At 59.6% G+C, this 54746-nt stretch carries 60 protein-coding genes and 3 tRNA genes (2 of these 63 running past the window's edge); 21 read left to right on the top strand and 42 right to left on the bottom strand.

The window, feature by feature from the left end:
* On the bottom strand, positions 1 to 84 hold the 5' portion of the coding sequence (locus tag DQ397_RS20955) for a hypothetical protein (protein ID WP_148921610.1). 273 nt of this gene lie to the left of the window's left edge; only the first 84 of its 357 coding nucleotides appear in the window; the start codon lies at positions 82 to 84; its stop codon lies beyond the left edge, outside the window.
* A gap of 115 nt (positions 85 to 199) precedes the next feature.
* Here DQ397_RS20955 and DQ397_RS20950 point away from each other — a divergent pair, with 115 nt between their 5' ends.
* The gene (locus tag DQ397_RS20950) at positions 200 to 478 is read left to right on the top strand and encodes a type II toxin-antitoxin system ParD family antitoxin (protein ID WP_043209558.1); all 279 of its coding nucleotides are present in this window, start codon (positions 200 to 202) and stop codon (positions 476 to 478) included.
* Positions 479 to 483: 5 nt separating this feature from the next.
* Positions 484 to 840, top strand: coding sequence for a type II toxin-antitoxin system RelE/ParE family toxin (locus DQ397_RS20945; protein ID WP_043209494.1), 357 nt, complete (start codon positions 484 to 486; stop codon positions 838 to 840).
* A 249-nt stretch (positions 841 to 1089) separates the two neighbouring features.
* Here the strand turns inward: DQ397_RS20945 and DQ397_RS20940 are convergent, their stop codons facing one another.
* Both DQ397_RS20940 and DQ397_RS20935 read right to left on the bottom strand, forming a co-directional pair.
* Complete coding sequence (locus DQ397_RS20940; protein WP_043209496.1) at positions 1090 to 1488, bottom strand: DUF5329 domain-containing protein; 399 nt, start codon at positions 1486 to 1488, stop codon at positions 1090 to 1092.
* Between the two features lie 17 nt (positions 1489 to 1505).
* Positions 1506 to 3074 (bottom strand): phospholipase D family protein, encoded by a 1569-nt coding sequence (locus DQ397_RS20935; RefSeq protein ID WP_043209497.1) that lies wholly within the window; start codon positions 3072 to 3074, stop codon positions 1506 to 1508.
* A 481-nt stretch (positions 3075 to 3555) separates the two neighbouring features.
* On the opposite strand from DQ397_RS20935, the gene DQ397_RS20930 reads away from it, so the two are divergent.
* The 3 genes from DQ397_RS20930 to xerC all read left to right on the top strand — a co-directional run bounded on the left by DQ397_RS20930 (position 3556) and on the right by xerC (position 7662).
* Positions 3556 to 4104, top strand: coding sequence for a hypothetical protein (locus tag DQ397_RS20930; RefSeq protein ID WP_052352436.1), 549 nt, complete (start codon positions 3556 to 3558; stop codon positions 4102 to 4104).
* 329 nt (positions 4105 to 4433) lie between these two features.
* On the top strand, positions 4434 to 6329 hold the full coding sequence (gene mobH, locus DQ397_RS20925) for a MobH family relaxase (RefSeq protein WP_043209499.1): 1896 nt from the start codon (positions 4434 to 4436) through the stop codon (positions 6327 to 6329).
* Positions 6319 to 7662 (top strand): tyrosine recombinase XerC, encoded by a 1344-nt coding sequence (xerC, locus tag DQ397_RS20920; protein ID WP_043209500.1) that lies wholly within the window; start codon positions 6319 to 6321, stop codon positions 7660 to 7662. Before mobH ends, xerC begins: the two co-directional genes overlap by 11 nt.
* A 318-nt stretch (positions 7663 to 7980) precedes the next feature.
* Here xerC and DQ397_RS20915 read toward each other — a convergent pair.
* The 18 genes from DQ397_RS20915 to DQ397_RS20830 form a co-directional block, all read right to left on the bottom strand.
* Positions 7981 to 8056, bottom strand: a tRNA-Lys gene (locus tag DQ397_RS20915).
* Between the two features lie 61 nt (positions 8057 to 8117).
* Positions 8118 to 8792 carry a 7-cyano-7-deazaguanine synthase QueC gene (gene queC, locus DQ397_RS20910; protein WP_043209502.1) on the bottom strand — a complete coding sequence of 225 codons (675 nt, stop codon included), beginning with the start codon at positions 8790 to 8792 and terminating at the stop codon, positions 8118 to 8120.
* Positions 8793 to 8808: 16 nt separating this feature from the next.
* Complete coding sequence (gene queE, locus DQ397_RS20905) at positions 8809 to 9456, bottom strand: 7-carboxy-7-deazaguanine synthase QueE (protein ID WP_043209562.1); 648 nt, start codon at positions 9454 to 9456, stop codon at positions 8809 to 8811.
* A 160-nt stretch (positions 9457 to 9616) separates the two neighbouring features.
* Positions 9617 to 10423: a tol-pal system protein YbgF gene (ybgF, locus tag DQ397_RS20900; protein ID WP_043209503.1), complete on the bottom strand. Its 807-nt coding sequence runs from the start codon at positions 10421 to 10423 to the stop codon at positions 9617 to 9619.
* A 6-nt stretch (positions 10424 to 10429) separates the two neighbouring features.
* Positions 10430 to 10930 carry a peptidoglycan-associated lipoprotein Pal gene (gene pal / locus DQ397_RS20895; protein ID WP_043209505.1) on the bottom strand — a complete coding sequence of 167 codons (501 nt, stop codon included), beginning with the start codon at positions 10928 to 10930 and terminating at the stop codon, positions 10430 to 10432.
* 52 nt (positions 10931 to 10982) lie between these two features.
* Positions 10983 to 12254, bottom strand: coding sequence for a Tol-Pal system beta propeller repeat protein TolB (gene tolB / locus DQ397_RS20890; RefSeq protein ID WP_043209564.1), 1272 nt, complete (start codon positions 12252 to 12254; stop codon positions 10983 to 10985).
* 26 nt (positions 12255 to 12280) lie between these two features.
* Positions 12281 to 13357, bottom strand: coding sequence for a cell envelope integrity protein TolA (tolA, locus tag DQ397_RS20885; RefSeq protein ID WP_043209507.1), 1077 nt, complete (start codon positions 13355 to 13357; stop codon positions 12281 to 12283).
* On the bottom strand, positions 13357 to 13809 hold the full coding sequence (gene tolR, locus DQ397_RS20880; protein ID WP_012315816.1) for a protein TolR: 453 nt from the start codon (positions 13807 to 13809) through the stop codon (positions 13357 to 13359). The genes tolA and tolR overlap by 1 nt, the downstream gene beginning before the upstream one ends.
* Positions 13810 to 13823: 14 nt before the next feature.
* Entirely contained in the window at positions 13824 to 14519 is a 696-nt protein-coding gene (gene tolQ / locus DQ397_RS20875; protein WP_043209509.1) for a protein TolQ, read from the bottom strand.
* 2 nt (positions 14520 to 14521) lie between these two features.
* Positions 14522 to 14974: a tol-pal system-associated acyl-CoA thioesterase gene (gene ybgC, locus DQ397_RS20870; RefSeq protein WP_043209510.1), complete on the bottom strand. Its 453-nt coding sequence runs from the start codon at positions 14972 to 14974 to the stop codon at positions 14522 to 14524.
* Positions 14975 to 15099: 125 nt separating this feature from the next.
* The gene (gene ruvB / locus DQ397_RS20865; protein ID WP_043209512.1) at positions 15100 to 16143 is read right to left on the bottom strand and encodes a Holliday junction branch migration DNA helicase RuvB; all 1044 of its coding nucleotides are present in this window, start codon (positions 16141 to 16143) and stop codon (positions 15100 to 15102) included.
* Positions 16140 to 16757 carry a Holliday junction branch migration protein RuvA gene (ruvA, locus tag DQ397_RS20860; protein ID WP_043209514.1) on the bottom strand — a complete coding sequence of 206 codons (618 nt, stop codon included), beginning with the start codon at positions 16755 to 16757 and terminating at the stop codon, positions 16140 to 16142. The genes ruvB and ruvA overlap by 4 nt, the downstream gene beginning before the upstream one ends.
* A gap of 108 nt (positions 16758 to 16865) precedes the next feature.
* Complete coding sequence (ruvC, locus tag DQ397_RS20855; RefSeq protein ID WP_043209516.1) at positions 16866 to 17390, bottom strand: crossover junction endodeoxyribonuclease RuvC; 525 nt, start codon at positions 17388 to 17390, stop codon at positions 16866 to 16868.
* A gap of 181 nt (positions 17391 to 17571) precedes the next feature.
* Entirely contained in the window at positions 17572 to 18318 is a 747-nt protein-coding gene (locus DQ397_RS20850; protein WP_043209518.1) for a YebC/PmpR family DNA-binding transcriptional regulator, read from the bottom strand.
* 110 nt (positions 18319 to 18428) lie between these two features.
* The gene (gene aspS / locus DQ397_RS20845) at positions 18429 to 20204 is read right to left on the bottom strand and encodes an aspartate--tRNA ligase (protein ID WP_043209519.1); all 1776 of its coding nucleotides are present in this window, start codon (positions 20202 to 20204) and stop codon (positions 18429 to 18431) included.
* 93 nt (positions 20205 to 20297) lie between these two features.
* Complete coding sequence (locus tag DQ397_RS20840; RefSeq protein ID WP_043209521.1) at positions 20298 to 20519, bottom strand: FmdB family zinc ribbon protein; 222 nt, start codon at positions 20517 to 20519, stop codon at positions 20298 to 20300.
* Between the two features lie 99 nt (positions 20520 to 20618).
* Complete coding sequence (locus DQ397_RS20835; RefSeq protein ID WP_232111746.1) at positions 20619 to 20936, bottom strand: ribbon-helix-helix domain-containing protein; 318 nt, start codon at positions 20934 to 20936, stop codon at positions 20619 to 20621.
* Positions 20937 to 21107: 171 nt separating this feature from the next.
* Positions 21108 to 21581: a Dps family protein gene (locus DQ397_RS20830; RefSeq protein ID WP_043209523.1), complete on the bottom strand. Its 474-nt coding sequence runs from the start codon at positions 21579 to 21581 to the stop codon at positions 21108 to 21110.
* 266 nt (positions 21582 to 21847) lie between these two features.
* Here DQ397_RS20830 and DQ397_RS24835 point away from each other — a divergent pair, with 266 nt between their 5' ends.
* Positions 21848 to 22441, top strand: coding sequence for a cold shock domain-containing protein (locus DQ397_RS24835; RefSeq protein ID WP_043209525.1), 594 nt, complete (start codon positions 21848 to 21850; stop codon positions 22439 to 22441).
* A gap of 48 nt (positions 22442 to 22489) precedes the next feature.
* Here DQ397_RS24835 and DQ397_RS20820 read toward each other — a convergent pair whose 3' ends face one another.
* Both DQ397_RS20820 and DQ397_RS20815 read right to left on the bottom strand, forming a co-directional pair.
* Positions 22490 to 22696: a SlyX family protein gene (locus tag DQ397_RS20820; protein ID WP_043209527.1), complete on the bottom strand. Its 207-nt coding sequence runs from the start codon at positions 22694 to 22696 to the stop codon at positions 22490 to 22492.
* 4 nt (positions 22697 to 22700) lie between these two features.
* A complete protein-coding gene (locus DQ397_RS20815) occupies positions 22701 to 23120 on the bottom strand; it encodes an HIT domain-containing protein (protein ID WP_043209529.1) in 420 nt (139 codons plus the stop codon).
* Positions 23121 to 23836: 716 nt separating this feature from the next.
* On the opposite strand from DQ397_RS20815, the gene DQ397_RS20810 reads away from it, so the two are divergent.
* From DQ397_RS20810 to DQ397_RS20800, 3 genes are all read left to right on the top strand, one after another.
* Positions 23837 to 25138, top strand: a complete 1302-nt coding sequence (locus DQ397_RS20810; protein ID WP_043209531.1) for an OprD family porin — start codon at positions 23837 to 23839, stop codon at positions 25136 to 25138.
* Positions 25139 to 25300: 162 nt separating this feature from the next.
* Positions 25301 to 27016, top strand: coding sequence for a proline--tRNA ligase (locus tag DQ397_RS20805; RefSeq protein ID WP_043209534.1), 1716 nt, complete (start codon positions 25301 to 25303; stop codon positions 27014 to 27016).
* Between the two features lie 18 nt (positions 27017 to 27034).
* Positions 27035 to 27988 carry a hypothetical protein gene (locus DQ397_RS20800; RefSeq protein ID WP_090346163.1) on the top strand — a complete coding sequence of 318 codons (954 nt, stop codon included), beginning with the start codon at positions 27035 to 27037 and terminating at the stop codon, positions 27986 to 27988.
* Positions 27989 to 28024: 36 nt separating this feature from the next.
* Here the strand turns inward: DQ397_RS20800 and dinB are convergent, their stop codons facing one another.
* Positions 28025 to 29083, bottom strand: coding sequence for a DNA polymerase IV (gene dinB, locus DQ397_RS20795; RefSeq protein ID WP_167358118.1), 1059 nt, complete (start codon positions 29081 to 29083; stop codon positions 28025 to 28027).
* A 221-nt stretch (positions 29084 to 29304) separates the two neighbouring features.
* Between dinB and DQ397_RS20790 the strand changes: the two genes are divergently transcribed.
* From DQ397_RS20790 to DQ397_RS20775, 4 genes are all read left to right on the top strand, one after another.
* A tRNA-Met gene (locus DQ397_RS20790) sits at positions 29305 to 29381 on the top strand.
* Positions 29382 to 29503: 122 nt separating this feature from the next.
* A tRNA-Met gene (locus DQ397_RS20785) sits at positions 29504 to 29580 on the top strand.
* 231 nt (positions 29581 to 29811) lie between these two features.
* The gene (mprF, locus tag DQ397_RS20780) at positions 29812 to 32454 is read left to right on the top strand and encodes a bifunctional lysylphosphatidylglycerol flippase/synthetase MprF (RefSeq protein WP_043208727.1); all 2643 of its coding nucleotides are present in this window, start codon (positions 29812 to 29814) and stop codon (positions 32452 to 32454) included.
* Positions 32454 to 33746: a virulence factor family protein gene (locus DQ397_RS20775; RefSeq protein WP_043208729.1), complete on the top strand. Its 1293-nt coding sequence runs from the start codon at positions 32454 to 32456 to the stop codon at positions 33744 to 33746. Before mprF ends, DQ397_RS20775 begins: the two co-directional genes overlap by 1 nt.
* A 75-nt stretch (positions 33747 to 33821) precedes the next feature.
* On the opposite strand, the gene DQ397_RS20770 is transcribed toward DQ397_RS20775, so the two are convergent.
* Complete coding sequence (locus DQ397_RS20770) at positions 33822 to 35720, bottom strand: potassium transporter Kup (protein WP_043208731.1); 1899 nt, start codon at positions 35718 to 35720, stop codon at positions 33822 to 33824.
* A 235-nt stretch (positions 35721 to 35955) separates the two neighbouring features.
* Between DQ397_RS20770 and rimO the strand changes: the two genes are divergently transcribed.
* From rimO to tsaA, 5 genes are all read left to right on the top strand, one after another.
* A complete protein-coding gene (gene rimO / locus DQ397_RS20765; protein ID WP_043208732.1) occupies positions 35956 to 37287 on the top strand; it encodes a 30S ribosomal protein S12 methylthiotransferase RimO in 1332 nt (443 codons plus the stop codon).
* A 91-nt stretch (positions 37288 to 37378) separates the two neighbouring features.
* Positions 37379 to 37837, top strand: coding sequence for a GNAT family N-acetyltransferase (locus DQ397_RS20760; protein WP_043208735.1), 459 nt, complete (start codon positions 37379 to 37381; stop codon positions 37835 to 37837).
* Between the two features lie 124 nt (positions 37838 to 37961).
* The gene (locus DQ397_RS20755; protein ID WP_043208737.1) at positions 37962 to 38672 is read left to right on the top strand and encodes an rRNA pseudouridine synthase; all 711 of its coding nucleotides are present in this window, start codon (positions 37962 to 37964) and stop codon (positions 38670 to 38672) included.
* A gap of 93 nt (positions 38673 to 38765) precedes the next feature.
* Positions 38766 to 39227, top strand: coding sequence for a DUF1456 family protein (locus DQ397_RS20750; protein ID WP_043208739.1), 462 nt, complete (start codon positions 38766 to 38768; stop codon positions 39225 to 39227).
* Between the two features lie 5 nt (positions 39228 to 39232).
* Positions 39233 to 39928 carry a tRNA (N6-threonylcarbamoyladenosine(37)-N6)-methyltransferase TrmO gene (gene tsaA, locus DQ397_RS20745; RefSeq protein WP_043208741.1) on the top strand — a complete coding sequence of 232 codons (696 nt, stop codon included), beginning with the start codon at positions 39233 to 39235 and terminating at the stop codon, positions 39926 to 39928.
* A gap of 102 nt (positions 39929 to 40030) precedes the next feature.
* On the opposite strand, the gene fpr is transcribed toward tsaA, so the two are convergent.
* Positions 40031 to 40810, bottom strand: a complete 780-nt coding sequence (fpr, locus tag DQ397_RS20740; RefSeq protein WP_043208743.1) for a ferredoxin-NADP reductase — start codon at positions 40808 to 40810, stop codon at positions 40031 to 40033.
* 120 nt (positions 40811 to 40930) lie between these two features.
* On the opposite strand from fpr, the gene finR reads away from it, so the two are divergent.
* The gene (gene finR, locus DQ397_RS20735) at positions 40931 to 41857 is read left to right on the top strand and encodes a LysR family transcriptional regulator FinR (RefSeq protein ID WP_043208745.1); all 927 of its coding nucleotides are present in this window, start codon (positions 40931 to 40933) and stop codon (positions 41855 to 41857) included.
* On the opposite strand, the gene DQ397_RS20730 is transcribed toward finR, so the two are convergent.
* The 3 genes from DQ397_RS20730 to DQ397_RS20720 form a co-directional block, all read right to left on the bottom strand.
* The gene (locus tag DQ397_RS20730) at positions 41858 to 42220 is read right to left on the bottom strand and encodes a diacylglycerol kinase (protein WP_043208747.1); all 363 of its coding nucleotides are present in this window, start codon (positions 42218 to 42220) and stop codon (positions 41858 to 41860) included.
* Between the two features lie 75 nt (positions 42221 to 42295).
* Complete coding sequence (erdR, locus tag DQ397_RS20725; protein WP_043208748.1) at positions 42296 to 42946, bottom strand: response regulator transcription factor ErdR; 651 nt, start codon at positions 42944 to 42946, stop codon at positions 42296 to 42298.
* Between the two features lie 255 nt (positions 42947 to 43201).
* The gene (locus tag DQ397_RS20720; RefSeq protein WP_070572311.1) at positions 43202 to 43912 is read right to left on the bottom strand and encodes a tRNA-uridine aminocarboxypropyltransferase; all 711 of its coding nucleotides are present in this window, start codon (positions 43910 to 43912) and stop codon (positions 43202 to 43204) included.
* A 222-nt stretch (positions 43913 to 44134) separates the two neighbouring features.
* Between DQ397_RS20720 and DQ397_RS20715 the strand changes: the two genes are divergently transcribed.
* On the top strand, positions 44135 to 44557 hold the full coding sequence (locus tag DQ397_RS20715; protein ID WP_043208752.1) for a quorum-sensing-regulated virulence factor family protein: 423 nt from the start codon (positions 44135 to 44137) through the stop codon (positions 44555 to 44557).
* A gap of 1 nt (position 44558) precedes the next feature.
* On the opposite strand, the gene DQ397_RS20710 is transcribed toward DQ397_RS20715, so the two are convergent.
* On the bottom strand, positions 44559 to 44765 hold the full coding sequence (locus tag DQ397_RS20710) for a hypothetical protein (RefSeq protein WP_043208754.1): 207 nt from the start codon (positions 44763 to 44765) through the stop codon (positions 44559 to 44561).
* Positions 44766 to 45144: 379 nt separating this feature from the next.
* Between DQ397_RS20710 and DQ397_RS20705 the strand changes: the two genes are divergently transcribed.
* A complete protein-coding gene (locus tag DQ397_RS20705) occupies positions 45145 to 46263 on the top strand; it encodes an LOG family protein (protein ID WP_043208756.1) in 1119 nt (372 codons plus the stop codon).
* 27 nt (positions 46264 to 46290) lie between these two features.
* On the opposite strand, the gene recX is transcribed toward DQ397_RS20705, so the two are convergent.
* The 12 genes from recX to DQ397_RS24790 form a co-directional block, all read right to left on the bottom strand.
* The gene (gene recX, locus DQ397_RS20700; RefSeq protein WP_043208758.1) at positions 46291 to 46758 is read right to left on the bottom strand and encodes a recombination regulator RecX; all 468 of its coding nucleotides are present in this window, start codon (positions 46756 to 46758) and stop codon (positions 46291 to 46293) included.
* A gap of 7 nt (positions 46759 to 46765) precedes the next feature.
* The gene (recA, locus tag DQ397_RS20695; protein ID WP_043208760.1) at positions 46766 to 47833 is read right to left on the bottom strand and encodes a recombinase RecA; all 1068 of its coding nucleotides are present in this window, start codon (positions 47831 to 47833) and stop codon (positions 46766 to 46768) included.
* Between the two features lie 106 nt (positions 47834 to 47939).
* Entirely contained in the window at positions 47940 to 48422 is a 483-nt protein-coding gene (locus DQ397_RS20690; protein ID WP_043208761.1) for a CinA family protein, read from the bottom strand.
* A 59-nt stretch (positions 48423 to 48481) separates the two neighbouring features.
* Positions 48482 to 48979: a lysis system i-spanin subunit Rz gene (locus DQ397_RS20685; protein WP_043208905.1), complete on the bottom strand. Its 498-nt coding sequence runs from the start codon at positions 48977 to 48979 to the stop codon at positions 48482 to 48484.
* Positions 48976 to 49524, bottom strand: coding sequence for a glycoside hydrolase family 19 protein (locus DQ397_RS20680; protein WP_043208763.1), 549 nt, complete (start codon positions 49522 to 49524; stop codon positions 48976 to 48978). Before DQ397_RS20680 ends, DQ397_RS20685 begins: the two co-directional genes overlap by 4 nt.
* 77 nt (positions 49525 to 49601) lie before the next feature.
* Positions 49602 to 50018, bottom strand: a complete 417-nt coding sequence (locus DQ397_RS20675; protein ID WP_148921609.1) for a hypothetical protein — start codon at positions 50016 to 50018, stop codon at positions 49602 to 49604.
* Between the two features lie 319 nt (positions 50019 to 50337).
* A complete protein-coding gene (locus DQ397_RS20670; protein ID WP_148921608.1) occupies positions 50338 to 50880 on the bottom strand; it encodes a hypothetical protein in 543 nt (180 codons plus the stop codon).
* 437 nt (positions 50881 to 51317) lie between these two features.
* Positions 51318 to 51671 carry a hypothetical protein gene (locus DQ397_RS24575; protein WP_052352416.1) on the bottom strand — a complete coding sequence of 118 codons (354 nt, stop codon included), beginning with the start codon at positions 51669 to 51671 and terminating at the stop codon, positions 51318 to 51320.
* A 184-nt stretch (positions 51672 to 51855) separates the two neighbouring features.
* A complete protein-coding gene (locus DQ397_RS20660) occupies positions 51856 to 52890 on the bottom strand; it encodes a phage late control D family protein (protein WP_043208765.1) in 1035 nt (344 codons plus the stop codon).
* Positions 52891 to 52943: 53 nt separating this feature from the next.
* Positions 52944 to 53150 (bottom strand): tail protein X, encoded by a 207-nt coding sequence (locus tag DQ397_RS20655; RefSeq protein WP_043208769.1) that lies wholly within the window; start codon positions 53148 to 53150, stop codon positions 52944 to 52946.
* On the bottom strand, positions 53125 to 53970 hold the full coding sequence (locus DQ397_RS20650) for a phage tail protein (RefSeq protein WP_043208771.1): 846 nt from the start codon (positions 53968 to 53970) through the stop codon (positions 53125 to 53127). The genes DQ397_RS20655 and DQ397_RS20650 overlap by 26 nt, the downstream gene beginning before the upstream one ends.
* Positions 53971 to 53979: 9 nt before the next feature.
* Positions 53980 to 54746, bottom strand: the end of a protein-coding gene (locus DQ397_RS24790) for a hypothetical protein (RefSeq protein ID WP_043208773.1). 1423 nt of this gene lie beyond the right edge of the window; the window shows 767 of its 2190 coding nt (coding positions 1424-2190); its start codon lies off the right edge, out of view; the stop codon is at positions 53980 to 53982.

The following is a 54746-nucleotide window of genomic DNA, read 5'->3' as shown; positions in this document are numbered from 1 at the left end:
GCGGTCATGGAGACAGAAACGCACAGCAAGCCCCACGGTCCGACCAAGGCGGTGAGCGAATGTCGTCGAAGCAGCTGTAGTCATGATCCTTCTCCTTGCTCTGCGAGAGCACCTTGCCATCATATATACGATACCTTTGGCAATTTATCAAGGCATATGGCATAAAACGCCATACCTAATTTTCCGTTGGAGCAGCCCAATGGCCACCCACAATATCGTCGTCCCAAACCCGATGGAGCAGTCCATTGAAGCGCTCGTGAAATCGGGCCGGTATCAGAATTTCAGTGAGGTCGTGCGCGCAGGCCTACGAATGGTGCTCGAGCATGAGGCTGAAGAGTCAGCGCGCCTAGAAGCTCTGCGGAACGCCACCTCGGTTGGTCTGATGCAGCTCGAAGCGGCTGAGTTTGATGAGGTTGATGCAGACCAGCTTGGCGCCTATCTCGATGAGCTGGGCCAGGTGGCGAGTAAGAAAGAATGAGGAAGATGGCGTTCAGGATCTCACATCAAGCACGCACTGACATCGTGGACATTCTTCGCTTCACCGAGGTGAAGTTTGGCGAAGGCGCTCGTCGACGCTACCAAGGGCTGCTGCAGACCACATTCCTGTCGATTGCAGAAGAGCCTAGCCGAGTGGGCAGCTCAGCACGAGATGAGCTCGTACCTGGTCTCAGGAGCCTGCATCTGTTTTTCTGCCGGCTCGAAGTGGCAACTGACCGCGTGATCCGCCCCCGACACATTGTGTTCTACCGCCAGGTTGACGACCAGGTGATCGAAATTGTGCGGATTCTCCATGATGCCATGGAGGTGTCATTGCACCTGCAGCACCTACACCAGACCTAAAGGGGAATGGCCCAAAAGGAAATGGGCTGAAAGGGATAATGGAATGGGTCAGAATGGTAAAAGCCCTACCCCAAAAGGAGAAGGACAAAAAGGCCTTCCAGATAAAGCAAACCGCCGGTCGCGACTGACTGCTTCCGACCCATAATGGACATTCTCCAGCCAAAATTAATCATACTATTCATGGCATTGCTCGATATCTGTCAGCGATGGATTCGGCGGATCGGGCAGCGCCCATGGTCTACTAGAAGATTATTGAAATTTTCGTTGCCTCTGCAGTTCTCTGTGCAACCAGATACCTGCCGGCTCCACACCTTCTGCGCATCGCACCTTGTAGGCGCGTCCACTCATACTGCTTTTAGTGGCAGCGAGGTCAATGAATTCTTCCGCGCTTTTCACCATGTTTTTGCTTTCGAGATAATGCAGCTTCTGCTCTAGATGCGCTCGCGCACGGGGACCTGAATATTCAGATCCGTTGCGGACAAATTTGCAGTCACTGTGCTCTACGAAGTCCAGCAACCCTATTATTTCTCTAGCCGTTTGAGGTGTAGCTAGTAGCCGAGAGTCAACGATCATTGCGAGCAGGTATATGCCAGTCGCCATCGTCATCTGACTGATAAACCGCAAAGAGCCTTTCGTCCACGTCCGCATGACTTGTTCGTCCCTCGCTATAGCATCTTCTCTAGTCCAATCGTGCTGCTCAGCCACGCATTGAAGCGCCGCCACCAACTCCCCGGTTCCTTGGTCAACGTATGCTGGTTGCCATTGTCTTCGGTGATCCATACCAGCTGCGAATCTTCCAGCCGGACGTGATAGCTGAGGGCAGGCGCCATACCCTCCAAAGCCAGTTCACGCGCCCGCCCAGCGAGAACCGGATCGTCGACCAGCACCCCAACTTCGGTGTTCCACAGCAATGAACGCGAGTCGAAATTGAACGAGCCGATGAAGGCTTTCTGCTGGTCGAAAATCATCGCCTTGGTATGCAGACTGGAGTCGGAACTGTTGGAAGACCCCTTGTGAAAGAGACGCGGCTTGCTTTCGCTATGAGCACCGGATTGGCGGCGTAGCTCGAACAATTGCACACCATGCTGGAGCAAGGTCTTCCGATAAGGCGCGTAGGCACCATGCGTAGCGGGAACATCGGTTGCGTCCAGTGAATTGGTCAGCAAGCTGATCGACACCCCGGCATCGGCACGACGTGTCAAATACACTACCCCTGGTTGACCGGGTACCATGTAGGCCGAAACTAGAATGAGCTCTTTGGTGACGCCGTTAAGTTCGGGTGCCAACTGGGTGGTCAATAGTAAATACGGAGCGGGTTCGCCCTCCGCCAAGACCTTACTCGGCGCATCCCACAACGCTTTATTCCAAGCCCAGATCAATTCTTGTCGCCAGTGGTTCAGGCGAGGCTGAGTGGTATAGCGCATCAGTTGCTGGTAGAGCGCATGATTCTGAGTGCGGGTTTCCTCCAAGGAGGCATCCAGCCGTATGCGAAGCTCTTTCAGATCTCTACTTGTCGGCTTGAACGATACAAACTGCTCGATGGGCTTGCTCAGGACGCTGTTCCAGTACTCGTCAAAACTATGTCCCAACTGCTGTGCAACCGGGCCGACACTGAGCATGTCGATGTCGGTAAAATTTCTGTTAGGCTCGGCATCGAAATACTCGTCGCCCAAGTTGCGTCCTCCGACGATAGCGGCACTGTTGTCTACCACCCACAATTTGTTATGCATACGCCGGTGCTGCTGGGACAGGTTGAAGAGGCGGCCCAAAGTACGCGTCACGACAGTACTGCGACCCAAGTGCAGCGGATTGAAAACACGGATTTGTATACGCGGATGCATGGCGAGCGTCGCGATGGTTTCCTCCAAATCATCGCTGGTGGTGTCATCGAGCAAAACTCTCACGCGCACGCCTCGATCTGCAGCGACAAGCAGCTCGCTCAGCAGTATTCGAGTGCTGATACCGTCGTGGACGATGTAGTACTGAAGATCGATGCTGCTTTGAGCATTGCGAATCAGCTCGGCGCGGGCGGCGAAAGCCTCAGTACTATCGGAGAGCAAGCGAAAGCCCGACTGACCTTGATGGGGAGCAACCTGGGCCTGAATTGAACGACCGAACGCCGAAGTGTACGCAGGCAAGGCCTGCCTGGGTTCGTGTAACACATTAGGCGTGGTGCAGCCATTAATCAGAACCGTGAGTAATAGAACGGCAAGCACAGGCTGTTTGTTTCTCACGGAGCGTACCCCGGCTGATGGCGATGAGGGTGTCGGATTCCGAAGAATGAACATTCCCTTGCCACCGGCATTTGGCCGTAACAACCGTGTGTGATGTTTCTTCGATCTGAAGTATTGCTCTCAAAGCGTAGATCATCCTCTGATGATCGCGGTGATTGCCATGCGATCTAGGCTACGCCGATAGCGTTAGGTAGGAAGCCGAGACCAATGTCAAAGCTTCAGCAAATCTCTCTGCGAATTATTTCGCGGACTATTTTCATTTAGGCGGATTGGAAGCAAAACATTTCGGCCGTTGCCGAGAGGCAGCTATGGGTCGTTACCGGTCAGCCGGCAATGGCTGCTAACGACCCATAGCTGACATTCACAAACACAGTTTCACGGATTTTACTCGGCTCCGTCCCGATGGCACATTAGCATAGGTCGCAGCCTTACACCTGCAACGCAGCCCTGCGCCTCCATCTTCATAGAAAAGGGAAGATATATGAGCCATCTACGATTTGAAGAATGGTCCGATCAGATTACTAGGTCGGTTCAGACTCTGAATGAGGATGTACATGTCCTCAAAGTCAACAGCGCGACGGATAAGCAAGTTGACGCATTGATTCAATTGCAAGAAAAACAGATGAATCACCAGGCGAGCTATACGAACCTCATCATGGTTGCTGGTTATGCTGGATATTTCGCATTCTGGTCAACGCTGGTAACCAAACTGCCGCAATGGATTTTCGCGCTATGCGGTCTGTTGATGACTCTCTCACTGACTTTGTTCATTGCTTGGGAAATCATCAAGGCGTTTTGGACTGGCAGGTACTTGCATCAGGTGCAAGAAATTTTGGGTAAACCACGAGGTCGCCAAACACTATCGGAGCTGGAAACCTTAGGCAGCACATTCAGCGCGAAAGGGCGTAGATGGTGGATCTGGTTTTTCGCTACCTCCGTAATTACCGGAATTTCTGCTGCCTCGGTACTGGTCATTTATTTCGCAGTGGAGCTGGTGAAAACTCTGATCACCGCTTTCTGTGCAGCCTAACGAGTATCTGTAGCTCCCGACGCGCCAATGCAGCGCGCCGGCCTGCTCCAGCGACCACGGAGGGCCGAAAGGTCCGCTATTGGCCGATAGCTGCCCCTCGCGACCGTCCGCTATGGGTCGGCACCTGCCAGTCAAGGACATGCAATGCGTTAGTCGTTTCTTGTGCAATTTCTGGTCAATGGCAGTCCAGCGGATGGCGAATTGAGTTCAATTTCCCTGCAACTAACAAATGATGGCTATTTGCCTCAAAATCATGAGCTCGCCTGAAAATGCTTTAGGGTAGATAGCAAGAGGCCATTTCAAGGAAAAGCCCGCTCCATGCACACCCCATGGAGCACTCTATGCACCTCCTCTCCTGGTTGGGCCGCAAGTCGGCCAAACCAACGTCAGAAGCATCTCCGCAAGGCTTCCACTTGCCGACGAAGGCAGCAGCTCTACTTCAGAGCCCTCTCCGTCAGGAGTTGCTGGAGAACATCTGGCGCCGCGCTTCGTTGTCACGTCCCCAGTTCAATACCCTCTACCTCAAGCCGCTCGAGCGCTATGCCGAACTGGTGCAGTTGCTCCCAGCTTCTGAGAACCACCACCACGCCCACTTGGGCGGCCTGCTGGATCATGGCCTGGAGATCGTGGCTTACGCGCTGAAGATACGCCAGACCCACCTGCTCCCGATCGGAGCTCCGCCTGAGTCGCAATCGGCACAAGCTGAAGCTTGGACTGCGGCAGCAGCTTATGGAGCCCTCCTCCATGACCTCGGAAAGATAGCAGTCGACATCCGAGTGGAGCTCCAGGGTGGCCAGCTCTGGCATCCCTGGCACGGCCCGATCGCTAGACCATATCGCTTCAAGTATGTGAAAGGTCGGGAGTACCAATTGCATGGTGCTGCATCAGCGCTGATCTACATGCAGATCCTGGACGCCGGCATCCTCGACTGGCTCAGTGGCTTCCCTGAGTTGTGGAAGCAGTTGATCTACCTGCTGGCCGGCCGCTATGAGAATGCCGGGATCCTGGGCGAGATCGTGATCCAGGCCGACAAGGCATCGGTAGCCCAGCAACTGGGCGGCAACCCAGAACGCGCTCTTTCGGCACCCAAGCAGTCTCTGCAACGCCAGCTGGCCGATGGCCTTCGCCTGCTGGTCCTGGACAAGTTCAAACTGAACCAGCCTGATGGTCCTGCAGATGGATGGCTGACACAGGACGCTCTGTGGCTAGTCAGCAAACCTACAGCGGATCAACTTCGAGCATACCTGCTTAGCCAGGGCATCGAGACAATCCCCAGCTCGAACGCGCCATTCTTTAACATGCTCCAAGACCAAGCAGTTATCCAGACAAACAACCAGGACAAGGCAATCTGGAAAGCCACAGTTGATAACGGCCGAGGATGGAAGAACACGTTCACATTCTTAAAGATTGCGCCGGCACTCATTTGGCCAAACGCAGCTGATCGGCCCGACGCCTACGTCGGGAGTATCTCGATAGAGGCTGATCCAGAACCTGCATCCACCGCTCAAAGCCCTGAAACTGTCTGCACAATCCCCGATGAGCCTGTAGAGGCGCCTGAGAACCCCTCAACTCAACCACCGACACCAAGGAAACTGGTCCAGCCAGGTCCGAGTGATGGGATCCAGTCGTCGGAGCGCGACGAATTATTGTCACTTTTTGGTAATATCACTTCGCCATCAGAAGAGCTAAACACTAGCCCTGGCCCGGCAGCCGCTCCGACCCCACTTACGGAGGAGCTGGAGCAGGCTGAAGACTCTTCAGAGACCCTGGATGGGTCTGCTGCACAGAAAGACAAGCTTACTATGCCTATCACTACCACCTTGGGGAGTAGCTTCGTTGCCTGGCTACAGGACGGCATCACCTCCCGCAAAATTATTATCAACGACTCCAAGGCTCTGGTTCACACAGTTGACGACACAGCGATGCTGGTCACGCCCGGAATTTTCAAGCGCTATGTACTGGAACATCCTGAGCTCGAACGGCGGATACAGGACCAACCTAGCAAGGCCTGGCAGTTAGTCCAGCGTGCATTTGAAAAAGAGAAGCTCCACCAGAAGACACCCAAAAAACTCAACATTTGGACCTTCAACGTAGTGGGTCCACGCAAAACCAAGCAATTGAAGGGATACCTTCTCCTCGATCCAAAGACTCTGTTCAACGAGCTCCCTCTTAATAACCCAAGCCTGTCGCGGATTGCAGAAGGGAGGCCTCAAAATGAGGCCTGACGAACTGTTACAGAACTACATCCTCGATCATGATCTTCGTGTAGCAAGCACCAAGATTTACAGTTCTGCCATGAAGCGCTTGGTGAAGAGTTTTGGTAAGGATACCGACGTCACCCTTATTGATCGACGGCAAATCCTGGCTTGGCGAACCAGGCTACTAGACGAAGGCTTATCGAAACGAAGCTGGAACACCTACTCGAATCATCTCCGGACTATCTGGAGTTACGGCATCGAGTACGGAGTCCTGCCAAAATCCCTGGTGAACCCGTTCAAGAAAAGCACAGTGATCGCCCCTAAGCGGTCGAGTAAGATCATTGCAGGCGATGCGATTGACAACGCGCGGCGATGGCTCACAAGTCTTGTAGAACAGGAGGAGTCCACTGTCGAACGAGCTAGGATTACGCCAGCCTGGTTTTGGCTAGCAACGTTTGAGCTTTTCTATTACACAGGTATTCGATTGAATGCCCTTTTGTGTATCAGAGTCAAAGATGTTGACTGGCCCAAGAAGTTAATACACGTAAATGCTGATTCAGAGAAAACCCACAGAGAATTCTGCATCCCCATTATGAAGGGGTTAGAGCCTCATATACAGAGGGTACTGAATGCGGCTTCAGAATTAGGTTTCTCGGGTGAGGACCAACTTTTCAATGTGAATCGATTTTCGATTCACTACAGATCCACAGTGATGAATATTCATCAAGTCGAGGGGATGTTTAAAAAGCTCACCAATGCCTTTGGCGTTCGGATGACGCCTCACAGGTTTCGACATACTCTGGCCACCGACTTAATGCGGCAGCCAGAACGTAACATTCACCTGACCAAGGCATTGCTAAACCATTCGAATATCGCGACGACCATGAGTTATATTGAGGTCGACTACGAACATATGCGAGCTGTACTCGATGAGCGCAGCCTGCAACAGAGGGGAATCAGAGTCGAACGTAGGGAAGACCCTTCTCGCCCGACGCCCTCCACTCCCAAAGCTCTCCCAGCAGAAGCCGAGAAAAGCCAACAAGGCTCAACGGACCTTGGGCCAGGCACTGACGAAGACGCTGTAGCAGACGTTGTTAGTCGTACCTCTCTCGAAGCTCCAACAGCGTGTAAGCTACTCACTACACGGCCAAAACGAAAACGCCCGCATAAGTATTCGCTTGAGCAAATCTCAGCACCCACGACAGGCCTATCGCATGAACTAGGATGGGATGGTCCTGGCACATTATGGGCTGACCTTGGGATTCCCCCTTGCCGCCTCGCAGAGGACTCGTTAGAGCCGGCCGCGCTGATGGAGACTATGGCTATCCATAACGTCTCTAGCTCGGATAGGTGGACCTAACACCTACCCACTAGCAGCTTACGCTTGAAGAATGCTGATGTCGGTAGGATCCACTGCGGTCGAAGATCGACCATCTGCAGAAGCAACCTAGCTGTTTCGCTTGAGATTTCTCAGATAGCTCGTCATGCAGCAAAACAGGAGAACAGTCAGGATCTTCGTTGACTGACAAGAACGAAAAAGCCCGCAAACCTAGGTGGTCGCGGGCTATTCCATATTGACATCACATCGAAGCGAGCCTAAGGTTCGCTCCAGACGGCTGCAAGACTAGACATGGCTGTGGAGGCCTTCCTTCTCTAGAATCACGTACCGCTGTGAATATGGTGGGTCGTGTAGGATTCGAACCTACGACCAATTGGTTAAAAGCCAACTGCTCTACCAACTGAGCTAACGACCCGTTGGATGGCGCGTATAATACTGATTTCTAACGGGAAATCAACACCTCATCGGCAATTTTTTCAAAAATAGCGGGTAGGATCCGCCACACCGGCTGCCGCGAAGCCATCGGCCCGCAAACGGCAACTGTCGCACTTGCCGCAGGCACGCCCCTCGTCGTCCGCTTGGTAGCACGAGACGGTCAAGCTGTAATCCACGCCACGGGCAATACCAGCCTGGACGATCTGGGCCTTGCTCAGATTCTGCAAAGGCGCCTGGATACGGAAGCCCTGCCCTTCCACACCGGCCTTGGTGGCAAGGTTGGCCATGCGTTCGAAGGCCTCCACGAACTCTGGACGGCAGTCCGGATACCCCGAGTAATCCACGGCGTTGACACCAATGAAGATGTCACGGGCGCCCAGCACCTCGGCCCATCCCAGTGCCAGGGACAGGAATACGGTATTACGCGCAGGCACATACGTGACCGGGATACCTTCGCCAGGTGTCTCTGGCACATCGATACTGGTGTCGGTCAAGGCTGAGCCACCAATGCCGTTGAGGTTCAGACCGATTACCTTGTGCTCGACCACGCCCAGGTCTCGGGCAACACGCGCTGCAGCGTTGAGCTCGGCACGGTGACGCTGACCGTAGTCGAAACTCATGGTGTAGCAGCTATAGCCTTCAGCCTTGGCCATGGCGACCACGGTGGCCGAGTCCAGACCACCGGAAAGCAGAATTACCGCGCGTTTATCAGTCATATTGATACTCCTCGTGTCAGCGTCCCGGTTCGTCGTTCCACAGCAGTTTGTGCAACTGCAACTGGAAGCGTACGGGCAGGTTGTCGGCGACGATCCAGTCCGCCAGGTCGGTGGCACTCACCTGGTGGTGGCTGGGTGAAAACAGTACTTCACCCGCACGCTGCGCCAGGTTGTACTGAATCAGCTTGGAGACCGCCCAGTCATAGTCCTCGCGCGAGCAAATGACGAACTTGACCTGATCGTTACGGGTCAGGTGCTCGATATTCTCGTAGAGGTTGCGGTGCGACTCCTCCGAGCCCGGGGTCTTCAAATCGACCACGCGGCTGACCCGTCGATCGACCTGGGCGATGTCCAGGGCACCACTGGTTTCCAAAGAGACTTCGTAGCCGGCGTCGCAGAGGCGCTGGAGCAAGGGCAACGCATTGGGCTGGGCCAAGGGCTCGCCACCGGTCACGCAGACATAGCGCGGCCGGAATCCCGCCACTTGCTCGAGAATGTCGTCGAGGGTACGTACGGTGCCGCCGCTGAACGCGTAGGCACTGTCGCAATACTGACAGCGCAGGGGGCAGCCTGTAAGGCGCACGAATACGGTGGGCAGCCCAGCCGTCCGTGTTTCACCCTGCAAGGAGTAAAAGACTTCGGTGATGCGTAATGTGTCTTGCATGATCGCCACGGGCGTGACAACTAAACAGGCTGTCCGCCTCCGTCAGGCACTGTCGCGGACTCGACATAGCGTTATCCGCACCAGCGTGTTTACGAAAAAAGGGCCAAGATTCTAACGAAAAAACCCGCGACAAGCGCGGGTTTCTTTCGAATGGCGATATTCAGAGCTTTTGCAGGTCACGCTGAGCCAGTTGTGCGGCAGATGTGCCGGGATACTGGGTGATGACCTGCTGAAGGATGCCCTTGACCTTGTCGGTGTGCCCCATACGGCGCTCGACATCTGCCAGCTTGTACAGCGAGTCAGGCACTTTGCTGTGTTTGGGGTACAGCTGGCCGACTTTGGCGAAAGCCTGGCTGGCACCTTGCAGGTCGCCCTTGGCCAGGTTCACCTCACCCAGCCAATATTGGGCATTGCCGGCGTACTGGCTATTTGGGTACTTGCGCAAGAAGGCGCCGAAGGCCTGGCTGGCCTTGTCGAAATCCTTCTGCTTGATCAGGTCGAAAGCTGCATCGTAATAGAGCTTCTCTTTAGCCGGATCACCTGGTTCGCTGCTGGCGGCCGGTTGTTGGGCCGCGGCGCCAGCAGCGGCACCGGTGGCGACATTGGAGGCGCCACCGGTGGAAGAATTCTCGGGGGTCGCGGCAGGTGCGACACCGCTGTTGATGCGACGGTCCAGATCCTGGTAACGCTCCAGGTTCTCCTGCTTCATGCGGGCGACATCGTTCTGCAGCTCTTCGATGATGCCTTGCTGGCGGGAAATCTGATCCTGCATCTGTTGCAGCTGCATGAACAGCTGGCCCTGTGCAGAAGCAGGGGCCGAAGCCCCTGCCCCGGCATAGGCGCCGCTCGTGCCATAACCCGCAGGCGGATAGCCACTTGCGTTGTCATCTACTACAGGAACCTCAGCCCAAGCCGCGAGCGGCAGGCTGAGCGCGAGGACGGTTACAGCACGACGGCACATACGCATAAGAACTTACTTACGCAGTTCTACGCGACGGTTCTGAGCCCAGGACTGCTCGTCGTTGCCGGTGGCAACTGGACGCTCTTCGCCGTAGGAAACCAGTTCCAGCTGAGCAGGGGAAACGCCCTGCAGAACCAGGTAGCGTTGAACGGCCTTGGCACGACGCTCGCCCAGAGCCATGTTGTACTCGCGAGTACCGCGCTCGTCGGTGTGGCCTTCCAGAACAACACGGTTGCCGTTGGCTTTCAGGTCCTTGGCGTGAACGTCCAGAGCGCGCATGGCTTCTGGCTTCAGGTCCGAGCTGTCGTATTCGAAGTAGAAGGTGGTGATTGCGCGCAGGGCGGCTTCTTCGCTCAGGCTGCCGTCAACAGCGCCAGTGTTGGCACCGTAGCCAGCGTTAGGATCAACAGCGGCGCCTTCGCCAGCGTTGTCACCGCCCTTGGAGGAGCAACCTACAGCCACGGCCATGGCCAGAGCCAGCGCAGCGAATTTACCAAACTTCAGCATTTCCATCGTGAAACTCCTAATGAAACCCCAGTGTGTTAAGCAAAAGTATTACGCCGCATCAGTTCAGGTAAGGGGACCAGGACGGTTCTCTGACTTCGCCTTGAGCGGTAGGAAGCGGGAGCCTCACGCGTCCATTGAGAGAGACGAGCATCAAGACTCCCCGGCCCTGCTGGCGGGTGGCGTAGATTAGCATGGTGCCGTTTGGCGCAACAGTGGGAGACTCATCAAGACTGGTGTCCGACAGAATCTTTACACTTCCGCGCTGCAAGTCCTGGGCAGCCACTTTGAAGTTGGTGAAGCCCTGTTGGCGATGGATCATCACCAGGGTCTTTTCGTCCGCCGACAGTTTCGGGTTGGCATTGTAGTTACCCACGAACGTGACACGCTCGGCGCCACCGCCACTGACCGATGTCTTGTAGACCTGCGGCTTGCCGCCACGGTCGGAGGTGAAGTACAGGGTATTGCCATCCTTGCCCCAGAACGGCTCGGTGTTGATGCCTGGGCCTGCAGTTACACGGCTGATCTGGCGCGAGCCCATGTTCATCACGTAGATGTCCGGGTTGCCGTCCTTGGACAACACGAAGGCAAGGCGCGAACCATCTGGCGACCAGGCCGGAGCGCCGTTGAGGCCTTCGAAGTTGGTGATCTGCTCACGACGCCCGGTATCGATGTGCTGAACGAAGATGCGCGGACGCTTCTGTTCGAACGAGACATAGGCAATACGCTTGCCGTCCGGTGCGAAACGCGGCGACAGGATCGGCTCACGCGATTGCAGCAAAGTAACGGCGCGGGCACCGTCATAGTCCGAACGCTGCAAGGTGTAACGGGTGTTGTTGGCGGAGAAGCGCTCGGCAGTCACGTACAACATGCGGGTGGAGAATGCACCCTTGATGCCGGTGAGCTTCTCGAACGACTGGTCGGCGATGTAGTGCGACATGTCGCGCAGCTGGTCGACGCCACCAGCAACGCTGCCGGTCAGCACCTGCTGTTCGGTGGCGACGTTGAACAGGGCGTACTGCACCTGCAGGCGACCGCCGGACGGCACGATGCTGCCAACCATCACGTATTGGGCCCCCAGGGCTTTCCAGTCACGGAAGATGACTTCGCTGGCCTGGGTCGGCTGGCTGATCATGTTCTGCCGTGGAATGGGCGAGTAGTAGCCGGAGTTGCGCAGGTCATTGCCAATGATCTCGGCCATGTCCTCGGGCAACACGCTGCCACCCTGCAAACCGAACGGCACTACCGCGATCGGAGTCGCCCGATCGCTGCCGCTGGTGACCAGGATGTTCTTTTCCTCTGCCACGGCCATACCTGCCACGCAGCAGAGCATGACCAGCAGTCCTTTCAGACGTTTAATCACAACGCTAGATCCTCAGGTGTAAATGTCATCTTGAATGAACGGTACGGATTGAACTCGTTCGGCTTCAAGCCCTGCATCTCGGTCAGACGACCAATGTTCTTCACCGCTGCCACCGCCGAGCTGTCGAACGGACCGTCGCCACTGGAGCGCGCCACGCTGACGTTGGTGATGGTGCCATCGGGCAGCATGTTGATCTGCAGGACTACCGTCATGCCCCTGCGTGCGGACGGCGGACGCGCCCACCCTTCGGCTGCTCGCAAGCGAATCAGGTCGTCGAAATCGCCGGCCACTTCATCGCCACGCTCATCGGCCAGGGCCTGCTGCCGCTCGGTGGTATCAGACAGCAGCTCGGCCAGGGCCTGGGCTTTCTTGTCTTCTGCCGCCTTGCGGGCCGCTTCCTGCGCCTTTTTCTTCTGGGCATCCGCAGCCGCCTTCTTCTTGGCGTCTTCGGCTGCCTTCTTCTTCGCTTCCTCGGCCGCCGCTTTCTTCTTGGCGTCCTCGGCTGCTTTCTTCTTGGCCTCTTCGGCGGCTTTCTTTTTAGCCTCCTCGGCAGCCTGTTTCTTGGCTTCTTCCTCGGCTTTCTTCTTGGCCTCTTCCTCGGCCTTCTTCTTGGCGATATCAGCCTGCTGCTTCTCAGCGGCCTTCTTCGCCTCCTCGGCTTTCTTGGCCTCGGCAGCCTTCTTGGCTTCAGCGGCTTTGGCAGCCTCCTCGGCCTTCTTCGCCTCGGCGGCTTCACGGGCCTCTTCGGCCTTTTGAGCGGCGTCAGCTTTCTTTTGTTCCGCGGCCTTCACAGCTTCCTGCTCGACCTTCTTCTGCTCCAGTTGCTCGACCTCAGTCTGGCGCGAAGCGGTTTTCTTCGCTTCCCCGGCAATCTTCTGATTGGTCTGGGTGGTCGCCTGACTCTTGGATTTGAGCTGATAGAGCGTAGCCTGGACGATCGGCTTGGACGGCGGCAGCTCAGGCGTCATGGCGAAGCTGACGAACAGCATCGCGAACACCAGAACGTGCAGACCAATGGCCCAGACAGTGGGCCAGAAGTAGCTTTCCGAGGCGGATGGCTCTCGCTGTTGCATCAGGGCGCCTCGGTAATCAGGCCAACGTTACCGACACCGGCCTTCTGCAACCCGCCCATGGCACCCATGACCGCGCCGTAGTCGACGGCCTTGTCGCCACGAATGAAGACCTGGGTCTGCTTGCCCTGGTCGCGACCGGCGGCGATGATCTTGGTCACCGCGCTGGTCATTTCGGGCAAGGTCATGGCCTTGTCCATCTGCTTGTCGGTATCGACTTCGCTGCCGAGGTTCCAGTAGTAGGTTTTGTCGGCCTTGATCGAGATGGTCAGGATCTGAACGTTGTTGTCCTGGGGCAAGGCTTCGCTGGAAACCTTGGGCAGGTCGACCTTCACGCCCTGGTTGAGCATGGGGGCAGTCACCATGAAGATGACCAGCAGCACCAGCATCACGTCGATGTAGGGCACCACGTTCATCTCGGCGACCGGCTTGCGTTTGTGGCGAACTCGGGCCATGGGCTTCTACCTGATTACTCTTCGCTGGTGTGCACTTTGCGGTGCAGGATTGCCTGGAACTCGTCGGCGAACGTGTAGTAACGACCGATCAGCACTTCGCTGCGGGCGGAGAAACGGTTGTAGGCAATGACCGCCGGGATCGCGGCGAACAGACCGATCGCAGTGGCGATCAGTGCCTCGGCGATGCCCGGAGCCACTGTGGCCAGGGTCGCCTGCTGAGCCGAAGCCAAACCGCGGAAGGAGTTCATGATGCCCCAGACGGTTCCGAACAGGCCGATGTACGGGCTGGTGGAGCCGACAGTGGCAAGGAATGGCAAGCTCTGCTCGAGCTTTTCTTCCTCACGGGAGATGGCCACGCGCATGGCACGCCCGACGCCCTCCATGACCGCATCCGGGTCGACACCCGGCTGCTGGCGCAGGCGCGAGAACTCTTTGAATCCGGCACGGAACACCTGCTCCACGCCCGAGTCCGGGTCCGGATTGCTGCCTGCCTGACGATACAGCTTGGACAGGTCGATACCCGACCAGAAGCGCTCCTCGAAGGCATCGAGCGCACGACGACCGGCGCGCAGCATGGTGCTGCGCTGGAAGATCATGATCCATGAAGTGACCGAAGCGGCCACCAGGGTCAGCATGACCAGCTGTACCACTACACTGGCATTGCTGACCAGACTCCACATGGAGGTATGGTCGACGACGTTAGCTTCCACGCTTATTCTCCTGCATTCGATTGAGTACCCGTGCCGTCCGCCAGGAAGGCGTCGCGCAGTTCTGGGGGAATGGCCCGGGGTTTGAAAGTGTCGGCGCGCACGGCGGCCACCAGGAACTGCCCTTCGCAGAGCAGTGTTTCATCCTTTTCCCGCCAGACCTGCTGCACGAAGCGCAGGCTGGCGCGGTTCAATTCAAGCACTTGCGCGGTCACCCGCAATTCGTCGTCCAACCGCGCCGGCGCGTGGTAACGCGCTTCGCTGGAGTGAACTACGAACAACAGGTTCTGGCCGGCAAGCTCGGACTGGGAAAACCCCAGGTGCCGCAGCCGCTCGGTACGCGCCCGCTCCATGAATTTCAAATAGTTGACGTAATACACCACGCCACCGGCGTCGGTGTCCTCGTAATAGACGCGACAGCGGTGAGCGAACGGTTCCAGGCCATTTTGCGCGCGCATACTCTAGTGCTTACTCCTCAGCTTGCCAATCCGCCCCGGCAACTGTTTTTGCATGGATAATGTCTTATTGCCAGTGCGCCAAGCGCGTGCCAGCGGTAGGACCACGAAAACCATGATTCGATCTGTCATTCATCGGGATCGGAGAACTCTCCGCCTTCGGCGAAGCGCCCTGGAATGTTCAGGCCAAAATGCAAGTAGGCATGCCGAGTGACCACCCGCCCGCGCGGCGTGCGCATGATGTAACCCTGCTGGATCAGGTACGGCTCGAGCACGTCCTCGATGGTGTGACGCTCCTCGCTGATCGCCGCGGCCAGGTTGTCGACCCCCACTGGACCACCGTCGAACTTCTCGATCATGGTCAGCAGCAAACGGCGATCGGAATGGTCGAAGCCACGCTCGTCGACATCCAGCAGGTTCAGTGCCATGTCCGCCACGGCCTTGGTGATCTGCCCTTTGCCACGAACCTCGGCATAATCGCGCACGCGTCGCAGCAAGCGGTTGGCGATACGCGGCGTGCCGCGGGCACGACGGGCGATCTCGTAGGCCCCCTGGTCCTCGATGGACAACCCGAGGATGTTGGCCGAGCGGCTGACGATGGTCGCCAGATCCTTGTTGCTGTAGAACTCAAGGCGCTGGACGATGCCGAAGCGGTCGCGCAGCGGGTTGGTCAGCATGCCAGCACGGGTTGTAGCGCCGACCAGAGTGAACGGTGGCAGATCGAGCTTGATCGAACGCGCCGCCGGGCCCTCGCCGATCATGATGTCCAGCTGAAAGTCCTCCATCGCTGGATAGAGCACCTCCTCGACGACCGGCGACAGCCGATGGATCTCGTCGATGAACAGCACGTCATGGGGCTCCAGGTTGGTCAACATCGCGGCCAGGTCACCTGGACGCTCGAGGATGGGCCCCGATGTACTCTTGACCGACACGCCCATTTCCTGGGCGATGATGTTGGCAAGGGTGGTCTTGCCCAGGCCCGGCGGGCCGAAAATCAAAGTGTGGTCGAGGGATTCGTTGCGACCGCGCGCCGCCTGGATGAACAACGCCATCTGCTCGCGCACCACCGGCTGGCCGATGTACTCATCCAGGCTCAGAGGGCGGATAGCGCGATCCTGGATTTCTTCTCGATCGCGGCCATTGGCGGCGATCAGTCGGTCGGTTTCGATCACTTGGCGATCATTCCTTTAAGGCTACGGCGAATCAGCTCCTCGCTGCTCAGACCGCTCTTGCCCTCGATGGCCGCGACTGCCTTGCTGGCTTCCTGGGGCTTGTAGCCCAGGGAAATCAGGGCGCTGACCGCATCGGCCTCCGCATTGGAGGCAGTGCTGACGGGCATTGGGCCATCAGAGACAAGGGTGAACATTGCAGGAGAGGTTTCCCACGCTTTGAAGCGATCCTTGAGCTCCACCAGCAGGCGTTCGGCGGTCTTCTTGCCCACCCCGGGCACACGCACCAGCGCCGAGGCGTCCTGAGCCTGCACACAGCGCACCAACTCATCGACTTCAAGGCCCGACATCAGCGCCAGGGCGAGCTTCGGCCCGACGCCATTGAGGCGGATGAGCTCGCGAAACAGTTCACGCTCGCGCTTTTCGGCAAAGCCATAGAGCAGATGGGCATCCTCACGCACCACCAGATGGGTGTGCAACGTGACCGGCTCACCGATTTTCGGCAACCGGTACAAGGTAGTCATTGGCACCTCCAGCTCATAGCCCAGGCCATTGACATCGACTATCAGGTGCGGCGGCTGTTTTTCCGCCAGAGTGCCGCGCAAACGTCCAATCACGTTCCGATCCTTTCCTTCGGGTGCCGGCCAGAAACCGGTCCACCCTATCAGCAAATGCAGTGGGAGACTGTTCCCCCCACACAAAATATGTATCAGCGCATGAAGCGGCTACAGACGCAAGCGTCCACCGCGTCGCCGGGCTGTGGCCAATCCATGCGGGATGAGGCTGGACCGAGTGTGAGCATGGCACAGCGCGATGGCCAGGGCGTCGGAGGCATCCACCTGGGGCTTTTGCGTCAACTTCAACAGGTGCATGACCATCAACATCACCTGTTCCTTGTTGGCGCCACCGGTGCCGGCCACGGCCTGCTTGACCTGGCTGGCACTGTATTCGGCAATCTCAAGACCCGCCTCGGCGGCCGCGACGATCGCCGCGCCCCGAGCCTGCCCAAGCTTGAGAGCCGAATCGGCGTTGCGCGCCATGAATACCCGCTCGATGCCCATGGTCACCGGCCCGTGCTGGCGAATGATCTCACTCACCCCACGGAACACGACCTGCAGCCGCTCGTGCAATTCGCCACTGCCTGTGCGAATACAACCAGACGCCACGTACTCGCAGCCGCGAGCCGTCTGACGCACCACACCGAAACCTGTGATGCGCGAACCGGGGTCGATACCAAGAATCAGAGTCATAGGGCCTGTCATTGAAAGGAGGCATGTTTGCGAACTGCATCGGCCCTTTCGCGGGCAAACCCGCCCCACAGACATGGCACCGGTTTCGATTGCGGCGCCATGCCTGTGAGAGCGGGTTTACCTACAAAGCCCGTACAGGCGCTGACAAGCTTACAGAGCTGGTAGGGGGCGCCCGAACACCTTAGCCGAGCTTCTCCATGATCTCGTCGGAAATTTCGGCGTTGGAGTAGACGTTTTGCACATCGTCCAGATCTTCGAGCATGTCGATCAGCTTGAGCACTTTCTCCGCTCCCTCCTGATCCAGCTCGGCGCTGGTGGTCGGCTGCATCACGATCTCGGCGTCGGCGGCCTTGAAGCCGGCCTCTTCCAAGGCGTTACGTACGGCATAGAAGCTGTTGAACGAAGTGAATACATCGAAGGAGCCGTCGTCATTGGCGACCACATCGTCGGCATCCGCTTCCATGGCGGCTTCCATGAGGGTGTCTTCGTCCAGGCCCGGAGCAAAGCTGATCTGCCCCTTGCGCTCGAACAGATAGGCGACGGAGCCGTCGGTACCGAGGTTGCCGCCACACTTGGTGAATGCATGACGCACAGCCGCTGCGGTGCGGTTGCGGTTATCGGTCATGGCCTCGACCATGATCGCCACGCCACCAGGACCGTAGCCTTCGTAGCTCAGCTCTTCGACGTTGTCGCTTTCGTTGGTGCCCGCACCACGCGCCACGGCCCGGTCGATAATGTCGCGGCTCATGTTGGCACCCAGGGCCTTGTCCAGGGCCAGGCGCAAACGCGGGTTGGAAGCCGGGTCAGGCCCACCCTGCTTGGCAGCGACAGTCAGTTCGCGGATCCACTTGGTGAAGATCTTGCCTCTCTTGGCATCCTGGCGCTCTTTGCGGTGCTTGATGTTTGCCCACTTGGAATGACCAGCCATAACGACTCCGAATCCTTGAAACAGAAACAGGTTCCGCCCCGAAGGGCGGAACGCGAGAAAACTGCGCCAAAGCGCGTGGGCGCTTCCGCCAGGGAAGCGCCCTGGGTCGATTACTCGACCTTGGTCTGCTCACGCAGACGGATGTGCAGCTCGCGCAGGGCCTTGGCATCCACCAGACCTGGAGCCTGGGTCATGACGCACGCGGCGCTCTGGGTTTTCGGGAACGCGATCACTTCACGGATCGACTGGGCGCCGGTCATCAGCATGACCAGGCGGTCCAGGCCGAAGGCCAGGCCACCATGAGGTGGCGCACCGAACTTCAGGGCGTCGAGCAGGAAGCCGAACTTCTCCTGCTGCTCTTCGGCACCGATGCCCAGCAGACGGAAGACCGCCTGTTGCATTTCCTTACGGTGGATACGGATCGAGCCGCCACCGAGCTCAGTGCCGTTGAGCACCATGTCATAAGCACGCGACAGCGCAGCGCCCGGGTTGGCCTCGAGTTCTTCAGGCGAGCACTTGGGCGCGGTGAACGGGTGGTGCAACGCGCTGAAGCTACCATCGTCGTTTTCTTCGAACATCGGGAAGTCGACGACCCACATCGGTGCCCACTCGCAGGTCAGCAGCTCGAAGTCGTGGCCCAGGCGGATACGCAGCGCGCCCAAGGCTTCGCTGACGATCTTGGCCTTGTCGGCGCCGAAGAACACGATGTCACCGTCGACGGCGCCCACGCGATCAAGGATCACGTTCAGGTTGGCCTCTGGGATGTTCTTGACGATCGGCGACTGCAGGCCCTCGACGCCCTTGGCGCGCTCGTTGACCTTGATGTAGGCCAGGCCCTTGGCGCCGTAGATGCCGACGAACTTGGTGTATTCGTCGATGCGGCTGCGCGGCATGCTGGCCCCGCCCGGCAGACGCAGAGCGGTGACGCGGCACTTCGGATCGTTGGCCGGGCCTGCAAAGACCTTGAAGTCCACGTCCTTGAGCTGGTCGGCGACATCGACCAGTTCCAGCGGAATACGCAGGTCAGGCTTGTCGGAACCGTAGCGACGCATGGCCTCTTCGTAGGTCATGTGCGGGAATTCGCCGAACTCAAGATCCAGGACTTCCTTGAACAGCTTGCGGATCATGCCTTCGGTCAGGCCCATGATCTCGGCTTCGTCGAGGAAGCTGGTCTCGATGTCGATCTGGGTGAATTCCGGCTGACGGTCGGCACGCAGGTCCTCGTCACGGAAGCACTTGGCGATCTGGTAGTAGCGATCGAAGCCGGCGACCATCAGCAACTGCTTGAACAGCTGCGGCGACTGCGGCAGGGCGAAGAAGCTGCCAGCGTGGGTACGGCTCGGGACCAAGTAGTCGCGCGCGCCTTCCGGTGTGGCGCGGGTCAGGATCGGCGTCTCGACGTCGAGGAAACCGTTCTCATCCAGGTAGCGACGGATGCTGCTGGTGATGCGCGAGCGCAGACGCAGCTTGTCGGCCATTTCCGGGCGACGCAGGTCGATGAAGCGGTAGCGCAGGCGGGTTTCCTCGCCTACATCGGAATATTCGTTCAGCGGGAAGGGTGGGGTTTCCGCCTCGTTGAGCACCTTGAGCTCATAGCCCAGCACTTCGATACCGCCGGACGCCATGTTCGGGTTGACCGCGCCAGCCGGGCGCAGACGCACCTTGCCGGTGATCTGTACGACATACTCGCTACGCACGCGGTCGGCAGCGGCGAAAGTCTCGGCGCGATCCGGGTCGAAGACGACCTGGGCCATGCCTTCGCGGTCACGGATATCGAGGAAGATCACCCCGCCGTGGTCGCGGCGACGATGGACCCAGCCGCAAAGGGTGACTTCCTGGCCGTCCAGGCTCTCGTTCAGTTGGCCGCAATAATGGCTGCGCATCATGATGGTGGTTTCGCTTCTCGTGATTCGTGTATTCGGTGGAGGTCTTGGCCGCCCAAGGGGCTAATACTGCAAGACCAGTCACTGCAATTCAACTCAGTCGGCCTTGTCGCCGCCTGCCAGGTTCTTCTTCGCCCCGGTCTTGAAATCGGTCTCGTACCAGCCGTTGCCGCTCAGGCGGAAGCCGGGTACCGACAGCAGCTTTTTCAGGGCTGGAGCCTGGCACGCCGGGCAGTCGGTCAGTGGTGCGGCGCTGATCTTCTGCAACACCTCCATCCGGTGATCGCAGGACGCACATTGATAGTCATAAAGGGGCATGGGGGTGTCTCTCGTCAACCACAACGCTGCCGGGGCAGTAAAAAGCGGGATTATATATGGTTAAGGAGAGCTGCGCAGCCCGCCCGGCGATCAGCGTACTCAGGGCGGATCGAGCAGCCAGGCCACGCAGATCACCCGAATCAGCCCACTGAAGTTGCGAACCCCACCGTGACGCAAGTGGACCTCCCGATCCACGTAGGACAGCACGGCGCTTACCGTGCATTGGTTGGCCTGGGCGATGCGTTCGAGAATACGCCAGTAGACCACCTCAAGCCGCAGGCAGGTGGCAAAGCCATTGAGCCGGACCGACCGGGAGACCGGCCGAACCTGCATCATGTCGAAATCTGCCCGAAAAGGGTCAATGCACTGCTTGCCCGGCCATTTTCCCTGGCAAGCGCCTCGCCTGCCTTGTTGCATCACTTCCACCACACCACTCCATTGTCTGGAAAAATCCCCTCGCGCCCATGCACGACCGGGCAGATCAATAAAGCGCTGTCAGGGCCTTCAAAGCAGTGGCAAAACCTTCCGGGCGAAACGAAAGACCCGACCCTGGGCAGGGTCGGGTCGATGGAGCCTACAAACGAACGATCACTTTTCCTCGAGCAATACCCGCAGCATCCAGGCGGTTTTTTCATGGATCTGCATGCGCTGGGTCAGCAGGTCGGCGGTCGGCTCATCGCTGACCTTGTCGACGACCGGGAAGATGCTACGCGCCGTGCGCACCACCGCCTCCTGCCCCTGAACAAGCTGGCGGATCATCTCTTCGGCAGGCGGTACGCCCTCTTCTTCCTTGATTGACGAGTGACGCGCATAGAAGGCATAGGAACCTGGCGCCGGGAAGCCCAACGCCCGAATGCGCTCGGCGATCGAGTCGACCGCCAGGGCCAGCTCGTTGTACTGCTCTTCGAACATCAGGTGCAGGGTGCGGAACGCAGGGCCGGTGACGTTCCAGTGAAAGTTATGGGTTTTCAGATACAGCACGTAAGTATCCGACAACAGGCGGGAAAGCCCATCGACGATGGACTTGCGATCTTCTTCATTGATACCGATATCGATTGCCATGAAGCTCCCCTTTCCATAAGGCTTGGTCATCAAGCGGGCACCCCAAACTGTATCAGACCCTCCCGCTCCTGCCCGTGACACAGGACAAGCCGTCGCCTCACGGTTTGAGAACCCCCTGCCTTTGCTGTTAAATAGGCACCGTGCCACCCGTGCGGACAGTCATTGCCGGGTGCATAGGCTGGCCAGTTGCGTGATCGCGCCTTGTATCTGCGCACCGCACGTCCAGCTCTTCCTGTGATCGGCCTTATCAATGTGAGCCCACTCAAATGTTCAAGATCGTCCATCTGGTGACGGGCGTAGCAGCTTTGCTGCTGTCGCTCATACCCAGCCTGAAAACCGATGCAACCCCGTTCCTAGAGCAACCTGAAGCCGTCTACCTGGCATTGCTCGGCCTGCTCAACCTGCTGTTGGCGCCTGCACTGCCGCTCTACTACAAAGGCGCCCGCCAGCAACTGCAATCGCTGGCGTGCGCCTTGTTGGTGCTGGCGGTGATCCTGCAGACCATCACCCTGCTGGCACGCCCGGAACTGGGCGACCTGCCAGCCCTGCTCTGCGCTACCCTGGCCGTAGCCTTGCACCTTGGCACAGGCTTCGCCCGCAGCTTCAAGAAGCCACGCGCTAACCAAGGCACCTCACAAGATGCGGGCAAACGTGATACCGGCACGGTGAAGTGGTTCAACACCTCCAAGGGCTTCGGCTTTATCTCCCGCGATTCGGGCGACGACATTTTCGTGCATTTCCGCGCGATCCGTGGCGAGGGCCACCGCGTTCTGGTCGAAGGCCAGCGCGTTGAGTTTTCGGTGATGCACCGCGACAAAGGCCTGCAGGCTGAAGACGTGGTCGCGGTTTCCCGCCGCTGACCGACAGACCCTGGCGCAGCGGATCCCTCCGCGCCAGGGTCACCCTCCTTAATAATGAGGCGGCGGCGCCTGCTCCCCCTCGCCACCGTACTGCCCCACCACTTCCTCGTAACGCTTGATCAATTCGGCCATCTGCAGCTGCAGGCGCTCGATCACCCGCCCCTGCTCGACCAGCACATCATTCAGCGCCTGAATGGTGTCGTCCTGAAACGCCTGACGGCTTTCCAGCTCGATGACTCGGGATTCCAACGACATAGCCTTAAACCTCCCGGAAGTCATCGTTCAACACCATCCGCAAACGCTGACGGATCGAGTCGATCTGGTCGGCGGTGTACTCGGTAGCAGGCACCCGCCCCCACACTGGCGCGGGCCAGGCCGCGTCGTCGCGTCGGCGCACGATCACGTGCATGTGCAGTTGGCTCACCACATTGCCCAAAGTCGCGACGTTGAGCTTGTCGGCAGCGAAGCTGTCCTTGAGTGTTTCGGCCAGGTAAGTGGTTTCCTTCCAGAGCTGCTGCTGGTCGGCTTCGTTCAACTGAAACAGTTCGCTGATATCGGCGCGCCGCGGCACCAGGATAAACCAGGGGTAATTGGCATCCTTGCTCAGCAACAAGCGACTCAATGGAAAATCTCCCAACACCAGGGAATCCTGCTGCAAACGCGAATCCAGAACGAACACGGCAATATCTCCTCAAGACGAAACGGCCCGGCCAGAGCGCGGGCGAGATGAGCGAAGGATACCTTGCTTCAACAGCGCCAGCATGAAATGCCACCGCAAGGGCTGTCTTTTTCGGCGAGCAGCACACTTGTACGCACAACCCGGTAACACTGCGCTACTTTTCGCACCAAAAAGGAGCCGACAGCGCAACACACCCCACTGCTTTGTGCGCGGCTTAACAGTTTTCGGTAACACGTTGACTTTTAAGGTAGCTTTTCGCCCACGAGCGTGGCCGCGATTTGGCACACCATCAGACGCTTTTCGCCCCGTATTTATGGACCTTTGCCATCCCTGCCAGAGGGACTGTGAAAAATTCATGAACAAATCGTGATTTTGAGCACGCTTGTTGCATTCCCATCCGACCAAGTCACGAGGCACCTCGGTGCACGAGACAATAAAAAAAGCGGCAGGGATACCCAGGTTGTTCCACCAGCCAGGTGTGTTTACAGAATTGTTACAGCGCTGGCGTTATACGCCCCGAAACTGGGCGTAATTTGCGACATGGAAATAGCCAAACGCGACATGTTGAAAAAGTTCCCTAAAGGTTGTTTTTTCAGTGTCGCCAAGAATAGTCAGCGTGATATACATTTTCGCCGACATAACAAGAAAGAGCTCGCCCTATAACTAAAAGAGCAGGGTGAAGCGGTACTTCCTAAAAACCAAAGGAGCAAATCACGATGCGCGTGATGAAGTGGAGCATGATCGCCCTGGCCGTTGCGGCAGGGACCTCGCAGTTGGCAGTGGCCTCTTCGCAGGACGAATCCAAGGGTTTCATTGAAGACAGCCAGCTGAACGTCAAGACCCGTATGCTGTATTTCAGCCGTGACTTCCGCAACGTGCCCAACGGCGCACAGAGCCGAGTTGAAGAAACCGGCCTGGGCTTCCTCGGCACATTCGAATCCGGTTTCACCCAAGGCACCGTCGGTGTCGGCGTCGACGCCATCGGCATGCTGGGTCTCAAGCTTGACAGCGGCCGTGGCCGAGCTGGTACTGGAGTCCTTCCTGTCGGCGATGATGGCCGCGCAGACGACGACTACTCCGAGGCTCATGGCGCGGTCAAAGTACGTATCTCCGACACCGTTCTGAAATATGGCGGCCAATTCACCGCAATGCCCGTATTCGCAACCGACGACAGCCGCCTGCTGCCAGAAGTTGCCGAAGGCTTCCTGCTGACCAGCAAGGAGATTGAAGGTCTCGAGCTGAATGCCGGCCACTTCACCCGCCTCAATGCCCAGGCACAGACTTACAAGGACAGCATCAACGGTCGCAACAGCGAGACCGGCCTTAAGAATCCAGGCCTGACCGAAGCTAACGTCATCGGTGGCACCTACGCCCTCACCGACAACGTTAGCACTAGCCTGTACTACTCGAAAGTCGAAGACTACTGGCGCAAATACTACGCCAACGTCAACTGGGCACTGCCAATCTCCGACAAGCAAGGCCTGGTCTTCGACTTCAACATCTATGACACCAAGAGCGATGGCGACCGCGCCCGCGCCTTCGATGATGACAAGCTCGACAACCGCGCATTCAGCCTGTCGGGCGCCTACAACATTGGCGCTCACACCTTCACCCTGGCCTACCAGAAGGTGTCCGGCGACGGTGACTACGCCTACGGCGTGGATGGCGGTGGCTCCATCTTCCTGGCCAACTCCGTGGCCCGCTCCGACTTCAACGCCGAAGACGAGAAGTCCTGGCAGGCTCGCTACGACCTGAACTTCGCCGAGTACGGCATTCCAGGCCTGACCTTCATGACCCGCTACGTGAAAGGTACCGGCGCCAACGTTGAGGGCACCAACAGCGGCAAGGAATGGGAACGCGACATCGATATCAAGTACGTGCTGCAAGAAGGCCCTGCCAAGGACCTGAGCTTCCGCGTACGCCAGGCCACCTACCGTTCCGCCGACGGCGTCTACTACGGTTCCCCGTCGATCGACGAACTGCGCCTGATCGTCGAGTACCCGCTGAGCATCCTGTAAGCCCCTGGCTTGCAATTGCCCCGCACCGAAAAAGCCCGGCGATCACGCCGGGCTTTTTCTTGGCTGACAAGCGCCCCGCCCTGGGGCATCCTGTACGCCTTCGCTCCGCCCCCGTACAATGCGGGGTCATTTCAACGTCTTAGGCAATCGACACGGCCCACCATGCGTACCAGTCAATATTTGCTCGCCACCCAGAAAGAAACCCCTGCCGATGCAGTGGTCATCAGCCACCAGCTCATGCTGCGCGCCGGCATGATCCGCAAGCTGGCCTCCGGCCTGTACACCTGGCTGCCGATGGGCCTGCGGGTGATGCGCAAGGTCGAAGCCGTGGTCCGCGAGGAAATGAACGCCGCTGGCGCCCTGGAAGTGCTGATGCCAAGCATCCAGCCCGCGGAGCTGTGGCAGGAATCCGGCCGCTGGGAGCAATACGGCCCTGAGCTGCTGCGCCTGAAGGACCGCCATGACCGCGACTTCTGCGTTGGCCCGACTCACGAAGAAGTCATCACCGACCTGGCACGCAACGAGCTGTCCAGCTATAAACAGCTGCCGCTGAACATGTACCAGATCCAGACCAAGTTCCGTGACGAGATCCGTCCGCGCTTCGGCCTGATGCGCGGTCGCGAGTTCATCATGAAGGACGCCTACTCCTTCCATGCCGACCAGGCTTCCCTGCAGGAAACCTACGACCGCATGCACCAGGCGTACACCAACATCTTTACCCGCCTGGGCCTGGACTTCCGTCCGGTGCAGGCAGATACCGGTTCCATCGGTGGCAGCTACTCCCATGAATTCCACGTTTTGGCCGAATCCGGCGAAGACGACGTGATTTTCAGCGACAGCTCCGACTACGCCGCCAACATCGAGAAGGCCGAGGCCATTCCACGCGAAACCGTGCGTCCAGCCCCCACTGAGGAGCTGCGCCTGGTAGACACCCCGAATGCCAAGACCATCGCTCAACTGGTCGAGAACTACGGCCTGCCGATCGAAAAGACCGTCAAGACCCTGATCGTGCGCGGCGCCGAAGAAGGCAAGCTGATCGCCCTGGTGGTCCGTGGCGACCATGAGCTGAACGAAATCAAGGCCGCCAAGCTCGAGCAGGTCGCCGACCCACTGGTCATGGCAACCGACGCTGAGCTGCGCGCCGCCATCGGTGCTGGCGCAGGCTCCCTGGGCCCGCTGAACCTGCCGCTCGAATGCATCATCGACCGCTCGGTCGCCCTGATGAGCGACTTCGGCATCGGCGCCAACATCGACGACAAACATTACTTCGGCGTCAACTGGGAACGTGACTTGCCGGTTCCTCAGGTCGCCGACCTGCGCAACGTGGTCGAGGGCGACCCAAGCCCGGACGGCCAGGGCACCCTGGTCATCAAGCGCGGGATCGAAGTCGGCCACATCTTCCAGCTCGGCACCAAGTACAGCGAGGCGCTCAAGTGCCAGGTACTGGGCGAGAGCGGCAAACCGGTAACCTTGTCCATGGGCTGCTACGGCATCGGCGTCTCCCGCGTGGTCGCCGCCGCTATCGAGCAGAGCTATGACGACAAGGGCATCATCTGGAACGATGCCCTGGCGCCCTTCCAGATCGCCCTGGTACCGCTGCGTTATGAAACCGACGCCGTTCGCGAAGCGACCGACAAGCTGTACGCTGAACTGACTGCCGCCGGTTTCGAAGTGCTGCTGGACGATCGCGACAAGAAGACCAGCCCCGGCATCAAGTTCGCTGACATGGAACTGATCGGCATCCCTCACCGCATCGTGGTCAGCGACCGCGGCCTGGCCGAGGGCAACCTGGAGTACAAGCACCGTACCGAGCAAGAAGCCCAGCCTCTGCCGCTCAACGAAGTGCTGACCTTCCTGCAAGCCCGCATCCGTCGCTGATAGCCCACCGCACGAGTGATCATGTCCAGAAGCACCTTTACCCTGGGGGGCGCCGCACTGTGCGGCGCCCTGCTCGTCAGCGGCTGCGCCAACCAGATGTCCCAACGCAGCGAGCATGAGGAGCGCGCCGAGCGCAAGCTGCTCGAACATACCCTGCAAATCGACGTGGGCGAGCCCAAGGTGATGGAGCTTCCCCAGCGGCGCGTACGTATTCATGAACAGAAGCGCTTCGAAGTTACCGAGTTCGAAGTCACTCGCCGTTACGACCGCTACACGCCTTACCAACCCTGGCGAGAGATCTATGAGATCCCCCTGGGCGCGGTTGCCGTGGTGGCCGGTGTCGGCGCCAACGTGGTCAACGTGTTCGCCCTGGGCAATCTACCGGAAAGCATCACTCACGATTGGCTCAGTTACGGCCTGGCTGGGCTCAACCCGTTCATGAACGTGCCGTCCAATGGTCGCGCGCAGCAGAACCTGGCTGGGATCAGCGAAGTGCAGAAGGACAAGCGCGAGGAGTACACCAGCCTGCCCTGGAGCGAACGCCTGGTCGAAGTCAAGGCTGGCAAACTGACCCACGAGCTGACCACCGACCATAACGGCGTACTTCGCCTGAACCTGCTCGACAGCCCGTTCTCCGAGCAGAACCTCAATCACATCGGCACCCTGCACCTGCATGTAGCCGACGAGGACAATGGTGTGCGCGGCGATGCCAGCCTGCTGGTCAGCAGCAATTTGCGTGGCAAGCTGCTCGAAGCCCACGAGCTGATCTTCGATGACCTCGAGGGCGACGATGTCGGCCAATGGGTGCATCGGGTCAAGCGCCTGTCGGAGCTGGGCTTGGAAGAAGAAGCCAGCGAGCTGGAGCAAAGCCTGATCGAGTTGACCCGCAATGATCCGGAGCTGCAACGGGACTTCCTGCAAGCACTGACCAAGGACACCGGGCGACTGGTTGCCGACCCTGGAATACAGTAAACCCGCCGGGGCTGCCTAGCGGCCCCTCCCCTTCACTCACTGCGGCGGGAAGAGCTCCAACTGCTCATGCGCCCCACGCAGATCTCGCAATCGAACTCCCACGCCTAATAACCGTACTGGCTTGCCACCCCGGGCAAACGCCTGGCTGAGCAACTGTCGGTAGCTCTCCAGATCACGACCGGCTCCAGCCTGTTCTAGGGTCGTCTGGCTGAAGTCGTGAAATTTTACCTTCACGAACGGTTTGTCCGGCCGGTAACTGTTATCCATGCGCGCAATGCGCGCGTTCAGGCTCTCGAGCAGCTCGGGCAGTTTCTGCAGGCAACTCGCCAGGTCCGGCAAGTCGGTATCGTAGGTATTTTCGACACTTACAGATTGACGCCGGCTGTCATTTTGTACGATTCGTTCATCTATACCCCGCGCCAGCCCCCATAACCGCTCACCAAAACTGCCGAACTCCCGCACCAAAGCCAAGCGCGACCACTCGCGCAGCTCCAGACACGTTTCGATACCCAGGCGTGCCAGTTTGTCCGCCGTGACCTTGCCCACGCCGTGCAGCCTTGCGACCGGCAAGGCTGCTACGAATGCTTCCACCTGGTCGGGGGTTATCACGAACAAACCATTGGGCTTGCGCCAGTCGCTGGCGATCTTGGCCAAGAACTTGTTCGGCGCCACGCCAGCCGAAACCGTGATGTGCAGCGTCCGAGCGACCCGCTTGCGAATGTCTTCAGCAATACGCGTGGCGCTGCCGGCGAACCATTGGCTGTCGCTGACATCCAGATAGGCCTCGTCCAGCGACAGCGGCTCGATCAAGTCGGTGTAGTCACGAAAAATGGCGTGGATTTCCCGAGAGGCCTCGCGATAAGCCTCAAAGCGCGGCTTGACGATCAACAGGTCTGGACAGAGCTTGAGCGCATGACGCGAAGACATGGCCGAGCGCACACCATAGGCACGCGCCTCATAATTGCAGGTCGCGATCACCCCGCGCTGCTCAGGCGCCCCGCCCACGGCCATCGGGCGCCCTGCCAAACGCGGGTCGTCGCGCATTTCGATTGCGGCATAGAAACAATCGCAGTCGATGTGGATGATCTTGCGCAAGGACATGGATGACCGTCAGCACTGTAAATTCATACAGATACTACCGGTGCGTCGCCATGTGTTCCAGAGCCGGCCTGTCGGAAAGCCTTCCAATCCGATGCAAGCCCCGTCATTGCTGAGCTGCAGCCCTTATTCAAACGCTAAGAGATTGAACAAAAAAGGGTTTTTCCGAAATAGCGCTTGACATGGCAGAGGATTTCCGTAGAATTCGATCTCACAGGCGCGGGATGGAGCAGCCTGGTAGCTCGTCGGGCTCATAACCCGAAGGTCGTCGGTTCAAATCCGGCTCCCGCAACCAGATTCAGAAAAAGGCCACTGTCGATACAGTGGCCTTTTTTCTTGTCTTAAAAAAAATCTACGACAAATCAAAGAGTAATGCTTGACAGCTACTCGGAATTCCGTAGAATGCGCATCCACTGACGCGGGATGGAGCAGCCTGGTAGCTCGTCGGGCTCATAACCCGAAGGTCGTCGGTTCAAATCCGGCTCCCGCAACCATATTCGTCAGAACAAACCCCGCCTGCTAACGCAGCGCGGGGTTTGTTGCTTTTGGCCCCGTGAATACTTCCCCACTTCGCCTCAAGTGGGGCTCGCCGGATGAACTATCTTTAACCCTGCCAAACCGCTTAAAGCGGGCCGGGCAGGAGTAATATCTGGATACGTTTTCCGAAGGGACTTTCACTTGGCCGCACCTCTGCCCAACCTCGCGCTCCTGGCCCGAGGTTATCCATGATTTCACACGACTCCGAACCTCAGGAGCCTCTCGCCACCGCGCTTCCCAACGCCGCCCGCCGCCTGCCCTGGCTGGAGCGGCTGAGCCGTTATCGCCAACCCTTGGGGCTGGCCTTGACGTTGCTGCTGTTCAGCATGGCCTTGATCGCCTGCCGGCACTTGCTGAGCGAACTGGACATTTATGCCCTTCACGACGCCATGCTCAGCGTGCCGACACGATCTTTGGCGGGCGCCTTGCTGGCGACCGTCGTGGGCTTTGTGACTTTGCTGGGCTATGAATGGTCCGCCAGCCGTTACGCTGCAGTGCAGCTACCGGCCCGCACATTGGCGCTGGGCGGGTTCAGCGCCTTTGCCATTGGTAACGCGGTCGGGCTGTCGATCCTGTCCGGTGGCTCGGTACGTTATCGCCTGTATGCGCGGCATGGGCTAGGCGCCGCTGAAATCGCACGGATGACCGTGTTCGCCAGCCTATCCCTAGGCTGCGCCCTGCCCCCTCTGGCAGCGCTGGCGACATTGAGCAACCTGCAAGGTGCCGCCACCGCCCTGCGCCTGCCTGCCCCATTGCTGGCCAGTATCGCCGTGGCAGTGCTGGCGCTGACGGCCGTATTGGTAATCGGCCTCTATCGCCGCCGCCTGGACGAGCAACCGCTGGCCGATAGCCTGGTGGTGCAGTTTGGACGGCGCACCCTGCGACTACCAGGCGCCCGCTTGGCCGCCCTGCAGTTGTTGATCACCGCCCTAGACGTCGTCGCCGCCGCTACCGTGCTTTACCTGCTGCTACCCGAAGCTCCGCCTTTCGGCGCCTTCGTCCTGGTCTACCTGCTCGCCCTGGCCGCCGGTGTACTCAGCCATGTGCCAGGTGGCGTGGGGGTGTTCGAAGCCATTCTCCTGGCCGCCTTCGCCAATCAGCTGGGCGCCGCGCCACTGGCAGCTGCCTTACTGTTGTATCGCCTGATCTATGTGGTCCTGCCTTTGCTAGTGGCCTGTGTGCTGCTGTTGGCGAGCGAAGCCCGCCGTCTACTGTTCGCCCGCCAAGCGATCAATGCAGCCGCCGGGCTTGCAGCGCCGGTGCTGGCAATCCTGGTGTTTCTGTCAGGCGTCGTGCTGTTGTTCTCCGGGGCCACGCCCGAGATCGACACGCGCCTTGAGCACATGGGCTTTCTGGTGCCCCATCGCCTGATCGACGCTTCGCATTTTGGCGCGAGCCTCATCGGGGTGCTGTGCCTGCTGCTGGCTCAAGGGTTACGCCGGCGACTGTCGGCCGCCTGGCTGCTGACCACCGTCCTGCTGCTGGTAGGCGCACTGCTGTCGTTGCTCAAGGGCTTCGATTGGGAAGAGGCCAGCGTGCTGATCTTCACAGTGGCGCTGCTGACCTTGTTCCGTCGCTCGTTCTATCGCCCAAGCCGGTTGCTGGAGCTGCCCTTCTCGCCGGTGTACCTGGTGGCAAGCGTTTGTGTGGTCGGCGCCTCGGTCTGGCTGCTGCTGTTCGCCTACCAGGATGTGCCCTACAGCCACGAACTGTGGTGGCAGTTCACCCTCGATGCCGACGCACCACGTGGCCTGCGCGCCGCCATGGGCAGTGCAGTGCTGTTAGTGGTCGTCGCGCTGACTTGGCTGCTGCGCACTGCACGGCCCGTGATTCACTTGCCCAACGATGAGGAACTGCAACAGGCCAAGGGCATTCTGATGGCCTCCGACCAACCCGACGGTGGCCTGGCACTCACCGGCGACAAAGCCTTGCTGTTCCACCCCAACCACAAGGCCTTCCTTATGTATGCCCGTCGCGGCCGCAGCCTGGTCGCCCTGTACGACCCGATCGGCCCCGCCCAGGAGCGCGCCGAGATGATCTGGCAATTCCGTGACCTCTGCGATCTGCACCACGCCCGCCCAGTGTTCTATCAAGTCCGCGCGGAGAATCTGCCGTTCTACATGGATATCGGCCTGACGGCACTCAAGCTCGGCGAAGAAGCGCGGGTCGATCTGCGCCGTTTTGACCTCGAAGCCAAGGGCAAGGAGATGAAAGACCTGCGCTATACCTGGAACCGCGGCGGCCGTGACGGGCTGACGCTGGAGATCCATGAGCCAGGCGATGCCCCGCTCGAGGCACTCAAGGCAATTTCCGACGCCTGGCTCGGTGGCAAGAACGTACGTGAAAAAGGCTTTTCCCTCGGTCGCTTCAGCCCCGAGTACCTGCAGCATTTCCGTATCGCGTTGATCCGCTTTCAAGGCCTACCGGTGGCCTTTGCCAACCTGCTCGAAACCCAGAGCAAAGAGCTGGCGAGCCTGGACCTGATGCGTGCCCATCCGCAAGCCCCCAAGCTGACCATGGAATTCATGATGATCGGTTTGATCCTGCACTACAAAAACCACGACTACGCTCGCTTCAGCCTCGGGATGGTCCCGCTCTCCGGCCTTCAGCCCCGACGTGGCGCCCCCCTGACCCAACGCCTGGGTTCGATGGTGTTCCAGCGCGGCGAGCAGCTGTACAACTTCCAGGGGCTACGTCGCTTCAAGGACAAGTTCCAACCGGATTGGGAACCCCGCTACATGGCTGTGCCGGCCGGGCTCGACCCGTTGGTGGCATTGGCCGATACCGCCGCCCTGATCGCAGGCGGCTTGACTGGATTGGTGAAACGTTGATGATCCGACGCTATTGGCTTTACCTGACCGGCGCCCTGCTCCTGGCCTTGCTGGCCGGTGCCGCGGCCTTCTGGCTGTGGACCCGCCCAGCGCCCGAGGCCCGCCTGGAACACCTGACCCTGGGCGATGGCAGCAGCCTGGTCCGCGCCATACCAGGCGTACACGCCAAGGCCCACGTGGCCATTGCCGTGCCCCAGGACCAGGCGCTCAGCGACAAACAATTGCTGGACCTGAGCCAGGCCGGCGAGGCCCAGCTGGTCCAGGTGCTTCTGCCGCCTGGCGACTGCGTCAAGCAGCAGCGCGCACTCGACCAGGCCATGGGCGAGCTGGCCGCACCGCCGAACTTGGTGGCTGGAATCGGCCCTGGCGCTGCGCAGGCCTGGCGATGGCTGGCCACCCAGAGCGATGACAAGGCCCGCGCCATCTCCGTGGACTTCACCCTCGAACAGCCCGGTTGCCAGCCCCTGCCCAAATCCGCCGCCCACGGCCATTGGAACGTAGCGTGGAATGACAACCCCGACGATGCCAGTGCCGCATTCGTGCGCGACCAGGCGAACGCCGAGACGAGCATCTCCGACTACGACATTCACCTGCCCCAGGTGCTCAAAGCTCAACTGACCCAGGCCCTGATCGGCAAGGACGGCAATGCACTGAGCATTCCGGTAGTTGAGGTCCCCGCCGGGCAGACCACCGACACCGTCACCCTGTTCCTCTCCGGGGATGGCGGCTGGCGTGACCTGGACCGCGACGTCGCCGGCGAAATGGCCAAGCTCGGTTATCCGGTCGTAGGGATCGATACGCTGCGCTACTACTGGCAGCACAAGACGCCGGAACAGAGCGCCGCCGACCTCTCTGAGCTGATGCAACACTATCGCCAGAAATGGGGCACCAAGCGCTTCGTGCTCACCGGCTACTCCTTCGGCGCCGACGTGCTGCCGGCGATCTACAACCGCCTGCCGGATGAAGACAAACAGCGGATCGATGCCGTGATCTTGCTGGCGTTTGCCCGCAGCGGCAGCTTCGAGATCGAGGTCGAGGGCTGGTTGGGCAAGGAAGGTCAGGAAGCCCCGACCGGCCCGGAAATGGCCAAGCTGCCAGCGCCCAAGGTGGTGTGCGTCTATGGTGTCGAGGAGACCGATGAAAGTGGGTGCACCGACAAGACCGCAGTCGGTGAACGCCTGAAGCTGCCTGGCGGGCATCATTTCGACGAGAACTATCCAGCCCTGGCCAAGCGCCTGATCAGCGAGATCGAGACGCGCCAGGGGAAGTCCAGCGTGGCGGAACAGAACTGAAATAAGCCTGCGGGCCGCCTCGGACGGCTGATCACGGGGTTGCCCTGCGATCAGCTGTCCGAATGCCCCTGGGAATCAGATCTCGACCTGCGTTCCCAATTCGATCACCCGGTTCAGCGGCAGGTTGAAGAACCGAAGATTACCGTTGGCATTCTTGAGCAGGAACGCGAACAGGTTGCCACGCCAGCGCGCCATGCCCTCCAGGCGCGAGGCGATCACTGTCTCGCGGCTGAGGAAGTAGGTGGTACGCATCGGGCTGAAATCGAGTCCGTCCAGGTGGCACAGCTTCAGCGCCGCCGGCACGTCCGGTTCATCCATGAAGCCAAAGTGCAGCAGAACGCGGAAGAACCCATCACCATAGGCCTCCACTTCAAAGCGCTCGTGCTCCGGCACCCGCGGCCGGTCCTCACTGACCACCGTCAACAGCACCACCTGGCTGTGCAGCACCTGGTTATGCAGCATGTTGTGCAACAGCGCATGAGGCACAGCGTCTGCCCGCGCAGTGAGAAACACCGCCGTGCCCTCGACGCGATGTGGCGGCTGTACGCGGATACTGCTGATGAACACGGGCAACGGCAGGGCTCCCTCGTCGATACGGTCCACCAGAATCTGTTTACCGCGCTTCCAGGTACTCATCAGTACGAACAGCACGATCCCCGCCAGCACAGGGAACGCGCCGCCCTGCACGATCTTCGGCACGTTGGCGGCGAAGAACAATCCATCGACAAACAGGAAACCCAACAGAATCGGCACCGCCAGCACCGGTGGCCACTTCCACAGCAGCAGCATCACTGCCGACACCAGGATGGTGGTCATCAACATGGTGCCGGTCACCGCAACGCCATAGGCTGCGGCCAATGCGCCCGACGACTCGAAGCCGATCACCAGCAACACGACGCCGACCATCAAGGTCCAGTTCACCGCACTGATGTAGATCTGCCCTTGCTCGTCGCTCGAAGTGTGCTGGATCTGCATCCGCGGGATGTAGCCAAGCTGGATGGCCTGGCGGGTCAGGGAAAAGGCCCCGGAAATCACCGCCTGGGAAGCGATGACCGTCGCCAGCGTGGCCAGCCCCACCAGCGGCAACAGTGCCCAGCCCGGCGCCAGCAGGTAGAAGGGGTTGCGCGCCGCTTCCGGGTTTTGCAGCAGCATCGCGCCCTGTCCGAAATAGTTGAGTACCAAGGCCGGCAGCACCAGTGCGAACCAGGCCCGAGCAATCGGTTTGCGGCCAAAATGCCCCATGTCGGCATACAGCGCCTCGGCACCGGTCAGCGCCAGTACCACCGCCCCGAGGATCGCCACGCCCATGCCCGGGTGAACAATGAAGAAGTTCAGCGCCCAGCCCGGATTGAACGCCTTGAGCACTTCCGGGCTCTGCGCGATGCCATGCACCCCGAGCGCCCCCAGCACCACGAACCAAGTGACCATGATCGGCCCGAACAGCTTGCCGATTTTCTCGGTGCCATGCTTCTGCACCAGGAACAATGCCACCAGCACCACCAGCGACACCGGCACCACCCAATGATCGATTCCGTCGAAGGCAAGCCCCATGCCCTCAACCGCCGAAAGCACCGACACCGCCGGGGTGATCATGCTGTCACCGTAGAACAACGAGGCACCGACCAGACCGCAACCGACCATTAGCGCCCTGAGCTTCGGGTAATTGGCCGTCGCCCGGCGCGCCAGTGCGGTCAATGCCATCGTGCCGCCTTCCCCCTGGTTATCGGCACGCAGGATGAACATCACATACTTGAACGAAACCACCCACAACAGCGACCACAGAATCAGCGACAGGATGCCCAGCACGCCATCATGGTTGACCTGTACCCCATACCCCCCGGTGAAGACCTCTTTGAGGGTGTACAGCGGGCTGGTACCGATATCGCCATACACCACCCCAACAGCTGCTACGAGCAGGCCCAGCGAGCGTGTCGCCCCCTGCCCACCTTCGGCGTGACTGCTTGCCTGAACCATCGACCACTCCCGCAGAAGGCCTTCTAGACCCATTTGAGTTGCACCCGCGCCGAGCCATCCCGAATGCCCCCGCGCAACGGCGCGAAGCATAGCGCAGCGTTCGTCGTATTTCTGCTGGTAAAGCGACCTTGCGCTCGCTAGAATTGCGCACTTTTTGATCAGAGGCGCCAAAAGCGCCCATCAGTATCGCCCCCGTCAGCGGCTGGGCGATCTGTCTTCAATACCGAGGTTAGCCATGTCCACCACTCCCGCCACCCCGAAGGTCGGTTTCGTCAGCCTGGGTTGCCCCAAGGCTCTCGTTGACTCCGAGCGCATCCTGACCCAGCTGCGCATGGAAGGCTATGAAGTCGTGCCTACCTACGAGGACGCCGACGTGGTGGTGGTCAACACCTGCGGCTTCATCGACAGCGCCAAGGCCGAGTCCCTGGAGGTGATCGGCGAGGCGATCAAGGAAAACGGCAAGGTCATCGTCACCGGTTGCATGGGTGTCGAGGAAGGCAATATCCGCGACGTGCACCCGAGCGTGCTGTCGGTCAGCGGCCCGCAACAGTACGAGCAGGTAGTCAATGCCGTACACGAAGTGGTTCCACCGCGTCAGGACCACAACCCGCTGATCGATCTGGTCCCGCCCCAAGGCGTCAAGCTGACCCCACGTCACTACGCCTACCTGAAGATTTCCGAAGGCTGCAACCACAGCTGCAGCTTCTGCATCATCCCGTCGATGCGCGGCAAATTGGTTAGCCGCCCGGTCGGCGAAGTGCTGAGCGAGGCCGAGCGCCTGGTCAAGGCTGGTGTCAAGGAAATCCTGGTGATCTCTCAGGACACCAGCGCCTACGGTGTGGACGTCAAATACAAGACCGATTTCTGGAACGGTCGCCCGGTCAAGACCCGCATGCTCGAGTTGTGCGAGGCCCTGAGCAGCCTCGGTGCCTGGGTGCGCCTGCATTATGTCTACCCATACCCGAACGTCGACGACGTGATCCCCCTGATGGCCGCCGGCAAGATCCTGCCGTACCTGGACATTCCCTTCCAGCACGCCAGCCCCAAAGTGCTCAAGGCCATGAAGCGTCCGGCCTTCGAAGACCGTACCCTGGCCCGCATCAAGAGCTGGCGCGAGCAGTGCCCTGAGCTGGTGATCCGCTCCACCTTCATCGTCGGCTTCCCCGGTGAAACCGAAGAAGACTTCCAATACCTGCTCGACTGGCTGACCGAAGCCCAGCTCGATCGCGTCGGCTGCTTCCAGTACTCGCCGGTCGAAGGCGCCCCGGCCAACGATCTGGGCCTGGAAGAAGTCCCGGACGAAATCAAGCAGGAGCGCTGGGACCGCTTCATGGCGCACCAGCAGGCCATCAGCGCCGCACGCCTGCAACTGCGCATCGGCAAGGAAATCGACGTGCTGATCGACGAAGTCGAGGAGCAGGGCTCGGTTGGCCGCAGCTTCTTCGATGCCCCGGAAATCGACGGCAGCGTGTTCATCGATGGCGATCATGGCTTCAAGCCAGGCGACAAGGTGCGCTGCCGCATCGTCGATGCCGACGAATACGACATGTGGGCAGAACCGATCTGAGCCTCCTCAGGTCAGCCCCGATCAAGCCCCGCCACTGGCGGGGCTTTTTTTTGCATCTATGTTTTCCTCAGGACCCAGCAGGAGCAATGCGATGCAACCGGCACTGACGCTTCAAACGCCAAATGTGAGCGACTACCCGGAACTGGTGCGGATCTGGGAGGCCTCGGTGCGCGCCACCCACGACTTCATGCCCGATGCCTATATCGTGCTGCTGCGCGAACATGTGCTACGCCGTTATCTGGACGCCGTGATGCTGGTCTGCTGCAGGGACAGCACCAGGCGCATTCTTGGTTTTGCCGGCGTCGCCAATGGCCGGGTGGACATGCTCTTCGTCGCCCCTGAATACCGTGGCCAGGGCATCGGCAAACGGCTGTTGCGCTATGCCGTCGACGAACTCAATGCCGAACGCCTGGATGTCAACGAGCAAAACCCGCAGGCGCTGGGGTTCTACCTGCACGAAGGGTTCGAAGTCACTGGGCGTTCGGATACCGATGGACTAGGTCAGCCCTATCCCTTACTGCACATGACCCTGATTCGCACAGGTTCTTGAGCTTTGGATGCAGGATGCCGTACGCCCCTCCTGAAATGGCGTAAATGACATAGATTCCCAGCCCCAAGATCGTCCAGAGAGGTACAATGGCGGCCTTCCCTGCCTCATTTTGCGAATTGCCTTCATGTCAGAACCCCTGCGCCTCTCCAAACGCCTCATCGAGCAACTTGGTTGCTCCCGCCGCGAGGCCGAGCTGTACATCGAGGGCGGCTGGGTCACGGTGGATGGCGTCGTGGTCGAGCAACCCCACTACAAGGTCGGGGCCGAGCAGGTTGCACTGCTTCCGGGAGCACGCGCCGAGCAACTACCACCGGTCACGCTCCTGCTCAATCAAACGGCTGGTCAGGACGCCGAGAGCGGTCGCAGCAGCATGACCATGGCTACCCTCAGCGAAGCCCATCCGCCTTCGGTGCGCCCGCTGCATGGTCACTTCGCCAGGTTGTCCTGTGTCGCGCCTCTGGAACCCGGCGCAACCGGTATGCAGCTGTACACCCAGGACTGGCGAGTCACCCGCAAGCTCGAGGCCGATCTTCATCGGATGGAGCAGGAGTACATCGTCCAGGTCGAAGGCCAGGCGTCGGCAGAGGCCTTGCAGCGCCTTGCCCGTGGCATCACCCGCAGCGGTCAGGAACTGCCCAAGGCCAAGGCCAGTTGGCAGAACGAAAGCCATCTGCGCCTAGCCCTGAAGAACCCGCGGCCCGGGCAGATCGGCGCCTTGTGCGCCGCCCTTGGACTCAAGGTGCTGGGTATGCGCCGTATCCGCCTGGGCGGGGTGTCCATGGGCAAGCTGCCCGCCGGGCAGTGGCGCTACCTGGCGACCAACGAACGCTTCTAGGCCCTGTACGCAATGTATCCGCACCGGGCCACACTGCCCCTAGCATTATCGCCACGCCACTGCTGGCGTGGCGCCTGAACAGGATTTGTCACCATGAACCACAACGATGTCCTGCGCAGCCTGCGCTACATGCTCAAGGTCAGCGATGCCCAAATGGCCGAGATCATTGGGCTGACCGGCCTCGAAGTTTCTCCCGAAGCGGTCGCCACCTACTTGAAGAAAGAAGATGAAGCCGGCTACGTGCGTTGCCCGGAACGGGTCATGGCGCATTTTCTCGACGGGTTGGTGATTCACCGTCGAGGCCGCGATGACAGCCGCCCGGCGCAACCGATCGAAGTCCCGGTGAGCAATAACACCATCCTCAAGAAGTTGCGCGTGGCCTTCGAACTCAAGGAGGAAGACCTGCACGTGATTCTGAAGTCGGTCAACTTCCCAGTGTCCAAACCCGAACTCAGCGCGCTGTTCCGCAAGGTCGGCCATGACAACTACCGACCTTGTGGCGACCAGCTGCTGCGTAACTTTCTCAAGGGCCTGACCCTGCGTGTGCGTGGCTGAGCACGATGCAACACACGGTCTCACCGGTTGGCATCGTCCGCTCATGCTTCAAGGAGAAGTTCGCCATACCTCGCCAGCCGCAGCTTGCGCCCGCCGCACGTGGCGTGCTGGAACTGCTGCCCCCGTTCGACCAGGGTGATGCCGTCGCCGGGCTCGAACAGGTCAGCCATGTCTGGCTGTTGTTCCTGTTCCACCAGGCCCTGGAAGACAAGCCCCGCCTGAAGGTGCGCCCGCCGCGCCTAGGGGGCAACAAGAGCATGGGCGTGTTCGCCACCCGCGCCACCCACAGACCCAATGGTATCGGCCAGTCAGTGGTGCGCCTGGAGGGTGTCGAGGCAGGTCGTCTGCTGCTGTCGGGGATCGACCTGCTCGACGGGACGCCGGTACTGGACATCAAGCCTTATGTGCCCTACGCCGACTGCATCGATGATGCAACCAACCAGATGGCCAGCGATGCGCCTGAACCTATTGCCGTGACCTGGAGCGAGGCCGCCCTACCCCAGGCCCATACACATGCCTTGCGTCTTCGAGAGCCATTGGTCGAGCTGATCGAGCAGTGCCTGGCGCAGGACCCACGCCCGGCTTACCAGGTACCGCCAGCTGATCGGGTGTATGGGGTGAAGTTCTGGGATGTCCAGGTGCGCTGGCACTACCCGAAGCCAGACCAGATCCGTGTTCTGGAAGTCGTACCGGACGCTTAAGCCTTTCGGAAAATTCCCGGCGGTGCAGCCGCCGGCAGTACCCTTTTCCGGACATAAAAAAACGCAGGCCATGGCCTGCGTTTTTGCGTTGTGCGATTCGTCTTACTTTTCGACGAAAGCACGCTCGATCAGGTAGTCACCTGGCTCACGCATGCGTGGGGAGATCTTCAGACCGAAGCTGTCGAGAACCTCGGCGGTTTCGTCGAGCATGCTCGGGCTACCACAGATCATGGCGCGGTCGTCTTGTGGGTTGATCGGCGGCAGGCCGATGTCGCTGAACAGCTTGCCGCTGCGCATCAGGTCGGTCAGACGGCCCTGATTTTCGAACGGCTCGCGGGTCACGGTCGGGTAGTAGATCAGCTTGTCGCGAACTGCCTCGCCGAAGAACTCGTTCTGTGGCAAGTGCTCGGTGATGAACTCACGGTAGGCGACTTCGTTGACGTAGCGCACGCCGTGAACCAGGATCACTTTTTCGAAGCGCTCGTAGGTTTCCGGATCCTGGATGACGCTCATGAACGGCGCCAGACCGGTGCCGGTGCTCAGCAGGTAAAGGTGCTTGCCCGGGTTCAGGTCGTCGAGCACCAGGGTACCGGTGGGCTTCTTGCTGATGATGATCTCGTCACCTTCCTTCAAGTGCTGCAGCTGGGAGGTCAGCGGGCCATCCGGCACCTTGATGCTGAAGAACTCTAGGTGCTCTTCCCAGTTAGGCGAAGCGATGGAATAGGCGCGCATGAGCGGACGGCCGTTGTCCTGTTGCAGGCCGATCATCACGAACTGACCGTTCTCGAAGCGCAGGCCCGGATCACGGGTGCACTTGAAGCTGAACAGAGTGTCGTTCCAGTGGTGCACACTGAGGACACGTTCGTGGTTCATGTTGCTCATCGATGGGGCTCCTGAAGAAAGACGCGGCGCGGACCTAGCGCACTATTGCGCGATATTTTAGGGGCAGCGACAATATCTGTTAAATGGATTATCAAGATATGTCTTATCGGTTATATAGATATGCGATTCACGCTTCGTCAGCTACAAGTCTTTGTCGCCGTCGCCCAGCACCAAAGCGTGTCCCGGGCCGCGAGCCTGTTGGCGTTGTCGCAATCGGCCGCCAGCACCTCGATCACTGAACTGGAGCGGCAATCGAGCTGCCAGTTATTCGACCGCGCGGGTAAACGGCTGAGCCTCAATGCCTTGGGCCATCAATTGCTGCCCCAGGCCGTTGCCCTGCTCGACCAGGCCAAGGAGATCGAGGACCTGCTCAATGGCAAGTCCGGCTTCGGATCGCTCTCGGTCGGTGCCACCTTGACCATCGGCAACTACTTGGCAACCCTGCTGATCGGCAGCTTCATGCAGGGTCACCCGGAGAGTCAGGTCAAACTCCATGTGCAGAACACCGTACATATCGTGCAGCAGGTCGCGCACTATGAAATTGACCTGGGTCTAATCGAAGGCGACTGCAACCACCCGGATCTGGAAGTGCAGCCCTGGGTGGAAGATGAACTGGTGGTGTTCTGCGCGCCTCAGCATCCCTTGGCCAAGGTGGGCCGGGCAGATGTGGAGACCTTGTCCCACGAGGCGTGGATTCTTCGCGAGCAAGGCTCGGGGACGCGGCTGACGTTCGACCAAGCCATGCGTCATCACCGCGCCAACCTGAACATCCGCCTGGAGCTGGAACACACCGAGGCGATCAAACGCGCCGTTGAGTCCGGCTTGGGCATCGGCTGCATCTCGCGCCTGGCCCTGCGCGACGCGTTCCGGCGTGGCAGCCTGGTGGCGGTGGAAACGCCGGAACTGGACTTGTCGCGGCAGTTCTATTTCATCTGGCACAAGCAGAAATACCAGACCTCGGCCATGCGCGAATTCCTGGAGCTGTGCCGTAACTTCACCGCCGGCGTCAGCCGCAGTGACGAGATCGTCCTGCCGCCGATTGCCTGATCAGAGCAGGATTACACCCCACACCAGCGCCACCATGGTCATCGCGACCAGTTGCGCGGCGCTGCCCATGTCCTTGGCATTCTTGGACAAGGGGTGGCGCTCCAGGGAGATACGGTCGATGGCCGCCTCAACCGCAGAATTGAGCAACTCGACGATCAACCCCAGCAAGCATACGGCGATAAGGATCGCACGCTCCACACGGGTGACGGGCAGCCAGAAGGCCAACGGAATCAGTACGACGTTGGCCAGCACCAGCTGGCGGAACGCCGCCTCGCCCTTGAAAGCGGTACGCAGGCCGTCCAACGAATAGCCGGCGGCGTTGAAGATACGTTTAAGGCCGGTCTGGCCCTTGAATGGCGACATGGACGGTTACTTCACCGATTAAAGGGCCAGCAGATTAGTCCAACCCGGGTCAAAAAAGCGTGAATATACGGGAACTTAGTTAGCCGAAACCGATTCGAGTTGTTGCAGCAGCAACGCTGCCTGAGTACGGGTACGCACCCCCAGCTTGCGGAAGATTGCCGTCACGTGAGCCTTGATGGTCGCCTCCGACACGCTCAATTCGTAGGCGATCTGCTTGTTCAGCAAACCTTCACAGACCATGGTCAGCACCCGGAACTGCTGCGGCGTCAGACTGGCCAGACCTTCGCTCGCAGCCTTGGCCTCGGCCGAGACATCGACCTTCTCGAACGCCTGTGGCGGCCACCACACGTCACCATCGAGCACCTTCTGCACTGCATCCTGGATGACGTCCAGGTTGCTCGACTTGGGGATGAAACCGCTGGCACCGAACTCGCGAGACTTGACCACCACGGCCGCCTCTTCCTGCGCCGAGACCATGACCACTGGAATCTGCGGGTACTGCCCACGCAGCAGGACCAAGCCGGAGAAACCATAGGCGCCGGGCATGTTCAGGTCCAACAGGACCAGATCCCAGTCGGCCTTCTCGGACAGGCGGGTTTCCAGCTCGGCGATGCTCGCCACCTCGACCAGACGTACATCCGGCCCCAGGCCGAGGGTAACGGCCTGGCGCAGGGCGCTACGAAACAGTGGGTGGTCATCGGCAATCAGGATTTCGTATGTGGCCATCGATCTAAGGATCCTGTTCTGTGCCAGGCGCGAGGGGTGGAGGAATGCCTGGCGAGCAACTCAAGGCGCAAACGGCAGGGCCGCCGGCCGCAATGGCACGGCGAAGTCCGGGATAACAGCATCTTCGTCGTGCCCGAATCGGCGCCAAGAATGCCGAGCACGGTCCGGGTGGTCAAGCCAATTGCCCGGTCGTCCCCGCCTCCTTGACTGCCAGCCTCGTCATTATGAACCAATCCACCGCGCCTGCCCCTTGGACTATAGGAAGGTATGCAACCGCCGATGCGCGTCGTCGTCCAGATCCAGCGGCAAGTGCCGCTTGGCACTCAAATAATGCAGGCTGAACACATCCAGGTAGGCGTCCAGTGCCTCGCTGGCGCGTTGGTCACCGGCCAATTCCAAGCACATTGCCGCAACCTCGGCGGTACAGAAATGGTCATCACGTTTGGAACGGCGCAGCTTGTAACGCGACATCTGCTCGGCCTGCAGGCTCAGAACTGGGAAGCGGTCCAGATAAGGGCTCTTGCGAAACATCTTGCGGGCTTCGGTCCAGGTGGCGTCGAGCAGAATGAACAACGGGCGTTTACCCGGCTCGCGCACCACCTCGCTGACAACCCGCTCTGGCGCGACGAACTCACCGGGGAAGACGATGTAGGGCTGCCATTTGGGGTCGTCGAGCAATGCGAGCAGGCGCGGGTCGACGTCGGTACGGAGCCAGCCAAAGGCCGAGGTGTCCTCTACCAGATCAGCGATCAGCCAGCCAGTATTGGTCGGCTTGAGTGGCTCTGTATCATGCATCACCAGACACATGCCGGCGTCGGCGGTGACCTTGGGCTTAAAGGCACACAGGCAGTGGCTGGCGATCACGCGGCAATCCGGACAACGCACCGCGCGCGAACCACGGGCGATGAAGGGCTTGTTGCTGCGGGCCAGGCGTTCGGCGCGCAGGCGTGCTACGGCGTGGCTCATGGCTGCACGCCTCGCAGAAGGAAGGAAACAGGCACGGTTGCAACTCGGCGGGAAACAAGCCGCCAGTCTACCAGAGGCGTTGTCATTTGCCGTGCAGGTGGACGGACGCCTCCTTTATAATCGCGATTTTGGCGACCTGGGATATCCCACAGGCGGGTGGTTTCATGGAACGCCGCTCGCTGGCGCAGGTCAAAGTGCCAGTCATCGAACCAGGAGAGATTCATGCTGCGTCTTACCATCCCGACCTTGAGCCTGCTGCTCGCACTGCCACTGGCGGCCCAGGCGGCCTCCAAGCAGGAATACGAGCTGAACCAGATGCTGCAGAAGGTCGCCAAGGAAAGCAGCGTCGGCACCCCGCGTGCCATCAACGAAGATATCCTCGACCAAGGCTATACCGTCGAGAAAGGCCGGGCGTTGGTCAACCACCTGAGCGTACGCGAGAGCCACGCCGAGCGGATGCGCGCCAACCCGGAACAGGTTCGCAGCCAGCTGGGCGACAGCGTGTGCCGCAACAATGGCTATCGTCAGCTGATGTCCAAGGGCGCGGTCCTGGTCTATCGGTTTTCGGTCTACAAGACCAACCAGCCGATCATGGACCAAGCCTTCGACGCCTCCAGCTGCGTGGCGGGTAACAAGAAGAAGTAACTCAGGCAACCCTGTCGTTGTTACTGGCGCGCCGCTGTTCTTCATCGGCGCGCAACTCCGCCAGCAGAGCCTGTAGATAACGCGAGTGCCGCTCTGCGACTTCCAACCTGCGCAAGCACTCGGCTTCCAGGCTCACGTGATGGGCCTGGGCAGCCCGCTCCAGCAGCAGATATAGCTGCCTATCCACCTCGATGATCAACCGATGCATACCGCGACCTCCTGCATCGAGACGTTGCGTTTCCAGTTAACCAGAGCTGCGTTACAGCTGGCCCCCTCCCGACGAGCGGGAAAACTGCTCTGTTATCGGACATCGCACTGTCTTGAATCGGCACGATCTAACGCTTGGGTCTAGATTGATAGCAAATACCCGCGCATTTCCGGCACCCGAGGAGACTGCCCAGGCGCGGCGCTCTTGCACTGCGATAACAACAATGTGATGGACATTTGTCACTGCATCATGGCCTTGAAGGCCCACTGCAATGCTCGGGTTGCATACTCGAGCAACGGCAGCCAGCGACACACGCAGTGTCGCGGCCGGGATACCCCATCGTCCCGGTCAGAGGTTCTGCTGCAGAAGGAGACGTTGAATGCCTTACCAACCGAACGAACTCTTGTTCAATCATTTCAGGGACAACGGCATCGACCTGAGCAAGATTGATGAACAGCTGCAACTGGTCGCGCCCAACAGCCCCAACCTGCCGCTGTACCGCGACATGATGCTGACCATCCTGCGCATGGCCCACGACGACACCAACCGCTGGAACGCCAAGATCACGCTGCAGGCCCTGCGCGAACTCGACCATTCCTTCCGCACCCTGGAACGCTACAAGGGACGGCGGAAGGTCACCGTTTTCGGCTCGGCGCGTACGCCATTGGAACACCCCATGTATGCGCTTGCCCGTGAACTGGGCGCCACCCTGGCACGCTCCGACCTGATGGTCATTACCGGTGCCGGCGGAGGTATCATGGCCGCAGCCCATGAAGGCGCCGGCACCGGGCACAGCCTGGGATTCAACATCACCTTGCCTTTCGAGCAACATGCCAATGCCACAGTGGATGGCACTGACCAGTTACTGCCCTTCCATTTCTTCTTCATTCGCAAACTGTTCTTCGTCAAGGAAGCCGATGCCCTGGTGCTCTGCCCAGGTGGATTCGGCACTCTGGATGAAGCTCTCGAGGTACTCACCTTGATCCAGACAGGCAAAAGCCCTCTGGTGCCAGTGGTACTGCTGGACTCACCAGGCGGAACCTTCTGGCGCGACGCGCTGGCGTTCATCAGCAAGCAACTGGAGGAAAACCGCTACATTCTGCCCAGCGACATGAAGCTGGTGCGCCTGGTCCACAGCGCCGACGAAGCGGTGGAGGAGATCAACCAGTTCTACAGCAACTACCACTCCAGCCGCTGGTTGAAGAACCAGTTCGTGATTCGCATGCATCATCCCTTGAGCGATGCAGCGCTCTACGACATCCAGGAAGGATTCGCCGATCTACGCCTGAGCGGCAAGTACCATCAACAACCAGACAGCGGCCTCGAGCACGAGATAGGCAACTTCAACCACCTGACCCGATTGACCTTTGCCTTCAATGGCCGTGATCAGGGCCGCCTACGCGAACTGGTGGACTTCATCAATCTGCCGGAAAACTGGGCCAAGCCCCAGCCCATGCACACCACACAGCGAGCAAGGGAAGCCTTGAAGGTCGATTGAGAAAGGGGACAGCGGGAAACTGAAGAATCAGTCGTCAAGATTGCGGCCGCTGAGCAGGCGGCCGATCAGTTCCATGGGGAATCCACGGTAGGCAAGAAATCGGGTCTGCTGGGCACGGCTTCGGGGATCATGGGGACGTTGCCCGGCGAACTTGCGTTGCCAGACTTCCTGCAGCCGGGCCGCCCAGTCCACTCCGCTTTCACGCAGAGCCTGGTCGATGTCACCACGGTTCAGGCCGCGTTGCCCTAACTCTTCGCGAATACGCGCTGGGCCGTAGCCGGCATTGGAACGATAGGAAATGAAGCTTTCGAGGTAGCGTGCCTCACTGAGGAGCCCCTCTTCGGCAAGCCGATCGAGCGCAGGCTCGATCAACTCATCCGGTGCGCCGCGCTGACGCAGCTTACGTGTCAGCTCGACACGACCATGCTCGCGGCGTGCGAGCAGGTCCATGGCTGTCCGCCGAACGGCGACGGGGTTGTCGAGTACGACGGACATGGGCCAATCAATAACCGGCGTCGGCGTCAGCCATGTCGTCGGCATCGGCTTCAGCAGCGGCGGCCTTGCCAGCAGCGGCGACGGCACCTGCGTTGAGCAGTTTTTCGCGGATTTGTTTCTCGATCTCCGCCCCTACAGCTGGGTTGTCTTGCAGGAACTTGGCAGCGTTGGCCTTGCCCTGACCGATCTTGTTGCCTTGGTAGCTGTACCAGGCACCGGATTTTTCCACCAGGCCTTGGGATACACCCAGGTCGATGATCTCACCGTTGCGGTAGATACCCTTGCCATAGAGGATCTGGAACTCGGCCTGGCGGAACGGCGGCGAGACCTTGTTCTTGACGATCTTGACGCGGGTCTCGCTACCCACCACCTCGTCGCCTTCCTTGACAGCGCCGGTACGACGGATGTCCAGACGCACGGAGGCGTAGAACTTCAATGCGTTACCACCGGTGGTGGTTTCCGGGCTACCGAACATCACACCGATCTTCATACGGATCTGGTTGATGAAGATGACCAGGCAGTTGGCGTTCTTGATGTTACCGGTGATCTTGCGCAGCGCTTGGGACATCAGGCGAGCCTGCAGACCCACGTGCATGTCACCCATTTCGCCTTCGATTTCGGCCTTCGGGACCAGCGCGGCCACGGAGTCGACAATGATCACGTCAACGGCGTTGGAACGCACCAGCATGTCGGTGATTTCCAGGGCTTGCTCGCCGGTGTCTGGCTGGGAGACCAACAGGTCATCGACATTGACGCCCAGCTTGCCGGCGTACTCGGGATCAAGGGCGTGCTCGGCATCGACGAAGGCGCAGGTGGCGCCGTTTTTCTGGGCTTCGGCGATAACCGACAGGGTCAGTGTGGTCTTACCCGAGGATTCCGGACCGTAGATTTCAACGATACGGCCTTTAGGCAAGCCGCCGATGCCCAGGGCGATGTCCAGACCCAGGGAGCCAGTGGAAATGGCCGGGATGGCCTGACGCTCGTGGTCGCCCATGCGCATGACCGCGCCCTTGCCGAATTGGCGTTCGATCTGACCCAGGGCAGCAGCCAAGGCGCGCTTCTTGTTGTCGTCCATTGAAATCCTCACGTGTTCGACGGGCGGCCCTGCGGCCGGGAATAACTGTATAAGTAGCCAGTATTATTCCACAGGGATTCGCTTTGGCAAACCCCCGTCGGGTGATTTACTCCGCACCAAGCTGTAACAAGCCGTCTAAGGCGGTGATCACCGTCTGTCGGCGCACCGCTTCGCGGTCGCCGTCGAAGTGCCGGCGCTCGCTGATCACATGGTTGCCATCGGCCCATGCCAGCCACACGGTACCCACCGGTTTGGCAGGTGAACCGCCATCGGGCCCGGCCACACCACTGACCGCCACGGCAAAACGCGCCCCGCTGGCAGCTTGAGCGCCACGGACCATGGCCTCGACCACTTCCTGGCTCACCGCGCCCACCTGGCCGAACAACACTTCAGGGACACCCAGCTGGCGGGTCTTCTGGGTATTGGAATAAGTCACGTAACCGGCCTCGAACCACGCCGAGCTGCCGGGAATGCGGGTGATGGCCTCGGCGATGCCGCCACCGGTGCAGGACTCGGCAGTGCTCACCTGCGCATTGAGGCGCCGCAAGTGCTCACCAAGACGGGTAGAAAGAACGGTGATCGGGTCCATGGCTGGGCTCCTTGAAAACTGCGCTCTACCCTACCACCCTCGCTTGGCCAGGCAAGCGCTCAGCGCGCCAATGCCCGAATGTAATCCTGGCAGGCGCGCAGGGCGATCAGTCCCCGGTCTCCGGTGTCGGTGATGGCGATAATGCGTCGAGCATCCGCTGGGTCAAGTCGGGCGCGTACGGGGCCATGATCCACGCCGCTGGCGCTGGAGGGGGCAGGCACTGCGGGGCAGTTGGCGCCCTGTTCGACCAAGACTGACAACCGCAGGTCAGCAGTAGCCAGGCGGTCACGCAGGCGAGCTTGAGTCTGTTGGGCATGGGCGAGCTCCTGGAAATGTCGTGTTTCACTGCCTTGCAGGCGTTGTTCGAGTTGCTGGCGTCCCTCGCGCTCGGCGAGCAGCGCTCGCGCTGCTTCCTCTGCACGCGCCTGGGCCTCATGGGCTTGAGCCTCGGCCTGCTGCGCGAACAGCCGGCCGTAGCGCCAGGCCTGGACCTGCCAGGTCAATGCCGAAGACAACAGCACGAGCACCAGACACAGCCCCAGCCATAGGCGGCTCAACACAGCACCTCCCGCGCCCGTGCCCACAAGGCCAGACGATCTTCCAGCCCATTGAGCCCACCATTGATGTGACGGGTGATGCGATTGAACTCACCCCGGTCCGCCAGCGCATTGAGCCCGCGTGAATGCCAGAACCACGCCGCCGATTCACAGGCCCAGCGGGGTTGTTCAAGCATCTGCGGCTGCGCCAGCAGGCGTTCGTCACCAAACAGCGCCCGACTGCAGGCCTGATAGTTATTGCGACCGGTCACCTGGATCAGGCCACGGCCGCGATAGAGCTGACCATCACCATCAGCCTCGGGGGTATTGCCTAGTCGCTGGGCCAGGCTGCCCGTGTCATAACGCGAGAGGTAACGATCATTGCCCAGCTCCTTGAGGTAGCGCAGTTGGCCAGATTCATGGCCGACCTGGGCGAGAAACGCTGCGACGCGTTTGGGATTGTCGATTTCCCAGCGCGGCAGGGTGGTGTTCAGGGCTGGCAAAAACACGTCCGCGACAGGGCGGGCATTGGGGAAGATCGCGAGTAGTTGGTCTTCCGTAAGCATGGATATCTCCTTGATCACGCAGGATTCGGACACAAAAAAGCCCGGTGCGAACCCGGGCTTTATCGAGCCGATCGACATTATTTAAAAAGTGCCCGACGATGTTTCCAGGCGACTCTAAGTGCCACGAAAAATGGCGCAAAAGATACAAGCGCCAAAAGCACGACATTTCGCCAGATCGACTCATTGTTCCACTCGATTATTTGTCGATTGAAATCATCATCGAAAACAACCAGCCCTTCTTGAGTCGCCAGTTCACGTAGTACAATATCTGGCTCGCCGACTTCCACGGTCAGAAGTACCTTAGAACCAATCCGTAAGCCTGTCTGCTGGTAGATCGCCTGGTTGACATACACTGCCTTGACGTGTTTTGCCCCGTTCAACCTGAAAGTGATCCCCAGTGTTACGATAGCCGGATCATGCTCCCAAGATGAGGCATGGCCGTTAACACGCCCCTCTAAGTTCACAAGCCTAGTTACATCAACCGGTGCATACACTCGCAGCTGCGAGTAGTAGAGCGCAGCAAAAGACCAAAGTCCTACCGCAATAATAAAAAGATTGAAAACCTGTTATCTTGGGAGCATAGACGTTCATCAACATTGCCTATACACACTCCGTGAAGACTGCGGACTTCCATGAGTTGACATCGACTTACCAACAGGGAGACGGAGAGAGCGACAAATCATGGGCGCTAAATAAAGCCACCCAACCTCCCCACTCACCCAATGGAGATTTTATATATCGGCTTGCCCCATAACTATCACCTCCTGCCGCACGAAACTCCACCAGACCCAAGAGCTGGTCAGCTAACTTGCATTATTGAAAAAGCGTCCTGCGACTTCTCCAAGCAATTCGAAGTGCCACGAACAAAGGGAGTACTGCCACTAATATCAACAGACCGGCATTCCGCCAGACCGATTCATTGTTGCGCTCGATGATCCGCCGATGTAACTCATCATTGAACACAACACGTCCCTCTTGAGTTGTTAGCTCCCGCACCTCACTGTCTTGCCCCGAGGGCTCTACAGCCAAATGCACCCGGCTACCTACTTGTAACCCCGATTGCTGGTAGACCGATAAGTCAGCATACACAGGCTTAATATATTTTTTACCATGCACACTGTAAGCAACACCAAACTGGACCACGGTTCGGTCATATGCCCAACTTTGTCCCTCACCATGGATCCGGCCCTCTACAAAAAGCAGACGGGTCAAAACAGGTAATGTATATGTCCGCAGCGTACTGTAATACAGTGCAGCGGACGCCAGCAGCACGATTGCAACCAGCAAGACATTAAAAATCTGTAGTTTAGGCGAGACCGCTTTAAGCAGTTCGCGAAACAAAATAATTGAAGACACTTTATGAGAATACCGACTTCTAAATTACCGAGAGGCCGCGGGACTGACTATTTCAATAGGACCAATATCGATTCGCCAATCAGGAAATTCGGAAAGGGGATAAATAATTGGAGGTGGATAGCCTCTGTCTTCATCACCTACCCAAAGCCCCCAGTAGCGTTCAGGCTTACCTTCCACCAAGACAATGGATCTCGCCGAACGGCCCTCTCTACTCACTTCAGCACGGGCCGCAAAATGGATACCAAGGTGCGCGAGAGATACCCGTTTAAAATTTGGCGCCACCCAATAACTAGGGAAGCTCTCCTTCAGGCTCGCTCGAAGGTAGTTTTCCCACAACGTCTTAGTGAAGGCCACATGCAACAATTTCGCGGCATCTGACATGACGATGCTTACCATACTCGTCCCCACACCAATCGCAACGAAGGGTAGAGATATTTTTACCGCCCCAGCCAGCAAATCAAGCTACCCACAATCCCAGCCACATTCCCAACAATACTGAGAACATCACCGGGATTAACATTACCATGCCTCCGGTATTGAGCCGTTATCTTGAGGAATACTGTCGTTGCTGCAAACGTATTCATCTTGATATTCAGAAATGGCGTAAATCCAGCCGTCAACCTAACAATCGAAGTCACATTGGCCACCGCAGCCCCCGTCTGCGCGCTCTGGTTCACCAAGGCGAAGCCCGTCTTATCACTATTGTACTGATCAACCAACGACGCTCCTGCCGCCGCCGCGCCGACCGGTTTGTCGACATAACCCAAGATAATTTCAATCGTCCTAGCCATGCGGTACTACACCTCGGTCAACGTTTGAACGTCGAGGAGCAGCCGATTGGGCTATACAGTTTTTCGCAACTTACTGTTCCACTCATTACCAGATCCCCGTCATCCTCTGTATTGGACGACGGACAATAAAGGGGCATTGAAAACCAAGGCGCGGGGAAATACGCCCCCTGCACTTATCTACTCGCTACTGACTCATCACGCCGGTTCGCTTGGACATTCCTCCTTTTGCCTTTGCTTTCCCCCCATTACCGCCATTGCATTGCACGGTGGTACGCCAGCCCGACAGGGTGAACACCTGCTCGACCGATTCGACCAGATAGTCCCCGTCCAGGCCATGAAGAAACCCTTGCAGATTGATACGTCGCTCGGCGAAGAGGTCGGTACGCCCTGGCATGTCCAGGCGCACGCTGGCGGTGTCGCGATTGAAGCTGGCCAGGCGGGCCCTGGCCGCTTGTTCAGCGGCAGCGCGGTTGGGGTAGAGATGGCGATCGGTGTACACAGGTTGCAGGCCGTCCGGCGCATCGCCATTGGCGAGCTCGACCGTCTTGAGTTCACCGCTGGCAGGATCTTGGTGGCGGGCGCGTACCGCTTTGTGCGTGGTTTTATCGCCCAGGCGAAACTGCCACTGGCTGACATCGGCGCGGGCAATGCTTACCACACCGAGGGCCTTGCCGCTGGCGCTCTGCCCTCCCTGGCGCGGCAGTACCAACAGCTGGCCATTGGCAAGCTTTGCAGTGCAGTCGTGCAGCCGTGCCAGGCGGGTGATGAAATTGAAATCGGACTCGCTGTACTGATCGACCCGCGGCACGTGCAGCGTCACGGGGCACACCGCCTGCCAGCCATTGCGGGCAGCGATATCGGCAACGATGCGCTGCAGGGTGACCTGCTCCCAACTGCCGCTGCGTATAGTCTTGCCGCTGCCACGCAGGTCGCTGGCCTTGCCTCGGATCACCAGGGTATCCGGCGGGCCGGTCAGCTCGATCTCATCGACGGTGTAGCGCCCCAGCAGGTTCAATGTCTGTCCGGCATAGCCCAGGTGCACCTCGAGCACGGCGCCCCGGGACGGCAGTGCGACAGCGCCGTCACGGGCATCGATGCGCAACTCGAACTCGTCCGACTCAAGGGCAGGCTTGTCCGTGGTGCGCAGTGAGAGCAGGCGGTCGTTGATCAGCAGGGTAACGTCGTGTCCGTCGGCGGTAATGCGAAATTGCGGTTGCATGTCAGGCTCCTTGGAAGGAACCGTTGCCCGGCCCGGTCGAAACCGGCCACGCATCAGTCCCACAGTTGCAGGGTGTCGCTCGCCACCGCGGGCAGCTCCGGCAGTCGAATCCTCACGCCTGCGCGAAACGGCTGAGGCTCATCCGCCAGTCCTTGGTTGGCATCCAGCACCGCCTCGACGGAGCCCACAAGGTGCCCGTAGTAGTGCTGGCAGAGCGTGTCGAGCAGATCGCCCTCAGAGGTTGCGCAGGTCTTGGCCATAGCTCACGAACTCCAGTGAAAACCCTTGTTTGCGCGGAATGCCGCCAGCCAACAGTTGGCTCTGCTCCTCTTCGATGCTGGTCAGGCACCAAGTGCCGAGCACCTCGCCGTAGCCCGTGGTCAAGGACAGGGGCAACAGTTGACGGCCGATGCTGCGCAGCGCCTGCAACTGGCCGATACCGCCCTTGAAGCCGGGGTAGATGGCCCCGCGGATGTAGATGTGCTCCTCGCCCAGGCTGACAGCCTGTTGCGCGTTGTCGCGGCTCAGGCGCTCTTGCCCGACCCAGCGATAGCGCGTCTGGCGACGCAACTGATCGAAGGCAGCGGTATCGAGGTTGAAGTAATAGGGCGCAGCGCCTGGCTTCAACGGTTGCAGAACCAACAGGTGGGGGAACGGCTTGACCGCTTCGGCGGCGGGCGTTCCCTCGGGCGCGAAGCCCAGAGTCGACAGCACGCCCTCCACCGTCGAACTCACCGCCCCGACGACACGACGGATTGCCGCGCCGGCTTTGGCCGCATGGCCGGCAAAACTGTCGATGCGCTCCCGTACCTGCCGCACCATTGCCACCGCCTGGTCATATTTGGCCACGACCTTGGCCACCTGATCCTGGGCCCGGTTGATCGCGCCCAGGGTGCGCTGGAGTTTGGCCCCAATGATCGGGCCAACCACCGGCAACGCCTCCAGGTCGGAGACGGCGCCCTGGATATGATCGATCGCCTCGGCCATCGGATCGAGCATGGCATCGGCACGCCGACGCCCTGCCTCTCCCGCCTTGACCAGGGCGTGCAGCGTGGCTTGCAGCTGCTCCAGATAGGTCATGGATAGTCCTCAAAGTGCGATATGTGGGGTATCTGCCAATTGCGCCGAGCGGGCTTGGCGCATCAGCTCTTCCAGCTGACGCCGGGCGATCATCTCCAGTTGCTGGAGGACCGAAGGATCATCCAGGCTGTTGTTGAAAGTGACCGGCATGTTGGATGTGAAGGTGAATTGCTGGTTGATGGTGGTAGGAGGAGTCGGTTGCGTCGGCGACGCAGCGGGTGATGCGGGCAACGTTGGCGGCGCAGAGGCAGTATCCAGTACTCGCGCCGCCTCGCTCACGGCAGGTTTGCCAGCCGCTTCGTCCTTGTTCGAGGCCAGCGTCCTGCCCAGCCAGCCACCGATACCCTCTCCACCCATGCTGCCCAACACGCCTCCGATCAAGCCGCCGATCGCGGTCCCGATCACCGGTACTACCGAACCGATAGCCGCACCGGCGGCTGCACCGGCAAGGCCACCACCCAGACCACCGACAGCGCTGCCATAGCCTTCGAGCTTCTGCTCCTGGGTGGCGTCGCTGTTGAAGGTTTCGGCAAGTTGCAGGCCGGTGTCGAGCAACGCAACGCCTGGCACTCGTCTGAACGCCCGTCGGGCCAAGGAAGCGCCGGCACTGCCAGGACTGGCCTTGCCTGCAAGGCCGGTGAACGCGGTGCTGCCTAGGGCGAAAGCAGGCTTCTGGGCAGCCCTTTGCAGGAGGACTGTAGAAGCAGGCTCCTGCGCCTCGGAAAACGCAGGCTCGGGCGCTGCTTCATCCACTTCCTCTTCTTCCTCGCTTTCAT

The sequence above is a fragment of the Pseudomonas sp. CK-NBRI-02 genome (genome assembly GCF_008124495.1).
Classification (GTDB): domain Bacteria; phylum Pseudomonadota; class Gammaproteobacteria; order Pseudomonadales; family Pseudomonadaceae; genus Aquipseudomonas; species Aquipseudomonas guariconensis.
This window is presented reverse-complemented; position numbering and strand designations above follow the sequence as displayed.

What these genes read in the sequence shown, in the direction of transcription:
- mobH (WP_043209499.1), top strand. Translation starts at nt 4,434, where the DNA reads ATGGAGCACTCTATGCACCTCCTCTCCTGGTTGGGCCGCAAGTCGGCC.
- DQ397_RS20940 (WP_043209496.1), bottom strand. Translation starts at nt 1,488, where the DNA reads ATGCGGACGTGGACGAAAGGCTCTTTGCGGTTTATCAGTCAGATGACG.
- DQ397_RS20840 (WP_043209521.1), bottom strand. Translation starts at nt 20,519, where the DNA reads ATGCCCCTTTATGACTATCAATGTGCGTCCTGCGATCACCGGATGGAG.
- DQ397_RS20770 (WP_043208731.1), bottom strand. Translation starts at nt 35,720, where the DNA reads ATGGTTCAGGCAAGCAGTCACGCCGAAGGTGGGCAGGGGGCGACACGC.
- ybgF (WP_043209503.1), bottom strand. Translation starts at nt 10,423, where the DNA reads ATGCGTATGTGCCGTCGTGCTGTAACCGTCCTCGCGCTCAGCCTGCCG.
- DQ397_RS24835 (WP_043209525.1), top strand. Translation starts at nt 21,848, where the DNA reads ATGTTCAAGATCGTCCATCTGGTGACGGGCGTAGCAGCTTTGCTGCTG.
- pal (WP_043209505.1), bottom strand. Translation starts at nt 10,930, where the DNA reads ATGGAAATGCTGAAGTTTGGTAAATTCGCTGCGCTGGCTCTGGCCATG.
- DQ397_RS20650 (WP_043208771.1), bottom strand. Translation starts at nt 53,970, where the DNA reads ATGACCTATCTGGAGCAGCTGCAAGCCACGCTGCACGCCCTGGTCAAG.
- tolB (WP_043209564.1), bottom strand. Translation starts at nt 12,254, where the DNA reads ATGCTCTGCTGCGTGGCAGGTATGGCCGTGGCAGAGGAAAAGAACATC.
- DQ397_RS20660 (WP_043208765.1), bottom strand. Translation starts at nt 52,890, where the DNA reads ATGCAACCGCAATTTCGCATTACCGCCGACGGACACGACGTTACCCTG.
- DQ397_RS20835 (WP_232111746.1), bottom strand. Translation starts at nt 20,936, where the DNA reads ATGCAACAAGGCAGGCGAGGCGCTTGCCAGGGAAAATGGCCGGGCAAG.
- DQ397_RS20710 (WP_043208754.1), bottom strand. Translation starts at nt 44,765, where the DNA reads ATGCATCGGTTGATCATCGAGGTGGATAGGCAGCTATATCTGCTGCTG.
- DQ397_RS20850 (WP_043209518.1), bottom strand. Translation starts at nt 18,318, where the DNA reads ATGGCTGGTCATTCCAAGTGGGCAAACATCAAGCACCGCAAAGAGCGC.
- queC (WP_043209502.1), bottom strand. Translation starts at nt 8,792, where the DNA reads ATGACTGATAAACGCGCGGTAATTCTGCTTTCCGGTGGTCTGGACTCG.
- DQ397_RS20705 (WP_043208756.1), top strand. Translation starts at nt 45,145, where the DNA reads ATGCCTTACCAACCGAACGAACTCTTGTTCAATCATTTCAGGGACAAC.
- recX (WP_043208758.1), bottom strand. Translation starts at nt 46,758, where the DNA reads ATGTCCGTCGTACTCGACAACCCCGTCGCCGTTCGGCGGACAGCCATG.
- finR (WP_043208745.1), top strand. Translation starts at nt 40,931, where the DNA reads ATGCGATTCACGCTTCGTCAGCTACAAGTCTTTGTCGCCGTCGCCCAG.
- DQ397_RS20945 (WP_043209494.1), top strand. Translation starts at nt 484, where the DNA reads ATGGCGTTCAGGATCTCACATCAAGCACGCACTGACATCGTGGACATT.
- DQ397_RS20820 (WP_043209527.1), bottom strand. Translation starts at nt 22,696, where the DNA reads ATGTCGTTGGAATCCCGAGTCATCGAGCTGGAAAGCCGTCAGGCGTTT.
- DQ397_RS20715 (WP_043208752.1), top strand. Translation starts at nt 44,135, where the DNA reads ATGCTGCGTCTTACCATCCCGACCTTGAGCCTGCTGCTCGCACTGCCA.
- DQ397_RS20930 (WP_052352436.1), top strand. Translation starts at nt 3,556, where the DNA reads ATGAGCCATCTACGATTTGAAGAATGGTCCGATCAGATTACTAGGTCG.
- DQ397_RS20720 (WP_070572311.1), bottom strand. Translation starts at nt 43,912, where the DNA reads ATGAGCCACGCCGTAGCACGCCTGCGCGCCGAACGCCTGGCCCGCAGC.
- queE (WP_043209562.1), bottom strand. Translation starts at nt 9,456, where the DNA reads ATGCAAGACACATTACGCATCACCGAAGTCTTTTACTCCTTGCAGGGT.
- DQ397_RS20750 (WP_043208739.1), top strand. Translation starts at nt 38,766, where the DNA reads ATGAACCACAACGATGTCCTGCGCAGCCTGCGCTACATGCTCAAGGTC.
- DQ397_RS20830 (WP_043209523.1), bottom strand. Translation starts at nt 21,581, where the DNA reads ATGGCAATCGATATCGGTATCAATGAAGAAGATCGCAAGTCCATCGTC.
- mprF (WP_043208727.1), top strand. Translation starts at nt 29,812, where the DNA reads ATGATTTCACACGACTCCGAACCTCAGGAGCCTCTCGCCACCGCGCTT.
- DQ397_RS20690 (WP_043208761.1), bottom strand. Translation starts at nt 48,422, where the DNA reads ATGGACCCGATCACCGTTCTTTCTACCCGTCTTGGTGAGCACTTGCGG.
- DQ397_RS20680 (WP_043208763.1), bottom strand. Translation starts at nt 49,524, where the DNA reads ATGCTTACGGAAGACCAACTACTCGCGATCTTCCCCAATGCCCGCCCT.
- rimO (WP_043208732.1), top strand. Translation starts at nt 35,956, where the DNA reads ATGTCCACCACTCCCGCCACCCCGAAGGTCGGTTTCGTCAGCCTGGGT.
- fpr (WP_043208743.1), bottom strand. Translation starts at nt 40,810, where the DNA reads ATGAGCAACATGAACCACGAACGTGTCCTCAGTGTGCACCACTGGAAC.
- ruvC (WP_043209516.1), bottom strand. Translation starts at nt 17,390, where the DNA reads ATGACTCTGATTCTTGGTATCGACCCCGGTTCGCGCATCACAGGTTTC.
- tolA (WP_043209507.1), bottom strand. Translation starts at nt 13,357, where the DNA reads ATGCAACAGCGAGAGCCATCCGCCTCGGAAAGCTACTTCTGGCCCACT.
- ybgC (WP_043209510.1), bottom strand. Translation starts at nt 14,974, where the DNA reads ATGCGCGCGCAAAATGGCCTGGAACCGTTCGCTCACCGCTGTCGCGTC.
- DQ397_RS20810 (WP_043209531.1), top strand. Translation starts at nt 23,837, where the DNA reads ATGCGCGTGATGAAGTGGAGCATGATCGCCCTGGCCGTTGCGGCAGGG.
- DQ397_RS20730 (WP_043208747.1), bottom strand. Translation starts at nt 42,220, where the DNA reads ATGTCGCCATTCAAGGGCCAGACCGGCCTTAAACGTATCTTCAACGCC.
- xerC (WP_043209500.1), top strand. Translation starts at nt 6,319, where the DNA reads ATGAGGCCTGACGAACTGTTACAGAACTACATCCTCGATCATGATCTT.
- DQ397_RS20950 (WP_043209558.1), top strand. Translation starts at nt 200, where the DNA reads ATGGCCACCCACAATATCGTCGTCCCAAACCCGATGGAGCAGTCCATT.
- DQ397_RS20655 (WP_043208769.1), bottom strand. Translation starts at nt 53,150, where the DNA reads ATGGCCAAGACCTGCGCAACCTCTGAGGGCGATCTGCTCGACACGCTC.
- DQ397_RS20775 (WP_043208729.1), top strand. Translation starts at nt 32,454, where the DNA reads ATGATCCGACGCTATTGGCTTTACCTGACCGGCGCCCTGCTCCTGGCC.
- erdR (WP_043208748.1), bottom strand. Translation starts at nt 42,946, where the DNA reads ATGGCCACATACGAAATCCTGATTGCCGATGACCACCCACTGTTTCGT.
- DQ397_RS20760 (WP_043208735.1), top strand. Translation starts at nt 37,379, where the DNA reads ATGCAACCGGCACTGACGCTTCAAACGCCAAATGTGAGCGACTACCCG.
- DQ397_RS24575 (WP_052352416.1), bottom strand. Translation starts at nt 51,671, where the DNA reads ATGGCTAGGACGATTGAAATTATCTTGGGTTATGTCGACAAACCGGTC.
- DQ397_RS20755 (WP_043208737.1), top strand. Translation starts at nt 37,962, where the DNA reads ATGTCAGAACCCCTGCGCCTCTCCAAACGCCTCATCGAGCAACTTGGT.
- aspS (WP_043209519.1), bottom strand. Translation starts at nt 20,204, where the DNA reads ATGATGCGCAGCCATTATTGCGGCCAACTGAACGAGAGCCTGGACGGC.
- tsaA (WP_043208741.1), top strand. Translation starts at nt 39,233, where the DNA reads ATGCAACACACGGTCTCACCGGTTGGCATCGTCCGCTCATGCTTCAAG.
- tolR (WP_012315816.1), bottom strand. Translation starts at nt 13,809, where the DNA reads ATGGCCCGAGTTCGCCACAAACGCAAGCCGGTCGCCGAGATGAACGTG.
- DQ397_RS20805 (WP_043209534.1), top strand. Translation starts at nt 25,301, where the DNA reads ATGCGTACCAGTCAATATTTGCTCGCCACCCAGAAAGAAACCCCTGCC.
- recA (WP_043208760.1), bottom strand. Translation starts at nt 47,833, where the DNA reads ATGGACGACAACAAGAAGCGCGCCTTGGCTGCTGCCCTGGGTCAGATC.